This window comes from Xanthomonas dyei (assembly GCF_002939865.1).
Classification (GTDB): domain Bacteria; phylum Pseudomonadota; class Gammaproteobacteria; order Xanthomonadales; family Xanthomonadaceae; genus Xanthomonas; species Xanthomonas dyei.
This window is the reverse complement of record NZ_MDEE01000001.1, coordinates 511,640-569,310: the sequence shown is the minus strand read 5'-3', so window position 1 is coordinate 569,310 and position 57,671 is coordinate 511,640. Positions and strand designations below refer to the sequence as shown.

General features: G+C 64.9%; 38 protein-coding genes and 3 other RNA genes (1 of these 41 cut by a window edge). 28 read left to right on the top strand and 13 right to left on the bottom strand.

Features of this window, described 5'->3' with window-relative positions; translation table 11 throughout:
* Positions 1 to 226, bottom strand: the 5' end (the start) of a protein-coding gene (gene xopQ / locus XdyCFBP7245_RS02475; protein WP_244907752.1) for a type III secretion system effector XopQ. Its footprint begins 1,019 nt before the window's first position; the window shows 226 of its 1,245 coding nt (coding positions 1-226); the start codon lies at positions 224 to 226; its stop codon lies off the left edge, out of view.
* A 554-nt stretch (positions 227 to 780) separates the two neighbouring features.
* On the opposite strand from xopQ, the gene xopAV (XdyCFBP7245_RS02470) reads away from it, so the two are divergent.
* Positions 781 to 1,545, top strand: a complete 765-nt coding sequence (gene xopAV, locus XdyCFBP7245_RS02470) for a type III secretion system effector XopAV (protein WP_104614206.1) — start codon at positions 781 to 783, stop codon at positions 1,543 to 1,545.
* Between the two features lie 80 nt (positions 1,546 to 1,625).
* On the opposite strand, the gene XdyCFBP7245_RS02465 is transcribed toward xopAV (XdyCFBP7245_RS02470), so the two are convergent.
* Positions 1,626 to 1,702: non-coding RNA, sX9 sRNA (locus XdyCFBP7245_RS02465), on the bottom strand.
* A gap of 98 nt (positions 1,703 to 1,800) precedes the next feature.
* Between XdyCFBP7245_RS02465 and xopAV (XdyCFBP7245_RS02460) the strand changes: the two genes are divergently transcribed.
* Positions 1,801 to 2,550: a type III secretion system effector XopAV gene (xopAV, locus tag XdyCFBP7245_RS02460; protein WP_104614205.1), complete on the top strand. Its 750-nt coding sequence runs from the start codon at positions 1,801 to 1,803 to the stop codon at positions 2,548 to 2,550.
* Between the two features lie 69 nt (positions 2,551 to 2,619).
* On the opposite strand, the gene XdyCFBP7245_RS02455 is transcribed toward xopAV (XdyCFBP7245_RS02460), so the two are convergent.
* Positions 2,620 to 3,249 (bottom strand): TetR/AcrR family transcriptional regulator, encoded by a 630-nt coding sequence (locus tag XdyCFBP7245_RS02455; protein ID WP_104614204.1) that lies wholly within the window; start codon positions 3,247 to 3,249, stop codon positions 2,620 to 2,622.
* A gap of 179 nt (positions 3,250 to 3,428) precedes the next feature.
* Here XdyCFBP7245_RS02455 and XdyCFBP7245_RS02450 point away from each other — a divergent pair, with 179 nt between their 5' ends.
* The 3 genes from XdyCFBP7245_RS02450 to XdyCFBP7245_RS02440 all read left to right on the top strand — a co-directional run bounded on the left by XdyCFBP7245_RS02450 (position 3,429) and on the right by XdyCFBP7245_RS02440 (position 6,918).
* The gene (locus XdyCFBP7245_RS02450) at positions 3,429 to 4,208 is read left to right on the top strand and encodes a histidine phosphatase family protein (protein WP_104614203.1); all 780 of its coding nucleotides are present in this window, start codon (positions 3,429 to 3,431) and stop codon (positions 4,206 to 4,208) included.
* 1 nt (position 4,209) lies between these two features.
* A complete protein-coding gene (locus tag XdyCFBP7245_RS02445) occupies positions 4,210 to 5,085 on the top strand; it encodes an NAD(P)H-hydrate dehydratase (RefSeq protein ID WP_104614202.1) in 876 nt (291 codons plus the stop codon).
* A 345-nt stretch (positions 5,086 to 5,430) separates the two neighbouring features.
* Positions 5,431 to 6,918: a glycoside hydrolase family 30 protein gene (locus XdyCFBP7245_RS02440; RefSeq protein WP_244907745.1), complete on the top strand. Its 1,488-nt coding sequence runs from the start codon at positions 5,431 to 5,433 to the stop codon at positions 6,916 to 6,918.
* Between the two features lie 267 nt (positions 6,919 to 7,185).
* Here the strand turns inward: XdyCFBP7245_RS02440 and XdyCFBP7245_RS02435 are convergent, their stop codons facing one another.
* A complete protein-coding gene (locus XdyCFBP7245_RS02435) occupies positions 7,186 to 8,088 on the bottom strand; it encodes an SDR family oxidoreductase (RefSeq protein ID WP_104614200.1) in 903 nt (300 codons plus the stop codon).
* A 184-nt stretch (positions 8,089 to 8,272) separates the two neighbouring features.
* Between XdyCFBP7245_RS02435 and XdyCFBP7245_RS02430 the strand changes: the two genes are divergently transcribed.
* Complete coding sequence (locus XdyCFBP7245_RS02430) at positions 8,273 to 8,989, top strand: DUF429 domain-containing protein (RefSeq protein WP_244907744.1); 717 nt, start codon at positions 8,273 to 8,275, stop codon at positions 8,987 to 8,989.
* Here the strand turns inward: XdyCFBP7245_RS02430 and XdyCFBP7245_RS02425 are convergent.
* The gene (locus tag XdyCFBP7245_RS02425) at positions 8,983 to 11,343 is read right to left on the bottom strand and encodes a GH92 family glycosyl hydrolase (RefSeq protein WP_104614198.1); all 2,361 of its coding nucleotides are present in this window, start codon (positions 11,341 to 11,343) and stop codon (positions 8,983 to 8,985) included. The two genes, XdyCFBP7245_RS02430 and XdyCFBP7245_RS02425, sit on opposite strands and share 7 nt — an antisense overlap.
* A gap of 383 nt (positions 11,344 to 11,726) precedes the next feature.
* On the opposite strand from XdyCFBP7245_RS02425, the gene XdyCFBP7245_RS02420 reads away from it, so the two are divergent.
* The 3 genes from XdyCFBP7245_RS02420 (at position 11,727) to XdyCFBP7245_RS02410 (ending at position 14,583) form a co-directional block, all read left to right on the top strand.
* A complete protein-coding gene (locus XdyCFBP7245_RS02420) occupies positions 11,727 to 12,356 on the top strand; it encodes an alpha-ketoglutarate-dependent dioxygenase AlkB (RefSeq protein WP_104614258.1) in 630 nt (209 codons plus the stop codon).
* A gap of 215 nt (positions 12,357 to 12,571) precedes the next feature.
* The gene (locus XdyCFBP7245_RS02415; protein WP_104614197.1) at positions 12,572 to 14,281 is read left to right on the top strand and encodes an FAD-dependent oxidoreductase; all 1,710 of its coding nucleotides are present in this window, start codon (positions 12,572 to 12,574) and stop codon (positions 14,279 to 14,281) included.
* Positions 14,278 to 14,583, top strand: coding sequence for a UBP-type zinc finger domain-containing protein (locus XdyCFBP7245_RS02410; RefSeq protein ID WP_104614196.1), 306 nt, complete (start codon positions 14,278 to 14,280; stop codon positions 14,581 to 14,583). The genes XdyCFBP7245_RS02415 and XdyCFBP7245_RS02410 overlap by 4 nt, the downstream gene beginning before the upstream one ends.
* A gap of 196 nt (positions 14,584 to 14,779) precedes the next feature.
* Here XdyCFBP7245_RS02410 and XdyCFBP7245_RS02405 read toward each other — a convergent pair whose 3' ends face one another.
* The gene (locus XdyCFBP7245_RS02405; protein ID WP_104614195.1) at positions 14,780 to 15,526 is read right to left on the bottom strand and encodes an EAL domain-containing protein; all 747 of its coding nucleotides are present in this window, start codon (positions 15,524 to 15,526) and stop codon (positions 14,780 to 14,782) included.
* A 149-nt stretch (positions 15,527 to 15,675) separates the two neighbouring features.
* Between XdyCFBP7245_RS02405 and XdyCFBP7245_RS02400 the strand changes: the two genes are divergently transcribed.
* The 4 genes from XdyCFBP7245_RS02400 (at position 15,676) to XdyCFBP7245_RS02385 (ending at position 26,313) form a co-directional block, all read left to right on the top strand.
* On the top strand, positions 15,676 to 16,314 hold the full coding sequence (locus XdyCFBP7245_RS02400; RefSeq protein ID WP_104614194.1) for an HD domain-containing protein: 639 nt from the start codon (positions 15,676 to 15,678) through the stop codon (positions 16,312 to 16,314).
* A gap of 381 nt (positions 16,315 to 16,695) precedes the next feature.
* Positions 16,696 to 16,771: non-coding RNA, sX9 sRNA (locus XdyCFBP7245_RS02395), on the top strand.
* A 331-nt stretch (positions 16,772 to 17,102) separates the two neighbouring features.
* Positions 17,103 to 19,631 (top strand): excinuclease ABC subunit UvrA, encoded by a 2,529-nt coding sequence (locus tag XdyCFBP7245_RS02390; protein WP_104614193.1) that lies wholly within the window; start codon positions 17,103 to 17,105, stop codon positions 19,629 to 19,631.
* A 685-nt stretch (positions 19,632 to 20,316) separates the two neighbouring features.
* Positions 20,317 to 26,313: a coiled-coil domain-containing protein gene (locus XdyCFBP7245_RS02385; protein WP_104614257.1), complete on the top strand. Its 5,997-nt coding sequence runs from the start codon at positions 20,317 to 20,319 to the stop codon at positions 26,311 to 26,313.
* 214 nt (positions 26,314 to 26,527) lie between these two features.
* On the opposite strand, the gene XdyCFBP7245_RS02380 is transcribed toward XdyCFBP7245_RS02385, so the two are convergent.
* Together XdyCFBP7245_RS02380 and XdyCFBP7245_RS02375 are read right to left on the bottom strand one after the other, a co-directional pair.
* Positions 26,528 to 28,813, bottom strand: coding sequence for a glycoside hydrolase family 3 N-terminal domain-containing protein (locus tag XdyCFBP7245_RS02380; RefSeq protein ID WP_104614192.1), 2,286 nt, complete (start codon positions 28,811 to 28,813; stop codon positions 26,528 to 26,530).
* A 184-nt stretch (positions 28,814 to 28,997) separates the two neighbouring features.
* Positions 28,998 to 30,071 carry an NAD(P)-dependent alcohol dehydrogenase gene (locus XdyCFBP7245_RS02375; RefSeq protein ID WP_104614191.1) on the bottom strand — a complete coding sequence of 358 codons (1,074 nt, stop codon included), beginning with the start codon at positions 30,069 to 30,071 and terminating at the stop codon, positions 28,998 to 29,000.
* Positions 30,072 to 30,203: 132 nt separating this feature from the next.
* Between XdyCFBP7245_RS02375 and XdyCFBP7245_RS02370 the strand changes: the two genes are divergently transcribed.
* Positions 30,204 to 30,779, top strand: coding sequence for a TetR/AcrR family transcriptional regulator (locus XdyCFBP7245_RS02370; protein ID WP_228325440.1), 576 nt, complete (start codon positions 30,204 to 30,206; stop codon positions 30,777 to 30,779).
* A 303-nt stretch (positions 30,780 to 31,082) separates the two neighbouring features.
* On the opposite strand, the gene XdyCFBP7245_RS02365 is transcribed toward XdyCFBP7245_RS02370, so the two are convergent.
* Genes XdyCFBP7245_RS02365 through XdyCFBP7245_RS02355 form a run of 3 tightly spaced genes read right to left on the bottom strand, consistent with a single transcriptional unit; the run spans position 31,083 to position 35,013 of the window.
* Positions 31,083 to 33,380: a xanthine dehydrogenase family protein molybdopterin-binding subunit gene (locus XdyCFBP7245_RS02365; RefSeq protein WP_104614189.1), complete on the bottom strand. Its 2,298-nt coding sequence runs from the start codon at positions 33,378 to 33,380 to the stop codon at positions 31,083 to 31,085.
* Complete coding sequence (locus XdyCFBP7245_RS02360; RefSeq protein WP_170068456.1) at positions 33,377 to 34,465, bottom strand: FAD binding domain-containing protein; 1,089 nt, start codon at positions 34,463 to 34,465, stop codon at positions 33,377 to 33,379. The genes XdyCFBP7245_RS02365 and XdyCFBP7245_RS02360 overlap by 4 nt, the downstream gene beginning before the upstream one ends.
* A complete protein-coding gene (locus tag XdyCFBP7245_RS02355) occupies positions 34,438 to 35,013 on the bottom strand; it encodes a (2Fe-2S)-binding protein (RefSeq protein WP_104614188.1) in 576 nt (191 codons plus the stop codon). Before XdyCFBP7245_RS02355 ends, XdyCFBP7245_RS02360 begins: the two co-directional genes overlap by 28 nt.
* 278 nt (positions 35,014 to 35,291) lie before the next feature.
* Here XdyCFBP7245_RS02355 and XdyCFBP7245_RS02350 point away from each other — a divergent pair, with 278 nt between their 5' ends.
* From XdyCFBP7245_RS02350 to XdyCFBP7245_RS02325, 6 genes are all read left to right on the top strand, one after another.
* Positions 35,292 to 35,816, top strand: coding sequence for an RNA polymerase sigma factor (locus XdyCFBP7245_RS02350; RefSeq protein ID WP_104614187.1), 525 nt, complete (start codon positions 35,292 to 35,294; stop codon positions 35,814 to 35,816).
* Complete coding sequence (locus XdyCFBP7245_RS02345; RefSeq protein WP_280523178.1) at positions 35,813 to 36,940, top strand: FecR family protein; 1,128 nt, start codon at positions 35,813 to 35,815, stop codon at positions 36,938 to 36,940. Before XdyCFBP7245_RS02350 ends, XdyCFBP7245_RS02345 begins: the two co-directional genes overlap by 4 nt.
* A 383-nt stretch (positions 36,941 to 37,323) precedes the next feature.
* A complete protein-coding gene (locus XdyCFBP7245_RS02340; RefSeq protein ID WP_104614186.1) occupies positions 37,324 to 40,224 on the top strand; it encodes a TonB-dependent receptor in 2,901 nt (966 codons plus the stop codon).
* A gap of 274 nt (positions 40,225 to 40,498) precedes the next feature.
* Complete coding sequence (locus tag XdyCFBP7245_RS02335) at positions 40,499 to 41,824, top strand: histidine-type phosphatase (RefSeq protein WP_104614185.1); 1,326 nt, start codon at positions 40,499 to 40,501, stop codon at positions 41,822 to 41,824.
* A 109-nt stretch (positions 41,825 to 41,933) separates the two neighbouring features.
* A complete protein-coding gene (locus XdyCFBP7245_RS02330; protein ID WP_104614184.1) occupies positions 41,934 to 43,238 on the top strand; it encodes a jacalin-like lectin in 1,305 nt (434 codons plus the stop codon).
* A 59-nt stretch (positions 43,239 to 43,297) separates the two neighbouring features.
* A non-coding RNA gene (locus tag XdyCFBP7245_RS02325) (sX9 sRNA) lies at positions 43,298 to 43,374 on the top strand.
* Between the two features lie 220 nt (positions 43,375 to 43,594).
* On the opposite strand, the gene XdyCFBP7245_RS02320 is transcribed toward XdyCFBP7245_RS02325, so the two are convergent.
* The gene (locus XdyCFBP7245_RS02320) at positions 43,595 to 44,020 is read right to left on the bottom strand and encodes a type II toxin-antitoxin system death-on-curing family toxin (protein ID WP_055846280.1); all 426 of its coding nucleotides are present in this window, start codon (positions 44,018 to 44,020) and stop codon (positions 43,595 to 43,597) included.
* A gap of 8 nt (positions 44,021 to 44,028) precedes the next feature.
* On the bottom strand, positions 44,029 to 44,250 hold the full coding sequence (locus XdyCFBP7245_RS02315) for an AbrB/MazE/SpoVT family DNA-binding domain-containing protein (protein WP_104614183.1): 222 nt from the start codon (positions 44,248 to 44,250) through the stop codon (positions 44,029 to 44,031).
* Positions 44,251 to 44,408: 158 nt separating this feature from the next.
* Here XdyCFBP7245_RS02315 and lexA point away from each other — a divergent pair, with 158 nt between their 5' ends.
* The 8 genes from lexA to XdyCFBP7245_RS02270 all read left to right on the top strand — a co-directional run bounded on the left by lexA (position 44,409) and on the right by XdyCFBP7245_RS02270 (position 57,383).
* Positions 44,409 to 45,014 (top strand): transcriptional repressor LexA, encoded by a 606-nt coding sequence (gene lexA / locus XdyCFBP7245_RS02310; protein ID WP_104614182.1) that lies wholly within the window; start codon positions 44,409 to 44,411, stop codon positions 45,012 to 45,014.
* 1 nt (position 45,015) lies between these two features.
* Positions 45,016 to 45,666, top strand: coding sequence for a translesion DNA synthesis-associated protein ImuA (gene imuA, locus XdyCFBP7245_RS02305; protein ID WP_170068454.1), 651 nt, complete (start codon positions 45,016 to 45,018; stop codon positions 45,664 to 45,666).
* Positions 45,667 to 45,675: 9 nt separating this feature from the next.
* Positions 45,676 to 47,094, top strand: coding sequence for a Y-family DNA polymerase (locus tag XdyCFBP7245_RS02300; RefSeq protein WP_104614181.1), 1,419 nt, complete (start codon positions 45,676 to 45,678; stop codon positions 47,092 to 47,094).
* A gap of 169 nt (positions 47,095 to 47,263) precedes the next feature.
* On the top strand, positions 47,264 to 50,512 hold the full coding sequence (locus XdyCFBP7245_RS02295; protein ID WP_170068452.1) for an error-prone DNA polymerase: 3,249 nt from the start codon (positions 47,264 to 47,266) through the stop codon (positions 50,510 to 50,512).
* A 347-nt stretch (positions 50,513 to 50,859) separates the two neighbouring features.
* Entirely contained in the window at positions 50,860 to 51,678 is an 819-nt protein-coding gene (locus XdyCFBP7245_RS02290; RefSeq protein WP_104614252.1) for an HDOD domain-containing protein, read from the top strand.
* Positions 51,679 to 52,291: 613 nt separating this feature from the next.
* Positions 52,292 to 53,884, top strand: coding sequence for an alpha/beta hydrolase family protein (locus tag XdyCFBP7245_RS02280; protein ID WP_104614251.1), 1,593 nt, complete (start codon positions 52,292 to 52,294; stop codon positions 53,882 to 53,884).
* A gap of 149 nt (positions 53,885 to 54,033) precedes the next feature.
* A complete protein-coding gene (locus XdyCFBP7245_RS02275; protein WP_104614180.1) occupies positions 54,034 to 56,004 on the top strand; it encodes an OPT family oligopeptide transporter in 1,971 nt (656 codons plus the stop codon).
* Positions 56,005 to 56,537: 533 nt separating this feature from the next.
* Positions 56,538 to 57,383, top strand: coding sequence for a transporter (locus XdyCFBP7245_RS02270; RefSeq protein WP_170068450.1), 846 nt, complete (start codon positions 56,538 to 56,540; stop codon positions 57,381 to 57,383).
* The last annotated feature ends 288 nt before the right edge of the window (positions 57,384 to 57,671 follow it).

Below are 57,671 nucleotides of genomic sequence, written 5' to 3'. Positions count from 1 at the left end.
GATCCTTGTTGGGGTCGGTAAATAACACCGTGTCGCACGGTGTCGCCGGTGTGTGGAAGCTGAGCTCCCGCAGCACGGCCGCTTCGTCGGGCGTGAGGCATGTGCCGCCTTCGGCACCGAGTTCGGCGAGCATGCGTCGCTGTGTTGCCGTCAGTGGGGGTGCACTGAGTGAACGTTTGATGGCGCGCGCGTGAGCTTGGCTTTTTCGCGGTAACGCCTGCAGCATTCCGTCGCGGGGCTCGCAGCTTGGGAAAGGATGATCAGTTGACGCAGTGACGGTGCGCTTACCGTCGTCCTGGTGAACGTCCTGCGCGGTTACATGCATATGGGGCGTGCGTTGATGCCTGATGGAGTCCATTTACTGTCTTCGTGTCGATGCCCAGCAATGACCATACAATTATTATCTGATTGCATTGCCTGGCAAATCGATCGGCGAAGGACGTTAAAACGAAACGAAGCGGAAATTTTCTGTTGCACTGCTTTGATGCGGAAGCGTGAGTCAGTTTGGTAATAGCGCGATCGCCGAACTGGAGCTTGCACGCTGTCCATACCCTCCGTCCGCTTGACGATGACTATTTGTGCCTTTGTCAGTTGCTCCTGCCAAGCGAGTGGTTGCAGACAATCGCAATCGCTTAGCCAGTAAAGCGATTGTTTGGGTCGTCTACAAGATGGAGGTTTAAACGTTTCGCCCAGCGCTGCGATCTTTCGGTTTTCTGCTGCATCACATCGCATTCGGGTAGCACAGTGATCACCTGGTCAATCGATGTAGAGGCATGAATCATGCGTCCAGTGAACCTGACCGTGGCGACCCATAGAAGGGCAAGGCAAGAAGAAACCGCTGGGCCTACCGAGCACGACGTGGGCTCTTCCTCGCACCAGGGCGACCCACACGCCAACACGCAATTGGCGCAACAGTTGGCGCCACGGCCGCCAATGCGTGCCGCGCGGCTCAGGGGGCCGCGCAGGCCGCTCGGTGTCCAGATTGCGGATTTCGGGATGAAGGTTGCACATTTCGGCAGGATGGTGGCATCGGTGCCTGCCGCGGTGTTCAGCGTGGGCGCATTGCCGGCACCTTTCGTGGCGGCGTATGGTTACGCAACAGATGATGCGTGGTTGAAAAACTATGCGAATGTATCGGTTTCAACAGCGCTGTCCTTCTATCCTCCGATGATCGGGCTGTATGCGGTTGAGTACTTGGCAGCCTGGTATCTGCAAGCCCAAGCCCAAGCACAAGAACAGGCAAGCGTCCCAATTGCGGTTAGAGCGAACGAGCTTGGGATGACTGAAACATGTTTGTATGCTGCCATCGAAATGGTGAGCCGGCTTGATGCAGATACGCCAGGCCCCGACATGAATGAAGGGGAGCGGAATGCGCTTGCCATGGATCTCAAGAACTTGGTAACGGAGGACCGTTCTCGATTGCCGTCTGACCTCTGGGGTGCCGCCAATGGGGTCGGCGACGATGCCTATAAACTGGTCAGCAATTTACTTGAGGTTGCGCGCCGCCGCGCATCTGCGGAGGCCTCTGCATCGACCGCTGGTTGAGTCGTGTCATCTGCTCTTGGGTGCCGCCAGATCATGCCAGTGTCGATCATGCGCAATGCATCACGACGCCCACCTGCAGCGGCTGACAGAACCCGGTGAGCAGATTTCAGTTGCGTCTGGACGGCGCGCTGTGAACCGGAGTACACGCGTGGTGCATGCCGCACCGAGCGCCGGCCGCGGCCTCCTGGCGGTGCGCACAGTCGTCTTGTTAGCTGCTCTTGGTCGATTTGTTGAATTTGTTAGAAGAGGCGATACATGGTCCGTATACCCATGCCTTCTGCGGCGCTTGTCGCGCCCAAACGCGATCGACAGGAGGTGCAGGCCCCGCGCGATGTGGGGCGCCCGTTGCAACGGGGCGACCCACAGGCCAACGTCCAATTGCAGAACGACCTGCCGCGCGCGCCGGTGCGTGCAGCGCGGCTGAAGGCTCCGCAGGTGCCGGTGGGTGTGCATATTGCAAACACCGGGTTGCACGCAGCACGGTTTGCCGCTTCTGCGGTGGCAGGGGCTACCGAATCTGCGGTTGTGGACGCGGTGCATGCGCCTGCTGTGGCGGCATATGAGTATGCAAAGGGAGATCTGTCCTGGAAAAAGAATGCGGGGGTCACGCTTGCGCCAGCCCTGGCTTACACCGTCCTGATGGGCACGCTGTCTGCAGTGCAATATCTCGCGAAGCGCTACCTGCAAGCGCATCCGCAGGCGAGCGTCAGCAAGGGCGACAGGGCCAAGGCGTTGGGCGTCACCGAAGCATGTCTGGATCGGGCCATCGCCCTGGTGAACGATGGGGAGTCGGCCGGCCCCGGAGGGGAGATGAGTGAGGAAGAGCGGGCTGCGCTGGCGGCAGATCTTCAGAACCTGACAACTGCAGACCGTGCACGATTGCCCCCAGAACTCTGGCGCGCCGCCAGCGGAGCTGGCGACGATGCCTGCGCGTTGGTCAGGCAGTTGCTCGTTGCCGCAAGAGCGCGCGCGTCTGCAGAACCGTCGGTACCGTCCGGCAGTTAAAAGCCGACGCCATGCCTTGCTGCTTGGAGTAACACGCTGGGTTATGCATGACCTGCCGGGCTTTCCAAGCTACACCGGCGCCGACTTCAAGATGCCAGACAAACTCTCGCGCAGGATCAGCTGCAAATGCATGCGGTTGAGTTCCATGCCGCTGGTCATCACGCTGTGCAGGCCGCCGCACATGGCGGCGACGGCGAAGACGCGCGCCTGGAATTCCTGTTCGCTGCTGGCGGGGTCGGCGTGGCCGCGCAGCAGGCGTTTGAGCAGGGCGCTGAGGTGTTCGATCAGCGATGCGCTCTGGCGGCGCATGAAGGCGGCCAGCACCGGGTCGCGCAGGGTGGCCAGGTGCAGCTCCAGGTCGATGCGGGTGCGCTTGATGTTGATTTCCTGCAGCAGCCATTCTTCGAGCAGGCCGGCGATGAAATCCACCACGTGCACGTTGGCCGGGCGTTCCACCAGCCACATCTGGCGGATGGCGCGCATGTAGTTGCGCTCCAGCAGTGCGCGCACCAGCGCGTCCTTGTCTTCGAAACGTTGCAGCAGGCTGCCGCAAGAGACCTTGGCGCGTTCGGCGATCAGTTCGAAGCTGGTGGCGTTGAGGCCGATCTCGTCGATGCACTGTTCGGTGGCATCCAGCACCTCTTCCAGCAGCAGTTCTTCGCGCTCTTTCGCCGTGCGTAGCAGCAGAACGTTGGACATGGGGAGCAAGTCGGCGGGGGGCTGCAGTATAGCGGCGTTGCGTTACCCATCCGTTGCGTTCGCTGGGCTATAGGCCATTGGTCATGGGTGCTGCGTGCGCTGTGTTGCAGTTCGTGCAGATGCGCTGATCGACCGTTTTTTCACGGCCGCCGTGCAACATATGGGGCTCGTTGCAGGAGATGCGTGTGAGTGAGAACAGTGCGGTTGCAGGGGTGTCGGCGCAGTGGCCGGCGCGGTTGTGGGTGGTGCGGCATGGGCAGAGCGCAGGCAATGTGGCGCGCGATGTGGCCGAGGCCAAGGGAGCGGCGCTGATCGAGCTGGAGCATCGGGATGCGGATATTCCGCTTTCGCCGCTGGGCGAGCGCCAGGCGGACGCCTTGGGTGCGTGGATGGCAGGCTTGCCAGAGCACGAACGGCCGACCTTGATCCTGAGTTCGACCTATGTGCGTGCAAGGCAGACCGCTGCGGCGGTGGCCAGGGCGCTGGGCCAGCCCGCTGCGGCAGTGAGCGTGGACGAGCGGCTGCGCGAAAAAGAATTCGGCGTTCTCGACCGTTACACCACGTCCGGCATTCGAGATGCATTTCCCGCGCTATTTGAGCAACGTAATCTGGTGGGAAAGTTCTACTTCCGCCCGCCCGGTGGCGAAAGTTGGTGCGATGTGATCTTTCGCCTGCGCAGCATCGTGGGCGATTTGCAGCGGAATCATGTGGGCGCGCGCGTGTTGATCGTGGGGCATCAGGTGATCGTCAATTGCTTCCGCTATCTGATCGAGCGGATGGACGAAGCCACCATTCTGGGCATCGACCGCGAGGGCGATGTGCCCAATTGCGGGGTGACCGAATACGTTGCCGCGGCCGATGGGCAATCGCTGGAGCTGGTGCGCACCAAGTTCGTGTCGCCGGAGCTTGCACAGGAGCCGGTGACCACCGAGTCCGATCGGCCGGCAGGAGCGCGCTGACATGGCTGCGGCACGCGTGCGCACGCTCACTGCCGCAGCATTGCGCGCGATGCCGCTGCCGTTGCCCGGTGGCGACAAGGAGCAGCGTGGGCGCGTGCTGATTGTGGGCGGATCGATGCGTGTGCCAGGCGCCGCGTTGTTGGCCGGCGAGGCGGCATTGCGTGCGGGTGCGGGCAAACTGCAGATTGCCACCGCGGAGAGCGTTGCACCGGGGATGGCGTTGGCGGTGCCGGAAGCCCTGGTACTCGGGTTGGGGCAGAACGCGCAAGGCGAGATTGTGCGCGGGCACCGTACGCTCGATGCGGCCATGGCGTCCTGCGACGCGGCGGTAATCGGGCCGGGCATGGCGTCGACCAATACCACTGCGGCGTTGGTCGAACGCGCGATTGCGCAGGCGGTGTGCACACTGGTGCTGGATGCGGGCGCGTTGTCGCCACGCTTGCGCGCGCCGATGGGCCGACCGTTGGTACTGACGCCGCATGCCGGCGAGATGGCCACGCTGGCCGGCGACGACAAGACGGCGGTGGAAGCGGCGCCCGGCGACTACGCGTTGGCGTTTGCAAAGAAGACGCGCAGCGTGGTGATCGTCAAGGGTGCCGACAGTGTCATTGCCGGGCCCGATGGTGCGCTGTGGGTGCACCGTGGCGGCGTGCCTGGCCTTGGGACGTCCGGTTCGGGCGATACCTTGGCCGGGTTGATTGCCGGGTTTGCCGCGCGTGGCAGCGATGCATTGACGGCGGCGTTGTGGGGTGTGTTTGTGCATGCCGCTGCGGGCAAGCAGTTGGCCAGGCGGATTGGCACGGTGGGATTTTTGGCGCGGGAGCTTGGGTTGGAAGTGCCTGGGATTTTGGATCGATTGGCGCGGACTGCGCGCTAGACGGCTACCGGTGATGTAAACCCTTCACCCGGTGGCGCGAGAAGGCAACGCTTACGAGGCGCTGGCGCGCTTGTCCGGGAGTGCTCGCGTCGCAAGATGCAGGCCGGGGCACGGAGCGGGGTGCTTACGATGGCTGGTTGTCAGGACGTGTTGCCTTGGTCGGCATTTCTATTGCTGTGTTGATCTAGTCCGTGCAGACGTACCCTCATCCTGCCCTTCGGGCCACCTTCTCCCGATGGGACGACGGTGCGGCTGGAGAAGGGATGCATGGTTGCGCCCGTTTGCGCTGCGATGTTGCAGCGCGTTGCTCGGTTAGGCTGCGTCGTGAACAACCTGGGAGGGTGCATGGTGAAGCGAACGATGGCGTGGTCGATGGGAGTGATGGGAACGGCCAGCATGCTGGGTGCGTTTGGCCTGGCCGGCGCGCAGACGCCACAGGACACATCGAGCGCGCGCGCTACCGCGTCGGGCACGTTGATCGTGTACACCAGTGCGCAAGGCGCACCCGCGCAACTGGTACGCAGCGCTGCGGCCGCACCGGTGGCAGGGCATGCGTTGACCGAAAAAGAGAACTCCATCTTCGTCAATCCGCAGCGCCAGTTTCAGGAGCTGCTGGGCATCGGTGGGGCGATTACCGACGCCAGCGCGGAGACCTTTGCCAAGCTGCCCAAGCGGGCGCAACGCGCGCTGCTCACCGCGTACTACGACCCACAAAAGGGGATCGGCTATACCTTGGCGCGCACCACCATCCACAGCTCGGATTTCAGCAGCGGCAGCTACACCTACATCAAGGACGGCGATGCAGCGCTGAAGAGTTTTTCGGTCAAGCACGATGCGAAATACCGCATTCCGATGCTGCGCCAGGCCATCGCTGCGGCCGGCGGCACGCTCACCACGTTTGCCAGCCCGTGGAGCGCGCCGGCCTTCATGGAAGACAGCAACAATATGCTCAAGGGCGGCAAGCTGTTGCCGGAGTATGCGCAGGCCTGGGCCAGCTACTACACGCGGTTTATCGCCGCCTACGAAAAGGCCGGCATCCCGATCTGGGGCATCAGCCTGCAGAACGAGCCGATGGCGGTACAGACCTGGGAGTCGATGCTCTTTTCGGCAGAAGAAGAGCGCGACTTCTTGAAGAACCACCTCGGCCCGACCATGGCCAGCGCCGGCTATGGCGACCGCAAGATCATCGTGTGGGACCACAACCGCGACATGATGGTGCACCGCGCGCATGTGATCTTTGACGACCCGGACGCGGCCAAATACGCGTGGGGCATGGGCTTTCATTGGTACGAAACCTGGGCCGGATTCGAACCGATGGTGGAGAACGTGGCAGCAGTGGCGCAGGCATACCCGGACAAGCATCTGCTGCTCACCGAAGCGGCGGTGGAAAAGTTCGACCCCGCGAAGTTGCAGTATTGGCCCAATGGCGAGCGTTATGGGACCGCCATCATCAACGACCTCAATCATGGCGCGGTGGGTTGGACCGACTGGAACATCCTGCTCGACCAGAACGGTGGGCCCAATCATGTGGGCAATTACTGTTTTGCCCCGGTGCATGCCGACACGCGCACGGGTGAGGTGACTTATACGCCGAGCTATTGGTATATCGGCCATTTTTCCAAGTTCATCCGCCCCGGGGCGCGGCGGGTAAGTGCGGCCAGTAGCCGTAGCAATCTGATGACGACTGCATTTGCGAACCGCGATGGGTCATTGGCGACGGTGGTGATGAACGCCAGCGACGTGGCGGTTCGCTACAACCTGTATGTGGGCGAGGCATCCAGTGCGTTGGAGATTCCGGCGCATGCGATCCAGACGGTGGTGATGACGCGGTAAGCGTGGATGGTGCTCGGAGTGTTGGTGGCGATTGCGTCCCTTTATCCGCCCTTCGCGCCCCTTCTCCCAGCGGGAAAAGGGGTGTGGCGTCGAAGCGATCGTCGAGTAACGGGTCGAACTACCCTGGATCTCAGTCTTGCTGATGCCCCGCCAGTCGATGCTATCGCCAGTACCAACACGCCACCGAAGAAACGCTTACCGATCGCTGCGCATGCCGCGATCGGTAAGGTTGTGGTGGCGTCGTGCTGGAAACGCGTGTTGTGGTAGTCAGGACAGCAGCAGACCACCGGTGGCACCGAACACTTCGCCAGTGACGTAACTGGATTCCTGCGAGGCCAGGATGACGTAGAGCGGTGCCATCTCGACGGGTTGGCCGGCCCGCTTGAGCGGGGTTTCCGAGCCAAACTCGGGGATCTTCTCCGGTGGCTGGCCACCGCTGGGTTGCAGCGGGGTCCACACCGGGCCAGGTGCAACAGCGTTGACGCGGATGCCCTTCTCGGCAACCTGTTGCGCCAGACCCTTGGTGAAATTGACGATGGCCGCCTTGGTAGAGGCATAGTCGAGCAGGGTGGGCGAGGGCTGATACGACTGGATCGAGCCTTTATTGATAATCGACGCGCCCGGCGGCAGATGCGGAATGGCGGCCTTGCACAGCCAGAACATCGCGTAGACGTTGGTCTTGTAGGTCGCGTCGAACTGTTCGGTGGTGATGTCGGCGATCTCCTTGATGGCAGTCTGCTTGCCGGCGATGTTGACCAGCAGATCGAGACCGCCCAGTTCCTTGACCGCGCGCTCGACCAACTGGTTGCAGAAGACTTCGTCCTTGAGATCGCCGGGGATGCTGATCGCCTTGCGGCCTTCGGCCTCGATCAGTGCGACGACCTCGGCGGCGTCCTGTTCTTCTTCCGGCAAATAATTGAGCGCGATGTCCGCACCTTCGCGCGCATACGCAATGGCGGTGGCACGGCCGATGCCGGAGTCTGCGCCGGTGATCAGCGCCTTGCGGCCGACCAGTCGGCCGAAGCCCTTGTACGTTTGTTCGCCGTGGTCAGCCTTGGGTTCTAGCGCATGGATGGTGCCCGGCGCCTGCTGGGTCTGCTCCGGAAACTTCGGTTGCGGGAATTGGGTGAGCGGGTTCTGCATTGCGTACTGGTTTTTCGCGCTGGACATGCACGGTCTCCTGCATTGGGGGATAGCGCGGCGCGCATTGAGACAGCGTGCCGATGCAAGCCAGTGTGGGAACGGCGATGATGCGCACGGGTGAATAAATGTTGTGCGTCATGTGAACGCGTGACGGGCGCTGTTGCGTTACATGACGGTCACCCGATGCAGTCCATTTAATGAGGATGGGGACGTGAAACGACATCACTGTGCTGGCGTGGATGGCGCATGCAGCGGCTGGATTACGGTCTGGGAGGCGGGCGATGCGCTTAAATTTGCTTATTACGCAACGGTGACCGAGCTGGCGGCGGCGTTGCGCAACGTGGATGTGCTGGGCGTCGATATTCCGTTGGGCTTGAGTGAGCATGCGCCGCGTGCGGCAGATGTACAGGCGCGCCGCTTTGTCGGCGGGCGCCGTGCGTGCAGCATCTTTGCCGCGCCGTTGCGCGGCATCTTGCAGGCTGAAACACAGGCAGAAGCATCGGCGTTGCATCGCGTGCTGGATCATGAAAAGCAACGCGGCTTTGGTGTGCAGTCGTTTGCATTGCTGTCCAAGATTCGCGATTGGGACAGCGCGTTGCGTGCAGACACCGCATGGGCGGAGCATGTATTCGAGGTGCATCCGGAAGTGTCGTTCGCAGCGCTTGCCGGCGGGCAAGGCCTGGCGGCACCCAAGAAAAGCGGCGAAGGACACCGACAACGGCGCACCTTGTTAGGCGATCACTATGGCGCGGCGCGCGTTGCGTCGCTGCTGGAGCGCGTGCCGCGCGCATGCGCACAGCCAGACGATGTCCTCGATGCCCTGGCGGCCCACTGGAGCGCGCAGCGCATTGCTGCAGGAGCTGCCGGCAGTCTGCCAGCGGTGGTGGAGCGCGATGCCTGCGGGGTGCGAATGGGCATCTATTACTGAGCCGACGCCGGCGCCGACATCGAATACGGCCGCTGCGCCGGGTCGGTAGCCCATTGTGTGTTCGGTGTTTCCTGCATGCGCACGCGCAGTTCGCCGCCGGCCTGAATCTCCTGATGGGTCAGGTAGGCGCGAGTCAAAGGCGTGCCGTTGAGCGAGACGCTGCCGATATACGGGCGCGCTTTGCTCACGCCATCTGCGATGATGCTGAAATGCTTTCCGTTGGGCAGGTTGAGCGTGGCGCGCGGCAGGAACGGGCGGCCGATGATGTATTGGTTGCTGCCCGGTGCGACCGGGTAAAACCCCAGTGCGGTGAACACGTACCAGGCCGACATCTGGCCGAGGTCGTCGTTGCCGGCCAGGCCTTCGGGGCCGGCGTGGTATTGGCTGTCCATGATCTGGGTCAGGCGTGCCTGCGTGCGCCACGGCTGGCCCGCGTAGGCGTACAGATAGGCGACGTGGTGGCTGGGTTCGTTGCCGTGTGCGTACCAGCCGATCAGGCCAGTGATGTCTTCCATATGCTCGAACACCTTGGGGTCGACCCTGGCGTCGAACACCGCGTCCAGCCGCGTGAGTAGCGTGTTTTCGCCGCCATGCGCGGTGGCGAGCCCGGCGACATCCTGCGGCACGTACCAGGAGTATTGCCACGCATTGCCTTCGGTATAGTCGCTGCCGTAGCCGCTGGCCGAGGGATCGAACGGTTCGCGGAATGCGCCGGCGCGGGTGCGGGCCCGCAGGTAGCCGGTGGCCGGGTCGAAGGCATGCTTCCAGTTGCCGGCGCGTTTGGTGAACTCGGCTGCAATCTCCCGCTTGCCGAGCGCACCGGCCATGCGCGCGATGGTCCAGTCGTCGAAGGCGTATTCCAGTGTCTTCGATGCGGCTTCGCCTTCTTCGTCGATGGGCACGTAACCCAGCTCGCGGTATTGCGCGATGCCGTCGTAGGGGCCGTAGTTGGCGCTGGCGACCATGGCATCGAGCGCTTCGTTGGCATCGAAGCCGCCGATGCCTTTCATGTAGGCATCGGCAATCACCGGCACCGCGTGGTAGCCGATCATGCACCAGGTTTCCAGGCCGTGGAATGCCCAAACGGGAAGGATGCCGTAGGCACTTTCGCGGCGCGACGCGAGCAGGGAATTGACCACGTCGCTGCTGCGTTGCGCTGGCTGCACCAGGGTGAGCAGCGGGTGCAGTGCGCGGTAGGTGTCCCACAGCGAAAAGGTGGAATAGTTGGTCCAGCCGTTGGCCTGATGCACGGCGTTGTCTGGCCCGCGGTACTGGCCATCGCTGTCCATGAACAGCGTGGGCCCGAGCAGGGTGTGATACAGCGCGGTGTAAAGCTGGCTGCGCTGCTGCGGCGTGCCTTGCGCATCGATCGCCGACAGCGCCTGGGTCCATTGTGTGCGGGCATCGGCGCGGACGCGGTTGAAATCGAAGTCGGGCACTTCGGTCTGCAGATTGGCGATGGCGCCGTCTTCGCTGACCGGCGACAGCGCCACGGTGACCACCAGCGGTGTGCCGTCGTTGGCGACATCGAAGACGCCGACCAGTTGCCGGCCTTCGATCTGCGCGCGTTGCGCGGGGTGCCTGTCGCCCGGCGGCGGGAAGCCCTTGTATGGGATGTCCTGCTCGGTGTCGTGCAACTGTGTGGCGGTGAGTGGGCGCGAAAAACGCATGGCGAAATACAGCTGCCGGCCCGGCGCCCAGCCGCGTGTTTCGCGGAAGCCGGTGACGGTGCCATCGCTGCGCACGCGCAGCCGCGACCACTGCACCTTGCCGGGGTAGTCGTACAGGCTGGTGCGCAGGTCCACCAGTACATGTGCCGGCTTGCCTTTGGGGAAGGTATAGCGATGTACGCCCACGCGTGCGCTGGCGGTGAGTTCGGCACGGATAGCGCGGTCTTTCAGCGTCACTGCGTAATAGCCGGGTTGCGCCTGCTCGCTGGCATGGTCGAACTGCGCGGTATAGCCGCTGCCGGGTTGGCTGGCATCGCCACGCTCCAGCTTGACCTCGCCAACTTGCGGCATCAGCAGGATGTCGCCCAGATCCGAATGCCCGGAGCCGGAAAAATGCGTGTGCGAAAACCCGACGATGGTGCTGTCGCTATGCCGATACCCCGCAGCCCAGCCGTAGGCCTCCTTGCGCGGTTTGATCTGCGTATCCGGGCTCAACTGCACCATGCCGAACGGCACCGTGGCACCGGGATAGGTGTGTCCTTCGCCGCCGGTGCCGATGAACGGGTCCACCGCGTTGAAGGCAGACTCGGCCGCGCGTGGCGCTGCGCTGCCGGCAGTGACAGCAAGGCCGGCAAGCAGCACCAGCCAACGCAGAGGTGAGGATGCGACCGATCGATGCGGCATGCGAAACGTCTCCGGCGGATGCAGCGCCGGACCGTAGCACAGCGACGTTGCCTGCCACAGGCGTCACGCCGTGTACGAAGGATTGATCGTTGTTGGGGTCGCCAGGTGTAGATGGGGTGGCGATGCGTCGCCAAGCGAGCATGCAAGCAGGGATGCAGCAGCCATGCCGTGGTCAGTGGACGCGCGGCGTGCGGCTCCCTCGTAGACGGCTATGCGTTGCGATGCTTCAACGTGTGCGTCTGCGTCAATCGCCATCTGCCATTCAACGACGTCGCAATGCCGCTATCGCTGATCGCAGCATGAAACTGAACTGGTCGGGTTGGCGCACTGCGCAACGACAGCGCGCAGCTGAAATCCTGGGCAGTCGCCCGCATATGGCGCAGATGGATTTGTTCGACACCCCCGTCGCGCCCTTGCAGGTGCTGGACGATGCCGAAGGCGGCGTGCGCTATTGGCCGCAGCTGCTGACGCCTGCACTGGCGCTGGAGTGCTTCGCGGCCCTGCGCGAACGCGCCGACTGGCACAGCCAGCGGCGTGAGATGTACGACCGCGTGGTGGCGGTGCCGCGCTTGCTGGCCTCCTATCGGTTGGATGCCGCAGTGCCGCCCGGGCTGCCGCTGCAGCGCCTGCTGGAGATCGTGCAAGCGGTGTTACCCGCCCCGTATAACGCGGCGGGGTTGAATCTGTACCGCGATGGGCGCGACAGCGTGGCGATGCATCACGACGCGCTACACACGCTGCTTGCGCCGCATCCCATTGCGCTGCTGTCGCTGGGGGCTGCAAGGCGCATGCATCTGCGTGCGAACGATGGCCGCAGCCGCGCCATCAGCATGGAATTGGCGTCGGGCAGCCTGTTGGCGATGAGCCATGCCTCGCAGCTCACGTATACGCATGGCATTCCCAAGACCAGCCGGGCCGTGGGCGAGCGGATGAGCGTGGTGTTTCGCGTGCGCCCGGCCGAGCGCATGGCGGCAGGGCAGCACGGCCCGCACTGGCAGCCGGCGCAGCGCTGATGCGTGCGCGTGCGGTTGTACGCCCGGTGGCGCTCGGCTGAGTGCTGGCGGGTGCAGGACGGCAAACACGCGTATTTCTCGCAGCTGCCCGCGCTCGCGCGCGCTTGCCACTCTGTCTTGTCTGTCATGCCTGACATTGCCTATTTCGGGTGATTGCCATTGCCGTCACCACTGGCCATGCTTGCATGCACTCCCCCCTCAAATGCTGCCGATCCATGCCTGTGGACGCTACCCGTCACCATCAGATGTTTCCCGAGCTGGACGTGGGCCAGTTGGCGATCACGCGGCGCTTCGCCAGCGGGCCGGCGCAGCGGTTCGACGCCGGCGAGATCGTGTTCGAAGTCGGCGATGCGCATGCACCGGTGTGGGTGGTGCTGGAAGGCGCCATTGAGGTGGTGCGCCGCGACGGGCTGGGCAACGAAAAGCCGATCACCCGGCACACGCCCGGCCAGTTCACCGGTGAGGTGAGTCAGCTGGCCGGGCGCGCGTCGCTGGCGGCCGGACGTGCCGGGACCGACGGCTGCCTGGCGCTGCCCTTCGACACCGCGCATCTGCGCGCGCTGATGATCAGCTCGGCCGAAGTGGGCGAAGTGGTGATGCGTGCGTTGATCCTGCGCCGCGTCGGCCTGATCGAAGGCGATGCGTCGGGGTCGGTCTTGATCGGCGCGCCGGACGACCCGCACCTGACCCGGTTGCAGGGGTTCTTGACCCGTAATGGCTATCCCAACACGGTGATGGATGTGTCCGATGCCGAGGGCCGCGCACTGGTCGAGCGGCTGGGCATCCAGGAGCACGATCTGCCGGTGATGGTGTGCCCCAGCGGCCGCGTGCTGCGCCAGCCCAGCGATGCCGAAGCCGCGCATTGCCTGGGCATGACGCCGGACATCGACCCGGACAAGCGCTACGACGTGGCGATTGTGGGCGCCGGCCCTGCGGGTCTGGCGACGGCGGTCTACGCCGCGTCCGAAGGTTTGTCGGTGCTGGTGATGGACCAGCGCGCCATCGGCGGGCAGGCCGGCGCATCGGCACGCATCGAAAATTATCTGGGCTTTCCGACCGGGATTTCGGGGCAGGCGCTGGCCGGCCGCGCCTACAACCAGGCACTGAAATTCGGTGCGGAGCTGGCCATCCCGATCGAGGCGGCAACGCTGGAGTGCAGCCGCGACGATGGCGCGCTGCGTCTGGATCTGGCCGATGGCAAGCAGCTGCTGGCCAGCACCGTGGTGATCGCCTCTGGCGCGCGCTATCGACGCCCGCAGATCGAAGGGCTGGACCGCTTCGAAGGCCACGGCGTGTCGTACTGGGCCTCGCCGGTGGAAGCGCGCCTGTGCGAGGGCGGCGTGGTGGCGCTGGTGGGCGGCGGCAATTCTGCAGGGCAGGCGGTGGCGTTTCTGGCGCCGCGCGTCAAGGAACTGTACCTGATCATTCGCGGCACCGGGCTGGAAGCCTCGATGTCGCAATACCTGATCGAGCGCATTGCCGCGTTGCCCAACGTGCAGCTGCATACCGGCACCGAAGTGACCGCGCTGGAAGGCGACCACGATCGCGGCCTGCAGGCCGCCGTGCTGCGGACGCGCGGCGACGGTACAACCACGCGGGTGGAGTTGCGGCACCTATTTTTGTTTGTCGGCGCCGATCCCAATACCGCCTGGGTGCAGCAATGCGTGGACACCGATGCGCGCGGCTTCGTCATTACCGGCACCGCGCGCGGCGATGGCGTGCCGGCGTGTCTGCCGCTGGAAACCAATCGCCCCGGCGTGTTCGCCATCGGCGATGTGCGTGCCGGCTCGGTCAAGCGCGTGGCGGCCGCCGTGGGCGAGGGTGCCGCCGTGGTTGCGCAGATCCATCAATACCTCGCCCATCAGGCCAACCCGGTGCCGGCCTCCGAACTTGCCAGCGCCAATCAGGAGTCGACCACCGCATGAGCCACCACTGCACCCACACCGCGCAGATCGAAGACGTCACGCCCAGTGCGCGTGGCTGCGAAGACTGTCTTGCCATCGGCAGCCCCTGGGTGCATCTGCGCCTGTGCCGCATCTGCGGCCACGTGGGCTGTTGCGACGATTCCCCGCATCGCCATGCCACCGCGCATTACCACACCACCGGCCACCCCATCATCGAAGGCTACGACCCGCCCGAAGGCTGGGGCTGGTGCTATGTGGACAAGGTGGAAGTGGAGTTGCCGGATCAGACGCCGCAGCTGGGACCGATTCCGCGGTATGTGTGAGCGGCGCGTTGGGTTGGTGGGGTGCTGATGGTTGGCTGGCGCGCCGCTGGGAATCGGGAATCGGGAGTGGGGAATCGTTGGAGCGGTTTTTGTGCTGCTGACGTCTTATGTGTTTGGGTGGTGTGTGGCTGATCGTTGATGAGGCGGGGTGATGAGCGTTCTGTTTCGTTTCACTCATGCGCACGCCTGCACGCACTCACTCCGGCCACTGCACCTGCGGTAGCAGGCCGATCTGCGGTCTGGCGAACAGGTAGCCTTGCTGCAGGTGGATGCCCATGTCGCGCAGGGTGCGGTATTCGTCGGGTTGTTCGATGCCTTCGGCGATCACGGCGATGCCGAGGTCTTCGCACATGCGGGTGACGTGGCGCACGATGGCCTGGCGGCTGCGGTCGGTGTCGATGCCGCGGATCAGGGCGATGTCCAGCTTGAGCAGATCCGGCTGGAAGTCGGCCAGCAGGCCGAGCCCGGCATAGCCGGCACCGAAGTCGTCGATGGCGGTCTTCATGCCGCGTGCCTGATAGGTGCGCAGGATGTCCAGCAGATGTGCGGGGTCGGTGAGGTGTTCCTGCTCGCTGACCTCGAAGATGATCGCGTCCAGCGGCCAGCCGTGTTGCTCAGTGGCCGAGAGCGTGGCGCGCAGGCAGTGCTCGGGGTTGTAGACCGCATTGGGCATGAAGTTGATCGACAGCAGCGCCGGTAGCGCGATCTGCGCGGCGCATTCGATCGCCTTGATGCGGCAGGCCTGGTCGAAGGCATACCGGTTGCGCTCATCCACCGCGGCCAGGATGCTGCCAGCCGACTCGCCGTTGATGCCGCGCACCAAGGCCTCGCCGGCATAGATGCTGCGCGTGGAGACGTCCACGATCGGCTGGAAGGCCATGGTGATGGCGGTGGGAAAGTCTTGGCCGTCGCGGCAGGCGTTGCAAACAGGAAGTTGGGTCATGACGTAGACACAATCGTGCGGCGTGGATCGAGCTTAATCTTATCGGCCGCAATGGCGCGTCATTGAGCCCAAATTGCGCAGCGCAGCATCCTCACCCCGCGTGTGGTTCGGCTCGGCGATACTGTGCCATCGCTCGCATCGGACGCCCCATGACCGCTCTCACCGAACGTTACGCCCAGGCCGTGGACTACGCGCGCATCGCCCATGCCGGGCAGGTGCGCAAGGGCACGCAGATTCCGTACCTGAGCCATTTACTTGGCGTGTCCACGCTAGTGCTGGAATGCGGCGGCGATGAAGAGCAGGCTATTGCCGGCTTGCTGCACGATGTGGTGGAAGACTGCGGCGGCGGGCACGAGGCCTCGATCCGCGCGCAGTTCGGCGACACCGTGGCCGACATCGTGATGGCCTGCACCGATGCCACTGCCGAAGACAAGGCCGAGGGCGATACCAGTGCGCGTGCGCGCAAGCAAGATTGGCGCGAGCGCAAGCAGGCCTACCTGGAGCATCTGCGCAACACGCCGAAGCGCGCACTGCTGGTGTCCGGTTGCGACAAGCTCTATAACGCGCGCACCATCGTGCAGGACCTGGAAAACCCGGCGGTGGGCCAGGACATCTTCGACGTGTTCACTGCCGGGCGCGAGGGCACGCTGTGGTACTACGGTGAGCTGGAAGCCATCTTTCGCACGCGCGATGCCGCCACCGCGCGGCTGTTTAGTGGCGTTGTCATGCGCATGCAGGCACTTGCCGATACCGCCGAGCGGTCGGTGCCGGCGCACGCGCTGGGATGAGCGCGTTGCAGAGCAGCCGGCAACACGACTGCGCTCACCGCCAGGTGCGCGCGGCCGGGGTGTGGTTCCCATCGATCCACGACCGGGTTGCCAGGTGCGATTTACGGTGTGGATACGTCGGTTGTAGCGCTGCAGAGCGGCTGAGTTGCGGCTTGGCTGCAGGGCCCTTGTCCGCCCACCATCGCGGGACACGCTGCAAGTACGTCCTTGTAAGCTCTTACGCGGCATCCATGCCGCGTAAGGTCCCGCGACGGTGGGCTGGCAAGGACCACCGGAGATGGTCGGTGCGCAGAGTCGCAAGATGCATGGTGTGCTTTTAGAGCAGCTACCAAAACGACTGTGTTCACCGCCAGGCGGGCGCGGCCGGTGCTCGGAATCGGCATGGACCACTCGTACACTCCGGTTCCTGCGCGCCGTCCGCACCCACTTGACGACTGCTCGCTACGTGTTGCTAGCCGCTCTTAACTCGCTGGCTCAAATGCATCTGTGCGACTCGTACCAGCAAGCCAACGCAGGTCGCGAAATGGCCCGCTTTTCATCTAGTGACCGACCAACTCTCTGGTGCGGTGTCCTCGCCGCTTGCGGGACCGTGTGGCGGCATGCATGCCGCCACCGAGCCTCCACGGACGGATTCACGGCGTGTCCCGCGAGCGGTGAGGGCACCGCGCCTTCGACCGACCTAGGCTGTTGACCCCAAGCACTCGGCTGCACCGAGCGATGCCACGACGACATCGGCTGCATGCGCGCCGCGCTAGGCTAGTGCGCTCCCGAAAGTCGGTCTGGTGGTCATGTCCAACGCAATCTCGTCGTCCTCCGGCCTGGTGCGTGTGCGCGGTGCGCGCGAGCACAACCTCAAGAATGTGGACGTGGACATTCCGCGCGATGCGTTGGTGGTGTTCACCGGCGTCTCTGGTTCGGGCAAGTCGTCGCTGGCGTTCGGCACTATTTTCGCCGAGGCGCAGCGGCGCTATCTGGATTCGATTTCGCCGTATGCGCGTCGCCTGATCGACCAGGTGGGCGTGCCGGAGGTGGATGCCATCGACGGGCTACCGCCAGCGGTGGCGCTGCAGCAGGCACGCGGCGCGCCGAGTGCGCGCTCCTCGGTAGGCAGCGTCACCACCATCTCCAACTCGCTGCGCATGCTGTATTCGCGTGCGGGCAGTTATCCGCCGGGGCAGGACATCATCTATGCAGACGGATTTTCGCCCAATACGCCGGCCGGCGCCTGTCCCACCTGTCACGGCCTGGGCCGCATCTACGACGCCACCGAAGCCACCATAGTGCTCGACCGCAGCCTGAGCATCCGCGAGCGCGCGGTAGCCGCCTGGCCGGGCGCCTGGCATGGGCAGAATCAGCGCGACATCCTCACCACGCTGGGCCACGATGTAGATGTGCCGTGGCACACGCTGCCGAAGAAAACCCGCGACTGGATTCTGTACACCGATGAGCAACCGGTGGTGCCGGTGTATGCCGGTTACAGCCTGGCCGAGGTCAAGCGCGCACTCAAACGCAAGGAAGAGCCCAGCTACATGGGTACCTTTACCAGTGCGCGGCGCTATGTGTTGCACACCTTTGCCAGCACGCAGAGCGCGCAGATGAAAAAGCGCGTGGCGCAGTATCTGGTCAGTACGCTGTGCCCGCAATGCGATGGCAAGCGGCTGCGACGCGAGGCGTTGTCGGTGACCTTTGCCGGGCTGGATATCGGCGAGCTGTCGCGCAGGCCGCTGGATGAGGTGGCCGAGCTGTTGCGCCCGGCTGCCGATGCCGATGTGCGCACGCAGGCAAAGAAGAAGGGCGCCGCGCAGCACCCGGAACAGGTGATCGCCGCGCAACGGATTGCCGCAGATCTACGTGCGCGGATCGCCGTGGTGCAGGCGCTGGGCCTGGGCTATCTCAGCCTGGAGCGCAGCACGCCTACGCTGTCGCCGGGTGAGCTGCAACGCCTGCGGCTAGCCACGCAGATCCGCTCGCAGTTGTTCGGCGTGGTGTACGTGATGGACGAGCCATCGGCGGGCTTGCACCCGGCCGACGCGCAGGCGCTGCTGGGTGCGCTGGACCAGTTGAAGGCGGCGGGTAATTCGGTGTTCGTGGTCGAGCACGAGGTGGATGTGATCCGCCATGCCGACTGGATCGTGGACGTGGGTCCTGCGGCCGGCGTCCATGGCGGGCAGGTGCTTTACAGCGGCCCGCCAGCGGGTCTGGACGCGGTGGAGGCATCGTCCACGCGGCGTTATCTGTTCGGCACGCCACCGGCGGTGCTAAGCCATGCGCGCGCCGCGACCGGTTGGCTGCAGCTGCGCGGCATCACCCGCAACAACGTGCACGCGCTGGATGTGGATCTGCCGTTGGGCGTGTTCACCACGGTGACCGGTGTGTCCGGCTCGGGCAAATCGTCGCTGGTGAGCCAGGCGCTGGTGGAATTGCTGGCCGCGCATCTTGGTCATGCAGCGTCTGAAGAGGACGACGCGCTGGACCCCTTGGAGCGCGGCACGCAGGTGCCGTTGGGTGGTGCGATCGTCGGCGGGCTCGATCGCGTGCGCCGGCTGGTGCGCGTGGATCAGAAACCGATCGGTCGCACGCCGCGGTCCAACCTTGCCACCTACACCGGCTTGTTCGATCCGGTGCGCAAGTTGTTTGCGGCCACGCCCACTGCGCGCCGCCGTCGCTACGACCCCGGGCAATTCTCCTTCAACGTCGCCAAGGGCCGCTGCGCCACTTGCGAAGGCGAAGGTTCGGTGTCGGTGGAACTGCTGTTCATGCCTAGCGTGTATGCGCCGTGCCCCACCTGCCACGGCGCGCGCTACAACGCCAAGACGCTGGAGATCGAACTGCGCGGGCACACCATCGCGCAGGTGTTGGCGATGACGGTGGATCAGGCGGTGGCATTTTTTGCCGACGACGCCAGCGTGCTGCGGCCGCTGCAGGTCTTGCGCGAAGTGGGGCTGGGGTATCTGCGTCTGGGCCAGCCGGCCACCGAGTTGTCCGGTGGCGAAGCGCAGCGCATCAAGCTGGCCACCGAACTGCAACGCGCCCAGCGGCGCGACACCGTCTACGTGCTGGACGAGCCCACCACCGGCCTGCATCCGGCCGATGTGGATACCTTGATGACCCAGCTGCAAGGACTGGTGGACGCCGGCAATACGGTGATCGTGGTCGAGCACGACATGCGCGTGGCTGCCAGCAGCGATTGGGTGCTGGACATGGGGCCGGGCGCGGGCGATGCCGGCGGCAACGTGGTGGTTGCAGGCACGCCGGCGCAAGTGGCGCAACACGCCCATAGCCGTACCGCTGCGTTTCTAGCGGCGTTGATCGTTTAGGCGACACAGGTCGCAACTGACCGATAAGGTCGCAATTCAAACGATGTCGCGCTTCGCCATCTCGCGCAACGTTTCGCATGTGAAGTTCCGCGCGATCTTCAGCGCACTATCTTGTTAGCGGGACGGCGACACGTTGGATGCCCGACGCGCCGGCAACCCGACATGCTGACAAGGTGTCATCTCTTCTGGGAGGGAGGGCGACATGCGCTTAATGGCGTCAAGACAACAGCGTCACGCTCGGTGGCGAGAGCCTGTTCCATCGCGTGCACGCCATCGGTGTGCCGACGCTCGCGTAAGCGCGCGTCTCTGGAGGATTCCACGTTTGGCATGAGCTGGTGGTGCATCAGTGCGCCACTGCGTGCCTCGGCGTTACCCGCGCCAGATTGAGTGCTGCCGATCGAGCCGAATGGATTGCCTCGCGCACGCGTTGTGCAGCGTGAAGCATCCACAGGCCTGCCTGGTCGTGATGCACGGCTCTGGTACTTCACTCGATGTGAGGCGTCACCGCACAGATTTCGCGCCGCGCATCCTAATTTTGGATCGTTCGATGACCACACACAATTCCATCGCATCATCGCGTGCGTCTGGGCTGCTGCCGACACCAGCGTCAGTCGACGCGCCGATGCCGACCACACCCGCACCGCAGGCGCCGTCCTCCGAGCCTGCGCCGCATGCGCTGGCCGACTTGCCGGTAAGGCGAGGCGCGTCCAGCACCTCGGCCGCCACGGTCCGCGTGCGCAGTTCCCAGTCGCAGCATGGCCGACGTGTCGGTGTGCAATTCGACGGCTCGGCGGCGTCGGATCGCGATGTCGCACGCATGATCGACGCCTGTCTTGCGCGTCGACCGGCGATCCAGAGCGAATCGGCGCTGGGCGGCGGTGGACGTCTGCTGCGCTATGTGGCCGATCCCAAGGACCCGCGGATGCCACGCAACGAGGCGTTTTTCACCACAACGCCGGGTTTGCTGATCGCAGGGTTGACCGTGCATCCGGACGTCGAACGCCGCACTGGTACGGCGCCGACAGCCGACCAGATCGCCAGTCAGCTTGCCGAGCCGCCGATTGGTCTGCTGACCGGCATCTGGCAGGCGGCCGATGGCCAATGCTTCACCTATCGTGCCAACCAGCTGCATCGTGCCGATGCGAGCCAGGGCTGGGCACCGGTTCCGCTACCCGCCAGCTGCCGTGCGCACGTGGATATCCGCATGCTCGGGCGGCAGGCCGATGGTGCGGTGTATCTGCAGGCGGGCGCACACTGCTGGCGTGCCGTCAGCGAGCAGATCTCCGTCAGCGTGGACAATCCGCCTGCCGGTGCCGTGCTGCGCTTCGATGCAGATGGCCGGCCGTGCATGCTTCATGACGGCGTGCTGCGCCGCTGCGATGAGGACAGCCCCGGCCGGGTGGTGGAGCTGCTGCGCCCGGTGCAGGGTGGGCCCGCGTTCGAATCGACGCCTGCGCTGCCGGTCGATGTGTTGCCGCTGGCCCATCCTGACGGCGAGGCTGCGCTGGTGCTCGATGACAAAGGGCGCGTTTATGAGGCCGATATGCGCGGTAGCGGGCCGATCGTTGCGCGCCGCCTGAAGCTGCCGCAAGGGATGGATCGCACACAGGGATGGGCGGTGACGTCGATGGGGGTGGCGACCGATCACAGTGTGCATCTTGTGCTGGAAGACAGTGCCGGGCACCGCATCTCGTTGCAACGGCCGGCAGGGCAGGCGCGATTCCAGCCGGCGTTCATGCTTGACCGCCCGCTTGTGCTGATGCGCAGCCAAGGGCTGCAGCTGCCTGTCGATGAGGCGATACAGTCGCCGGTGGTGCTGGATGGACACGCCCGGTTGGGGCACCTGGAGGGCGTGCTGCACTATTCGCCCGCGCCGGACCAGCCATGGGAGCGCTTGACCCTTGCCGATGGCGCGCCGCTCACCGGTGTTGTTTCTCTGCATACCGGGGTGCGTGGCTTCGTCGATCGTCGGCCGGTGTTTGCGCTCTTGGCTGAGCCGCCGCAACTGGTCGAGATCACGCTTCCCGGGCGGACCACCTGGTTGGCGGCCAATCCGGTGCCCAGCACGCCCTCCGGTGGGCCGCTCGCCGTGGTGCCGGATGTGGTGGAGGTGCGCTGTACGTCGCTTGCCCGCTTCGATGAAGCCGTCGCGCAGGTGGCCATGCACGCAGACCGCAACGCGGTGGTGATGACGGCGTCGCGGAAGTTGATCAAGGTGGATGCGGAAGGCAACCTCGGCATGTTGCCTGCGCTGGAGCGCCCGCTTGCCATCGCGGTCGGGTTGGACGATGTGCTGTATGCCTTGAACCAATCGGGCGAAGGGCCTGCGCAGCTGAACCGGCTGACCAAGCATGGGCAGTGGGACGTGGTACCGATCACCTTGCCACAGACGCTTCCGCCGCCCGGTGCACTCCGTAGCACGCGGACCGGGCAACTTCAGCTGCAGATCGGCGCGCGCTGGCACGCCCTATTGCCAGCGATGACCGGTGCCGATGGCATCCGCTTGCCGGCACGCGTGGCTGTGCATCCGTCACCCGATGCGTTGGCTGTTGCCGGTACCCAGTCCGGGACCAATGCCCAGGTAAACCAGCAGCAGGCGACCCGGATCAGGACGCCCGACCACGACGCCGCGATCAGCACTACCTTGCTGGGCACCACCTCCACCGATCCGTTGACCCTGCGCTCGACTACGCAGGTTTTGGCCCAGAGCGGTCGCGCGCAGGCTGCCACGCTCGTGCAGGTGGCCGTCGACATGGCCGGGGGCGCGGCGCGCACCATGGCCGGTTGGACCGGCGTGGCACAGCCACCCACTGCGCAACAACAACGGCTTGCCGGCTTCCGTCAGGAAGCGGCGCAGGCGCAGTTGCTGGCGCTGGAATTGTTCGACACCTTGCCGGTGCTTGCGGAGGTACGCATTGCTGCTGCGCCATGTCCGCGCCAACCGGTCGAGGGACTTTCGCCCGATCAGCACGCGCAGCTGGTCGGGTTGCGCGAAACGGCGTTGGCCGGCCTGTTGCGCGATCTGCGCAAGATCGGATTCCGCGAAGGTGCGCTGGCCGCCGATTTTTCCATGGCGGACGGGGCTGCCATCCAGCGCGCAAGTTCCACGGCCAGTTATCGCGCCGCTGAACTTTGGCGGCGGGCGCGCTCTGCGGTCACACGCGTTGCGGTCCAGAAAGACGATGACCTGCTGCCGTCATTTGACCATTGCATCGCTGCCCTGGCCGGTGGCGCAGCGCTACATCCGCAGGCGTTGAGCGACACCGAGCATGCGCTGCTTGCCGAGTTGCGCGAGGTCAGCCATCGACTCAAGACCGTCCAGGTCGCCTTGCCCGCCCAGAAGGATCAAGCCGCCGACGCGCCGAATGCGCTGCGCGGCGCCTGCCTGCTCGCAGGTCTGGTCGAGTACAACGCGCTGCTGGGCGTCGACGATGCGCACGCGCTGGAGTCAGCAGTCGCCCGGCGAGAGCAGTCCGGGCTGCATGCGCTGGCCAAGTGGGGCCTGTCGTCCTGGCATGAACTGGAGGCATTCGATGATGTGGTGTCGACGTTTCGGCAGGAGGTCACCACGCCCGGCAACGCCCGCCAGCTGCAGCTGCTCAAGAGTCTTGGCTTGCCGCCGGGGAGCGCCCCGGATGAAATGGCCTCGCGCATGATCGATGTGCTGCAAGACCTGTTCAATCGCAGCACCTTCTTCTCGAGTCGGGTGCGCTCGGCCGAACTGCGCGGCTCGCTGGGTTCGGCGCAATGGATGCATGTCAATCCGATCAATGTCGGTATGGGCGGTGAGGCCATCCACGCGCTGGGCGTCGAGCGCATCGGCGATTCGAAGGACGGCGACGCGGGCCTGGTTGCCTTCTTCGTGCGTCACGCAAAGGCGACCGCGTCCGGAACCGCAGGCCTGCGCATCGATCTTCGTCCCGGGCCGGGAACCGGCGGGCATGTGTACCACGACGACTCAGCAAACACGGTGTCTGCAACCTGGGGCGGGGCGGCCAATCTCGGGATGGGCGGGACCTATCAACATGGTGTGGGCGCCGCGGTCATCCTGTCGCCGGACACCATTCCCGAATTCGCCAGGCTGTTGTTCGACCGGCACGCCAGCGAGACCACCGACCTGTTACGCGCAGGCGTGGAGGAAGGGGCGATCGGCTTGGATCTGTTCGAAACCAATGTCAACGCGTCGCTCAACGCCAACCTGACCGTGCAGCCGCTGGCAGTGCGGCATCCCTACGGTGCGAAACAACCCGTCGCACCGGGCGCAGCCACCGCTACCCCGCGCAGCGCGGTTTCGGCGTCTTTGCCGTTCGGCGTGACGGCGCAGATGGGGGTGCAATGGAGCCAGATGGAATTGCATTTGGACCACGCGTGGCGAGACATCATCGGGCTGGAATTCCAGGGGCGTGTCGGCATCAATGCCGAGGTGAATAGCGGCATCAATCTGGGCGGCGCATTGACATCGGTGCTGGGACGCAATTTCAAGCGGCTGGTCAATGCCGCCACCGGTGCCGGCACGCTGCAGCTGGCAGGCGTGCGGGTGGCATCCAGCGACGTGCAGTTGCCAACCGACGCGGTACTGGACGATACGCGCACAGGCCCGTTATTGGGCACCGCCAGCTACAAGCGCACCCTGGATACGCACGCAGCGCAGCCAGTGACGCGGCAGGGATGGGACATGCTGCGTGCGCGGCTCAAGGCCATCTTTCCGGAAGGCAGCGCCGAACTGGGCGCGATGGAGTATCCGGCCACGCCGCAAGAGCGCAGCGTCGTGCTGCGCAACGTGCTCGAACGTATCCAGGGACCTGAGGCACTGGCCATCGAAGCTGGCGCGGCGCTTGCTGGGGCAGCTCTGGCACAACAACGGGCGCGGGCCGCGCACGCGACCGATGCTGCGTCGGCATCGTTATGGACAGGCGGCACGCCGTCCGAGCGCGCGTCGGTCGTCGACATGCTGCATCAGCTGCGGCAGCAGGATGCCGCAGCCATCCAGCAGCGCGCGCGCGTCATTCCCGGCGCCCGCGTGGAGATCAACATGTTCGGACGCGAATCGCTGGATGCGGTAGTCAGTCATGCCATCGGCCACTACGCCCTGGGCGAGAAGCTGCGCGACGTTGCCGAGATGCGCCGCAAGATTCCCGGGCTGGACGAGGTGTTGCGCAGGTTCAAGGACATCCCGCATGTCAATCAGGTCCGCTTCGTGTTTGAGATGCGGCCGCAGGCCATGGTGGCGATCAACGACGCACTGGTCGCCAGGCAGCATGCACAGGCGGCAGCGGCACTGGGGGTGCACACGTCCAACGACGGAATGTCCTGGCAGGACGTTCTCATCAATGCTCAGCAATCGCCGGATCTGTACCGGCTTGCGGCCATCGCCGTGCACAACACCGACGAAAATCCGGTCACCAGCCGTGTCGGCCTGCCACTGTTGAATGTGGCGGCGACGTCGGTGGCGTCGCACCAATTGTTCGAGGCGGAGATTCAGTTCCGGTACGGGCTGTACGATCGCATCGAGGGGGCGGAAGTCCTCGAAGCCGGTGCGCGTGCGCTACGCCGCCCACTGGACCGCCTGCAGCAGGCCGGCGTGCAGGCGCTGGGGCAACCTCAGCGGGCGCAGGTGCCGCCACCTGGCCCGGCCTCTCCGCGTGGTGAACGCCCAGGATTACAGGAGGCGCGCGATGATGTGTTCGAACGGTCTGTGCAGGCGGGCACGCTACCGGACGGTCCGCACGTGCGTGCGCTGACACGCGAACTGACCCGCTTGGAAGAACAGACACAGCGCGTGGACGCGCAGCGCGGTCACTGCGCTGCCTTGCTGGAGAAGGTGGGCCTGACACAGGCCAAGGCAAGCGAACGCATCGACCGGCTGCTGGCCGCACTTGCACCGACAGGCGAGGGCATCACCGAGGTGGCGATTGCACCGTGGAGCTTGCGCCAGGCGCTTGCGTCGCTGCAGGCTGATCGCGCCAGGGTGACACAGGCCGATGACGCGCTCGCCCAGGCGCACCAGCTCCTGCGCAGCCACATGGCCAGCCCCAGCGGGGTGGATGACATTGCGGTCGCTCAGCATGCGTTCGAGTTCCTGCAGCGGGTTACACAAAGCGAGTCCTCCCTGGTTGAAGCGGTCCACGAGCTCCTGCGTCGGATCGAAGAGGCGTATGACGCGCAGGAGGCGCAACTGCAGGATGTGGACGACAGGTTGAACGACCTGATGTCTCGTTTGAAGGATCTGCAGCGCGTGTCTGATCTGGAGCGCCGGTCGGTCGAAGACGCCGAGCGCGATGCCGACAACCGACGCCAGGCGCTGCAGGCACTGCAAATGCAGCCGTCGGGCGCCGATGCTTCAGCCAACGACACCGCCAGAAAGGTTGCGGCGGTCAGGGCCGTTGACGATGCGCAAACGACGCTGGGCAGGGTCCGGCAGCAATGGACCGAGACGCGCGATCGCATCGGTGTGCTGGTCTCGTTGGCGCAGGGCCTGCACGCCAGGCTGGTTGAAGAAGCCGATGCGGTGCGCGAGATCGGTGCACAGACACGTGCCGCGCAGCAGACCATGATGCGTGCGCGCGACCTGGGTGAGGAGGCGCGGGTTGCCGTGATGGCGACATTGAATGGCCCGTCTGGCGACGATGGCGTGCCCCGGACGGTTGCCGAAGGCGATATCAGCCTGGTCGATACGCAATGAGCATGTCTGCGCTTGGCTCGCTTGAATGCGGTCCTGCCAGCGGACGCGCATTTGCAACAGCCTCACACGACGGCGTGAGGCCAGCAGCGTCAGTGCGCCGATGATGGTGGCGCATCAACGCGGCGCATGCGGCAGGAGGCGATCAGGGGGAGCCGACCCGCCGTGCACACCGTGTCGATGACCCGCGCAGCGACGCGGGTCATCGCAGCATGCATCAGCCCAGCAGTTCAAAACTGGCTGACAGGCCGTCGGCTTCGGCAGATGGCGCAAGCCACACATCGAACAGGCCCGGCTCCACGATCGGGGCCATTGCCTGCCCGACAAACAGCAGATGCGCGCGACGCAGCTCGAACTGCACGGTGACGTTGCCGCCGGCCGGCACCCTGACCTTGCGGAAGTCCTTGAGCTCGCGCACCGGGCGGACAACGCTGGCAGTGCGGTCGCGCAGATAGAGCTGCACCACTTCGTCGGCGTCGCGACTGCCATGGTTGCTGATGCGTGCGCTGATCTGCAGGCTGCCGGTGGCCGTCATCTGCGGCGCGCTCAGCTGCAGATCGGTGTAGGCGATGCGTCCATAGGTCAGGCCATGGCCGAACGGGAACAACGCCGTGTTGGGCACGCCGCGATAGTGCGTGGTGTACGGCTGCAAGCCGTGCGGATCCAGGTTGGGGCGGCCGCTGGGCGGATGCGCGTAGGTGTAGGGCACCTGGCCTGCGGCGTGCGGAAAACTCACCGGCAAGCGGCCAGACGGCGCCTGCACGCCGAACACGATATCGGCAATTGCGTTGCCGGCTTCCGAGCCCAGAAACCAGGTGACCAGGATCGCCGCGCTCTGCAGCGCCGGGCCTTGCAACGCAAGCGCGCGGCCGGTGCTCAGCAGCAACACGACCGGCGTGCCGGTGGCCGCCACTGCCGCCAGCAACTGCTGCTGGACCTGCGGGATGCAGATCTCGGTGCGCGATTGCGCCTCGCCCGAGTAGGTCATGGGTTCACCGATCGCCAGCAGCGCCACGTCGGCACTGCGCGCGGCGGCCACTGCGGCCTGCACGCCGCCGGGGAGCGGGCGGTCGAAGCCGCTGCCGTCCACCACCTGCAGCAACTGCGGGTCCGTCATGGTGCGCGACAGCGCTGCGGCCACGGTGTTGTCGCGATCATCCTGGTCGAACAGGCTCCACGGCCCGGCATGATCGACCCAGTCGCGCGCCATCGGCCCGATCAGCGCGATGTGTTGGCCGCTGCGTCGCAACGGCAACAGCTCGCCGTCGTTCTTCAGCAACACCATCGACTTGTGCGCCGCTTCGCGCGCCAAGGCCATGCTGTCTGCACAGCGCTGACGTGGTTGCGCACGGGCAGGCTGGATGCGCCGGAACGGGTCGTCGAACAATCCCAGTGCCGCCTTGAAGCCCAGCACCCGGCGGACCGAGGCATCCAGCTGTTGCATCGAGATCGCGCCAGCGGCCACCAGCGCCGGCAGGTGTTGCAGATACAAGCCGCTTTCCATGCTGATATCCACCCCGGCCAGAAACGCCAGCCGCGCCGCGTCGCGATCGTCGGCGGCAATGCCATGCGCAACCAGCTCCTTGTCGGCAGTGAAGTCGGACACCACCAGCCCGGTGTAGCGCAGGTCCTGCCGCAGCACGGTGCCGAGCAGCCAGGCATTGGCGGTTGCCGGCACGCCCGACAGCGCATTGAACGCAGCCATGGTGGTGACCGCACCGGCCGCGAAGGCGGCCTGAAACGGTGGCAGATACACCTCGCGCAGGGTGCGCTCGGAGATGTCCACGGTGCTGTAGTCCAGTCCTCCCTCGGCTGCACCATAGGCGGCAAAGTGTTTGGGGCAGGCCGCCAGTGCATCGGCATGCGCCAGGCCGGCATCGCCTTGAAACCCCCGCACCCGCGCCTGCGCGAAACGTTGCGCCAGCAGCACGTCTTCGCCCGCGCCCTCCACGCCGCGCCCCCAGCGCGCATCGCGGGCGATGTCCACCATCGGGGCGAAGGTCCAGTCGATCCCCACCGCGCTGGCTTCCATCGCCGCGGCGCGCGCGGTGCGTTGGGCCAGCGCGGGCTCGAAGCTGGCCGCTTCGGCCAAGGGCACCGGAAACACCGTGGTAAAGCCGTGAATCACATCGGCGGCGAAGAACAGCGGAATCTGCAGCCGGCTTTTCAGCGCAGCCTGCTGCAGTTGCTGATGCCAGCGCACGTTGGAGCCGTTGAATACGCCGGTCAAGCGCCCGGCGCGTGCCGCGGCCAGCTGGTTGCGTCCGGCTGCGTCCTTGCGGACGGGGTTGGCGACGATCGCCTTGTCGACCTGTTCTGCGGAACTGAAAAGACTCAGCTGGCCGGCCTTTTCTTCCACGCTCATGCGCGCGATCAGCGCCTCGATAAAGGCCGGGCCATGCGATGGCCCCGGCGGCAGCGCCCACCCGCTCGGAATGCGCGACAGCACTGCGAGCGTGGCCGCACCACGGAGCAACTGACGACGCGTAGTACGCGGATGCATACGGAGCCTTGCTGGGCGGAAGAGACGCTCACGCTACATCAGCGCGATGCCCCACGCGCGGGTCGGGTTCGCAATCGATGTGGGGGCTTCGGAAGGGCATGGCCCGTGCATTGGGCAGACGTGGCAACGCACGCAGGAGTGCCGACGCGCGTAGCGGCCGCGCCGGCACTGCGCGGATATCGGCTTACAAGGCCGATGCCTGCAGATCGATCACAAACCGGTAATGCACATCGTTGTTGTGGACGCGCTCGAATGCGGCGTTGATGTCCTGCAGCTTGATCAATTCGATATCGGCCACGATGCCGTGCTGCTGGCAGAACGCGAGCATGCTGTGGGTGTCGGCGGTGCCGCCGGTGCCGGAGCTGGTGACCTTGCGGCGGCCCATGGCAAGTAGCACCGGGCGGAAATCCAGCTGGTCGGGCAGGCCCAGCGTGCACAGCGTGCCGTCGAGATTGAGCGCCTTGAGCATGTCGTTCATGGGGTAGCTGCGCGAGACGGTGTCGAGGATGAAATCGAAGCGGTAGGCCTGTGCCTGCATCTGCGCCGCATCGGTGGAGACCACCACCTCGTGCGCACCCAGGCGGTGCGCTTCGGCGGCTTTCTTGGGCGAGGTAGTGAAGGCGACGACATGCGCGCCCATGGCACGGGCGAACTTGATGCCGAGATGGCCAAGCCCGCCGATGCCGACCACGCCCACGGTGTGGCCGGGGCCGATGCCGTAGCGGTGCAGCGGCGCAAAGCAGGTGATGCCGGCGCAGAGCAATGGCGCGGCGCCGGCCGGGTCCAGGCCGTCGGGCAATGGGTAGACGAAGCGGGCGTCGGACACGTAGTACTCCGAATAGCCGCCGCGCGTGCGGCTGCCGTCCACGCGATCCACGCCATCGAAGGTCAGGGTGGGGAAGGCGTGGCAATACACTTCGTCATGCGCCTGACAGGGCGCGCAGTGCCGGCAGGAATCGACGATGGTGCCGATCATCACGCGCTGGCCCAGCGTAAACCCTTCGACCTCCGCGCCCAGCTCGATCACTTCGCCAACGATTTCATGGCCCGGCACCAGCGGGTATTCGCTGGCCCACTTGTTCACCGAGTGCAGGTCCGAATGGCAGACGCCGCAGAACAGCACCTTGATTGCGACATCGGTGGCGCGTACCGCGCGGCGTTCGAACTGCCACGGCACCATGGCGCCTTCTTTCTCGAGCGCCGCATAGGCGCGGGTGGTGCGGCTGGCGCCGCTGGTGTGTGGATTGGCGAAGGTCATGGCGGTCGCTGTGCTTTACAATTGGCGGAACTTGTAAGATTTACGTATTTACAAATAATGTCAAGTGTAAAGTTATCGAAGAAGGCGGCTATCCCCGCCACAGCGCCTGCCGAAAGCAAGGAGGCGCGTGTCATGGAGACCGCGCTGCAGCTGTTTTTGCGGCATGGCTACCGCAAGGTGAGCATGAGCGACATCGCCCAGGCTGCGCAGATGTCGCGGCCATCGCTGTATGCCGCGTTCCCCAACAAGGAGGCGATCTTTGCCGCGCAGGTGATGCGTCAGCGCGACGTTTGCGCGGCCGCAACCGCGCAACGCGTGCGCGACACGCAGGATCTGCAGACCCAGTTACGGCAGTTGTTCGATATCTGGGTGCTGGAGCCGGTGGCTGCGGTGATCGATTCCGAAAACGGGCTGGATCTGGTTGCCAACTGCGGTGTGTATGCGCCCGACGCGCTGGATGCGCTGTACCAGCAGATGGAAGACACCCTGGTGCAACTGCTGCGCCCGCATGTGCGCGACAACAGCGCGATGTCTGCGGCCGATCTTGCCTACATCCTGCGGCTTGCCACCACCAGCCTCAAGGCATCGGCGGACAACGAAGCGGTGTTGCGGCGTTTGATCGCCGGTCTGATCACCATGGCATTGTCGACGGTGCAGGCGGGCAGTGCGCAGACGCCGGGCAAGAAGAAGGCCGTGCGCGGACGGTGATGCCGGTGGCGTGCAGGTGAGCGGGTTGGTGCGGCGTGTTGATCTGGAGTGGTCATCGCGTTTTGACGTCAGTCGTCAAGCGGCACTGTGTCGCGTGCTCAACGGCGACAGAGGCGTGATGGCGCCTGCCGGATGTCGGCGAGCTGTGCGGTCTGTATCTCGTTGAGTGGTTGAGCCGGGTTAGCTTGTGCTTGCACGGCGCGTTCGCAATCACGCAGCGGGCCCGACATCGTGCGATATCGAGCCCGTGGGGAGACGCCATCAGCCCTGACTGCGAGATCCTGAGAGCCCGCAGCAGGTCGCTCAGTCTGCCATCACCTTGTCCGGCGTCATTGGCGTGCTGCGGATGCGTTTGCCGGTGGCGTGGAAGATGGCATTGCAGATGGCTGCCGACACCCCCACCTGGCCGATCTCGCCGACGCCTTTCGCCCCCAGGCTGCTGACCACGCGGTCGTCTTCGTCGGCAAAGATCACCTCGATGTCGTGGATGTCGGCATTGGCGCAGACGTGATACTGCGCCAGATCGTGATTCATGAAGCGGCCGAAGCGGTGATCGGCCTGGGTATGTTCGTGCAAGGCCTGGCCGATGCCCCACACCACACCGCCGATGATCTGGCTGCGCGCGGTGGTCGGGTTGAGAATGCGCCCTGCAGCAATCGCGCTGACCACACGCGTCACCCGCACGCTGCCAAGCTCTTCGTCCACGCGCACTTCCACAAACACCGCAGCGTGCGTGGCACGGGTGTATTTGCGCTGTTTGAGCACGTTGGGCAGCAGCAGGAACTTGTCTTCGATCTGCTCCAGTTCGGCCGCACGCAACAATGCAGGTAACGCCATCGCGCTGCTGGCATCGGCACGCAGTGCAATCGTGCCGTCGGCAAAGACCACATCGTCCAGCGTGACCCGCGCAAAGCGCGAGTTGGGCAAGGCCTGGGCCAGGCGCAGCAGGCGCGTGCGCAACTTGCCGCATACACCGTCCACCGCCGAGCCGATCGTGGCGACATGCGAGGAGCCGCCTTCAATCGGTGCGACAGGCAACGTCGAGTCGCCAAGCTGAAAGGTCACCTGTTCCAGCGGCAGGCCCAGCGCTTCGGCAGCGATCATCGCCATCACCGTGTAGGTGCCGGTGCCGATGTCGCTGGCGGCACTGCTCACCACCAGGCGGCCATCGGCGTGCAGCACGGCGTGGGCGCGCGCAAACATCTGCATCGCATCCCACTGCCCGGTGGCCATGCCCCAGCCGACCCACTCGCGGCCTTCCTTGCGTGCGCGCGGCTGCGGCGGACGCTGTGCCCAGCCAAAGCGCTCGGCACCTTGCTGGTAGCACTCGCGCAAGGCCTTGCTGGAAAACGGCTTGTCATCGGCTGGATTGACCTCGGCGTAATTCTTCAGCCGCAGCGCCAGCGGATCGATGCCGACCGCGTAGGCCAGCTCGTCCATCGCCACTTCCAGCGCATGCATGCCATGGGTGGCACCGGGCGCGCGCATGTCCATCGGGCTGTACTGATCCAGGCTGACCAGGTTGTAGCCAAGATGCACGTTGTCGCAGGCATACAGCTGCCCGCTCCAGTTGACCACCACCTCGACGTAATCTTCGATGCGAGAGGTCTCGGCGATGGCCTCGTGCCAGATGGCGCGCAAGCGGCCATCGCGGTCGGCACCGAGCTTGAGCCGCTGCACGGTTTCCGGGCGATGGCCGAAGGTAAACATCTGTTGCCGCGTCATCACCACACGCACCGAGCGATCCAGCTTGATCGAGGCCATCACCGCCAGCGCCAGCTGATATTGCGGCCGCAGGCCGGAGCCGAACGCGCCGCCCACATACGGGTTGCGCACGGTGACCTTGCGCTTGCTCAGGCCGAATACATGCGACACATACCAGCGGCTGTTCTGCGAGCCCTGAGTCTTGTCGTAAATGGTGAAGTGGCCGTCTTCCTCGCGGATGACGGTAGAGGCGAACAACTCCATCGGGTTGTGGTGCTCTACGCCGCTGTAATACTCGGCCTGCACCTGGCAGGCGGCATTGACGAAGGCGGTGTCCGGCTCGCCCTTGTCCTTGGGCGGTGGCGAAAATCCTGCCTTCAACGCCTTGGGTTTGTGCGCACGGTCCAGGTTGGTCATCAGGTTGGTTGCGTGCGGCTCCTGGGCGTACTCCACCTGCACCAGATGCGCCGCATGGCGCGCAGCCTCGAACGTGTCTGCCACCACCAGTGCCACCGGCTGCCCGCTGTAGCGCACGGTGTTGTCGTACAGGGGGCGAAACGGCGAGCCGGCCGGCGCGGTCATGTCCTTGTAGAACAGATCCATGCCTCGCATGTGCGGGCGATTGTCGTGGGTGACGATCTCCAGCACACCCGGCACCGCGCGTGCGGCAGCCAGGTCGAAGCCGACAATCGTGCCCTTGGCGATGGTGCTGCTGACCACCACGCCATAGGCCAGATCCGGTACCGGCCATTCAGCGGCATAGCGCGCCTGGCCGGTGACTTTTGCACGCCCATCGATGCGCGGTACACCCGTGCCGGTGGGGCGGAAGCCGGTGCCTTGATCGGCGACCGGCGGCGTCAATTCGCTGTTGGATAGATCGGTGTTGCGTGCGTTCATGGCGATTGCTCCAGCGCACTGGTGCGCCCGCGGTTGTCGGTGGTGCCCTCGCGTGTGACCTCGAGTGCGCGCACGATGGCGCGGCGCGCCATTGGCAGCTTGAAGGCGTTTTCGCCCTGCGCTTGTGCACCTTGCAGCAAGACATCGGCCAGAGCTGCGAAGGTATCTGCGGTCGCTGGCAATCCCACCAGCTGCGCTTCTGCATCGGGATTACGCCACGGCTTATGTGCCACCCCGCCCAGTGCGACACGCACCTCGCCAATGCTGCCGTCGTCGTTCAACTCCAGCGCAGCAGCCACCGACACCAGTGCAAACGCATACGACAGGCGCTCGCGGATTTTCAGATAGGCGCTATGGGCGACAAAGCGCTGCGCGTCGGGCAGATCGATATGCACGATCAACTCGTCCGGCGCCAGCGTGCTGTCCAGTTCCGGATGATCGCCAGGCAACCGATGAAAATCGGCAAAGGCAATGTCGCGTTCGCCTTGCGGGCCTTGCACATGCACCACCGCATTCAGCGCGGCCAATGCCACGCACATATCCGACGGATGCGTGGCGATGCAGTGCGCGCTGGTGCCGAGAATGGCGTTGTACTTGGTCAGCCCGCCAATGGCCGAACACCCGCTGCCCGGTGCACGCTTGTTGCAAGGTGTGGCGTGATCGTAGAAATACAGGCAGCGCGTACGTTGCAACAGGTTGCCGCCGTTGCTGGCCATGTTGCGGATCTGCGGCGACGCGCCTGCCAGGATTGCCGCGCTCAGCAACGGGTAACGCGACTCGACGTCCGGGTGATACGCGGTGTCGGCATTGCGTGCGAGTGCGCCCAGACGCAGGCCGCCCTCCGGCAGCGTGGTAATGCTGTCCAGCGGCAGGCGATTGATGTCGACGAGGCTGCTGGGGCGCATCACTTGCAGCTTCATCAAGTCGGTGAGATTGGTGCCGCCGGCGATCAGGCGCACGGATGCGTCGGAGGGCACCGGCTGCGGGTCGTTGCCGCGCGATGCGATGGCAGAGAGAGCGGCACCCACGCTGTCTGGGCGCGCGTAGCTGAGCGGGATCATGCCGGCACCGTCCCGGGCGTCCACGGCGTGGCAGCGCTGTCGCTGCTGTCGCTGGGCTTGCCCATCACCTCCATCACCGCATCGGTGATCTGCGGATACGCACCGCACCGGCACAGATTGCCGCTCATCAATTCGCGTACCTGATCGCGGTCGCGCGCCTTGCCTTCATTGAGCAGGCCAACTGCGGAACACAATTGCCCCGGCGTGCAATACCCGCACTGAAACGCATCGTGCGCGATGAAGGCGCGCTGCAGCGGATGCAGCTGCTCGCCATCGGCCAGGCCTTCAACGGTGGTGATCTCGGCGCCGTCCTGCATCACCGCTAACGTCAGGCAGCTGTTGATGCGGCGACCATCGACCAGCACCGTGCATGCGCCGCATTGGCCGTGATCGCAGCCCTTTTTGGTGCCGGTGAGATCGAGCCGATCGCGCAGCAGATCGAGCAGGCTGATCCAGGCCTCCAGTTGCAATTGATAGGGCTGGCCATTGATGCGCAGGTTGACCGGGTAGGTCGGCGCAGCGGTGGCGATTGCCGGCGCCGTGTGATCGGCAGTGGCGGGCGTGGCATTCATGCGAACCCCGTGGCGATGGCTGGAGGGAGCTCACCTTGACGCGCGTAGGGTCAAGGTGCGGTGTAGGGACGGTGTAGATGTAGCGATGCTCGATCGCGCTTGCGCACGTCAACCGCGTTGCTGTGGCGTTCGCTCAGCTGCATTGCGATGGCGTGCAATTGGGCAATCGGTTGCGCAGCGCAGTGGCCCGCTTTGCAGGTGCGTTGCGCGTTGCGCGTCATCGTGGTGTCACCTGAATTGGCCAGGCTAGCCCACCCAGCGCAAGGGGAGCGCGCACGATGAAAGCCAACGCCAGCCGCGCGTGGACCCAGGTGTTCACGCAGCACGGATCTGTGCTGCGCGGTTTCTTTGTGCGCCGCGGTGCCAAGGAAGACGCCGAGAATCTGGTGCAGGAAACCTATCTACGCCTGTTGCGCGCGCAGCAGGACCAGGGCGAGGGCATCGCCAATCCGGAAGCCTATCTGTACACGGTGGCGCTGAATCTTGCGCGCGAGCAGGCGGTGCGCCGCAAGCAGGCGCCGTTGCAGATTGAAGAAATGGAACAGTTTTCGCAATTGCTGGCCGCAGGCGAGGATGTGGAAGACGCCGCGCACCGTCAGCAGCGCCAGCAACGGTTGCAGGCCTTGCTGGCCACCTTGCCCGAGCGCACCTGCGCGGTACTGGTGATGCAGTACCGCGATGGGCTCAGCTACAAGCAGATCGCCGAGCGCATGGGCGTGTCTGCGCATATGGTCAAGAAACATGTGGTACGTGGGTTGTCGGCATGCAGGCAGGCGGTTGCCGATAGCGGGGAGAGCTGGTGAGTACGCGTCTTTGGGCCACCCGCAGGGCTGCCAGCGAGGCCGCGCACTGGCATGCACTGCAACGCATGCAGGCGCTGGACGCGCAGCAGCAAGCCAGCTTCATGCAATGGCTGACCGCATCGCCGCTGCATGTGCGCCAATACATGGCCGTGCTGCGCGTGGCCGGCGAGCTAGGCGATGCCTTGCGTGGCATGCAGCTGGATGTGGATGCCTTGCTCGATGACGATCGCCGCACGCGTGCGGCTGCAGCGTCGCGCAATGTGATCGTGTTGCCGTTGCCGTCGCGATTACCGCAACCGCAACCGCAACCGCAACCACAACCACAACCACAACAGCCTCGACATGCGCCACCGCCGGACCGCGCCGATGGTCAGCGCAGTGCGCGTGTTCGCGGCTGGATCCTGGGTTTGGCAGCAGCCGTGTGCGGTGTGGCGGTCTTGACCGGCTGGGCGTGGCCGCGCACGCAGACCTATGCCACCGCGCATGGCGAGCAGCGCCGCGTGCAATTGGCCGATCGCAGCGTGGTGCATCTGAACGCGCTGAGCAGCGTGCGCGCGACCATGACACCGTGGAGTCGTCGCCTGCAATTGCTGCAGGGTCAGGCCAGCTTTGAAGTGGCCCAGGACCGCCGTCGGTTACAGGTGTCTGCGGGCCGTTTGCGTGTTGAAGATATCGGCACCACCTTCGATATTGCGTTGTATCGGCAGCAGGCGCGCATCGAAGTCACCGAGGGCCGCGTGCACGTGTGGCGCGATGACCGCAAGCAGCAGCCGATGCTGGCGAACCTGGGCGCCGGGCAGAGCGCACGGATCGACGCTGTGTCCGGCCGGGTCGACGTGTCCAACGAGGATGTCGCCGCGATGCATGCGTGGTGGCAGCGGCGCATCGTGTTCCGCGATGCACCGCTGACCACCGTGGCCGAGGATTTCAATCGGCTCAATCGCACCCGCCTGCTCATCGACGATGCCGCCGCCGGCGCGTTGCGGCTCACCGGTAACCTGCGCGGCGACGATGTCGCATCCCTGCGCGCGTTTCTCGACGACCAACCCAACCTGCGCGTGGTCGCTGCGCCGGGCGTGTTGCGCGTGAGCAGCCGACCAGCGCAGGGCGCTGCTGCGCACTGACGACAGCGACCTGGCGCCGCAGTGGCCGAACGACCCGTCCGACATAGACCTGCACGCCCGGGCGACAGCGTGTGTGTGCCTCGCACTGACATCACCGAGGTAAGCGCACCCGGCTCGGCGGCTTCGTGTGGGTTTCGCACTCCGACATCAGCCATGTCCCTCTTCAAGGCTTGCCCGCGTGCGTACGCGGGCAGAAGCACCCGCACCGTGCACTCAGCGCAGTGCGCCTGCGCGCATCGCGCCATCGCTGTACACGTGTCACAGAAAATTCATCAAAAACCGGTGCCCGATCGTCGCTGTCGTCCCTCGTAGTCCGGGTACAACGCAGCATTCCCGCCTGTGCGTGGCGCTGCGCATTGCTTCCTCCCCTACTGGATTCCACGATGCGTCGTACGTTGGTTCTTTCGATTGCTCTCGCGTTGCATGCCGGGACTGCCGGTGCCCAGACCACGCCGGTGGCCGTATCGGTCGATGCGATTCCCGCCCAGCCATTGGCACGTGCACTCAATGCCTTGTCGCGTCAGACCGGCCTGCAATTCGTGTATGCCGCAGGCGTTGCCGGCAACCCGCAGACCCGTGCCACCACTGCCGGCATCGCGCCGGAGCAGGCCTTGCAGCAATTGCTTGCCGGTACCGGCCTGCGCTATCGCTATCTCAATCCGACCACGGTGACCATCGAAACAGCCCAGGACGCGCCTGGCGCGCAGACGCAGGTGTCCCCGACGTCGGCGGCAGTGGCGAACTTGCCAGTACCACGCGCAGACGCACCGGTGCAGGAGCTGGACAGCATCCAGGTACTCGGCAGTTATGCCGGCAGCCTCAGCGCCGCATTGCGGCAGAAGCGCTACGCCGACAGCGTGGTGGATGTGATTGCGGCAGAGGACATCGGCAAGTTGCCGGCACAGAACGTGGCCGAAGCGTTGCAGCGGGTGCCTGGCGTGTCGATCGTGCGCGACCGCGGCGAAGGCGTGTACGTGCGCGTGCGCGGCCTGGGCCCTAACTTTCAGGTCACCACGCTCAATGGCCAGACCATGGCGGTCAACGAAAACGTGCGCACCTCCGGCCAGACCGGGCGTCAGTTTCGCTACGACACGCTGCCGGCCGAACTGGTATCCGGGTTGGACGTGATCAAGAGCCCCACCGCGGATCTGGATGAAGGCGCCATCGGCGGCATCGTCAATGTGCGCACGTTCCGCCCATTGGAACTGGGCAAGACGCTGGCCAATGTGTCGCTGGAATCGAGCCAGGCGCAACGCACCCATGCCAATGATCCGCGCGTGTCCGGCCTGTTCAATTGGGTCAATGCCGAAGGCACCTTCGGCATGCTGATCTCTGGCGCCTATGCGCAACGCACGCTGCGCCAGGACCGCGTCAACGAGGTGAGCTGGGACTACTACCGCAGCGGTGTGCCGGGGGTGCCTGGTGCCAATTACGTGCCGACCGGTCTGCGCCCGACGCTGGAGCTGGAAGAGCGTGAACGCACCGGCGTTGCGGCGTCGCTGCAATGGAAGCCCAGCGCGCAGTGGGAAACCACGCTGGATCTGCTCTACGCCAAGCAGACCGTGCATTACGACGAATACAGCATGGGTGTCGGCTTCGACAACCTGTCCAGGATGAGCAATCTGCGCGTGGAAAACGGCGGCATCACCGGCTTCGATTACCGCAATGGCCAGGTGCAGATTTCGCGCGAGACCTCCGGCATCACCGACGACAATCGCAGTGCGCGCCTGTCCAGCACCTGGAGCGGCGACCAATGGACGCTGGGCGCGGTGGCCTTCCACTCGCAGGCGCACAGCTACGATTCGGACCCGATCCGACGCACACGCCTGCGCAGCGGCACCAACTTGTCGATGCGCGTGGACATGCCGCAAGCCGACGGCGATAACGTGCCCGATTGGAGCTTCACCAACGGCTTCGATCCCACCAATCCGGCCACCGTGGCAGGACGCCGGCTGGAATGGCGGCAGATCGATGCGCGCGACAAGGAAGACGCACTGCAGTTCGATGCCAAGCGTACGCTCGACGGCAGCGTCTTCCGCGACATCAAGGTAGGCGCCAAATATCGGGAGCGCTCACGCACCTACGACCGTGCCGACCTGCTGCTCAACAGCATCGCCGGGGTGCGCTTCCCGGCCACCAACTTCACCGCATTGCCGGTCAACGACATGCTGGCCGACGCCAACGGCAACCTGCCCCGGCAGTGGCTGGCGCCGATCGAATCCGCGTTCTGGGGCAATTGGCCCACCAGCGCCGATCTGCGCAATACGCCCAACAGCGCGGATCTGCAGAATTCCTATGAGGTGCAGGAAAAGATCGCTTCGGCCTACGCGATGACCGATTTCGGTACCGATCTGGCCGGCCGCGAGCTGCGCGGCAACCTCGGTGCGCGCGTGGTGCGCACCGAGCAGGCCACCGATGGTCATGCCGATGTCAACGGCACGGCCCAGCCAGTGCATTTCGAGCGCAGCTATACCAACGTGCTGCCGTCGTTCAACGCGGCCTGGGATGTGCGCGATGACATGGTGTTGCGCACCTCCGCAGCGAAGGTGATCACACGCCCGGATCTCACCGACCTGTCGTCCAAACTCACTTTCAATTCCAGTGGCGAAATCCTCACCGCCAGTGGCGGCAATCCCGCGCTGCAGCCGTTCGAAGCATGGCAGTACGACCTGACCTTCGAGTGGTATATCGATGGGACGTCGGCGCTGACCGGCGGGCTGTTCTACAAGGATATTTCCAGCTTCATCCAGACCCAGATGTCCAACCTGGTCTACGAAGGCCAGACCTATCTGCTGTCGTCCAAGACCAACGGCAGCAAGGCGATGGTGCAGGGTGCGGAAGTGGCGTATCAGCAGGTGTTTACCGGCTTGCCGTCGCCGCTGGATGGCCTGGGCATGCAGCTCAACTACACCTGGACCGACAGCAAGGCGACCTATCACGACGGTAGCAGCAGCTTTACCGACAGCCTGGAAGGCGTGGCCAAGAATACCTACAACGCCGTGCTGTTCTACGAGAAGGGTCCGTTGATGGCACGTGTCAGTTACAGCTGGAGCGACGAGATTCTCAATGCCGTCGGCACCGCCAATGTGGCCACGCTCAACAGCGACAAGTTCGGCAGCCTGGATGCCAACGTGGCTTACAAGGTCAACGACACGCTGTCGGTGTTCGTCAACGCGATCAACCTTACCGGTGAAGTGCAGCGCCAGTTTGTCGGCGATCACCTGTTCGGTGGCTATACCGACTACGGCCGCACCTGGTCGCTGGGGTTGCGCGCGCGTTTCTGAGTGTGGCCAAGGCAGGCCGATGCGCTGGAATTAATGGGCCGAGGACGCTGCGCTCGATCTGGCACGGGTGCAGCGCGACATGCTGCAGCCGCCGTCTGGTGGCGCAGCCGTTCCGACAGCCGACCCAGCGTTGCCGGCAACCACTGAGGCCACAACCGGGCGCCTTCCAGCAAGGCGTCCCCCTCACCTGCAACGGCGCCTGCTGTGGCGTTGTTGCCACTGCACGCTGCGCCCTATCGCGTCATACGGGCGCGCCACGATCGAGATCGAATGCATGTCATCACTGCCGCGTCTGTGTTTCGGATTTTTTGCTGCTGTCGTTGCTGCGCTGGTTCCACTGGGAACCGTGCACGCCGCCGCAGTGCCGGACACGCTTGAAAAAGTCGTCATCCTCAAACGCCACGGTGTGCGTGCGGCGATGTCCAGCCCGGAAGCATTGGGCCGGTATTCCAAACATCCCTGGCCACGCTTCGGCGTGCCGGCCGGTCACCTGACCGAGAACGGCGCACGTCTGGAAGCATTGTTCGGTAGCTACTATCGCGCGCATTACGCACCGCTCGGCCTGTTCGATGGCGATGGCTGCGACAGCGTGTATTACTGGGCAAATCGCACCCAGCGCACCATCGCCTCGGCACAGGCGCTGGCACGTACGCTCACGCCGGGGTGCACGAACACGGTGCACCACGTTGCCGATGGTGCGTCCGATCCGTTGTTTGATGGCGCGCCGGCGTTGGGCCAACCCGCTGTCGCCGAGTTGATGCGCGCGGCCATCGCCGGCCGCGTCGGTGGCGATGTCGCGGGCTGGAATGCGGCCCAGCACGATGCGATCGACACCTTGCAACAACTGCTATTGCAGTGCGCGCAACGGCCGTGCCCGGCGCAGGCCGGTGCCGGCAAGCGACGCCTGGATGCAGTGCCCGCACGCATGGGCGATGCACATGACGGCATTGCCGGAGTCGAAGGCCCGGCACCGGCCGTATCGGGTATCAGCGAGAGTCTGTTGATGGGCTGGGCCGACGGCCAGGACTTTGCCGCACTGGGTTGGCAAGGCCTGGACGAAGCCAGCCTGCTGCGCGCATTTGCACCGCATCAGGCCGAGTTCGCGTTGCGCCTGCGTGCGCCGACGGTAGCGCGTATGGCCAGTTCGCCATTGGCGGCGCGGCTACTGGCAACCTTGCAGCAAGGCAGCGAAACCAAGCGCAGCGCACACACCAATACCGCGCATGCCACGCCGATTGGTGGGGATGCACGGCTGGTGGTGCTGTCCGGTCACGACGGCACGCTGACCTTGCTGTCCGGCATGTTGGATCTGCATTGGCAGCTGCCGGGGTATCAGCCCGACCAGACCGTGCCCGGTGGTGCGTTGGTGTTTGAGCGTTGGCGGCGTGCCGACGGGCAACGGGTGATCCGCGTGCGCTACACCGCGCAGACCCTGGCACAACTGCGCGAACGCCGCGCGCTCACAGCGCAGGCGCCACCGCCGTCTTCGCCGGTCTTCATTCCCGGCTGTAGCAATGCCACGCCGGAGTACGACTGCCCGCTCCCGACCTTGGCGACATTGATCGACGCGGCGATCGACCCGCAGTACCTGAGCGAATGACGCTGCGTGCGCCGGCCAATAGCCGTCGCACGTGGTCGCATCGGCGTCGTGGACGCCGCTTTTCTGGCCGCCGTGCCAGCGGTTTTTTCCTTTCTGCAAGAGGTGATCCATGCTCCAGCATTTACGCACACTCGTCAGTCTTGGAATCGCTCTAAGCCTTGCCTGCGCCAGCACTGCCCAGGCACAAACAACTGTCGGCGTGCTCGACGTGCTGACCTACAACGTCGCCGGTCTGCCCGAAGGGCTGTCCAGCGGAACGCCGGCCACCAACACCGCACTGCTGGCACCAAAACTGGCGCCTTACGGCCTGGTGCATGTGCAGGAAGACTTCAACTACCATGCCGCGCTGTACGCCGGCGATGCGCATCCGTATCGCACCGCCACCAGTGGTGGCGCCGCGTTGGGCGATGGGCTCAACACGCTCAGCAACTATCCCTTCAGCGATTTCACGCGGGTCAAGTGGAAGCAGTGCAACGGCACCGACTGCCTGACCCCGAAAGGTTTCAGTTACATGCGCGTCCGCCTGGCCGATGGCGTGTTGCTGGACGTCTACAACGCGCACCCCAATGCCGGTGTGGAAGCGGGCGATCTGTCCGCGCGTCGCGCCAACATCGGCCAGCTCTCGCAGTTCATCCAGACCTGGTCGGCCGGTAACGCGGTGTTGCTGATGATGGATTCCAACACGCGCTACACCCGCATCGACGACAACATCCGCGAGCTGATCGCCTCCAATGGGCTCACCGATGCGTGGGTGGAATTGATCAAGGGCAGCGCACCGGCGCCCGGCGCCACGCCGCTGCTCTGCGGCACGCCGCCCACCAATCGCTGCGAGGTGGTCGACAAGATGTTGTACCGCGATGCACCGCAACTGACCCTGGTGGCCAATCGCTATCAGCTCGATGCTGGCGGCTTCTACGACAGCGCCGGCAAGCCCTTGTCCGATCATTACCCGGTGTATACGCAGTTCGGTTGGGCGGTGGGCGATCAACTGCGTACCAGCGATCAGTTCGGTGGCCCGCACGGCATTCCGTTCAACGACCTGGCCGGCAATCCCGGCGCTCGCCGACTCAGTGGCGTGACCTTGCGCGGCGGTGAGCGCCTGGATGGCGTGGGTTTGATCCTGGACAGCGGCAAACTGCTGGCGCATGGCGGCAGTGGCGGGCAGGCAACGACCTTGTCGCTGGGTGCCAACGAAACGCTGTCTTCGGCCACCTTCAGCGTGGGCAAGTACAACGACAGCACCCGCGTGTTTTCGCTGAGCCTGCGCACCAACACCGGCCGCAGCGTACAGGTAGGCACCCCGAGCAACGAGCGCTATACGCTGACTGCTCCCAGCGGCTGGCACATCGCCGGTTTCACCGGCCGTGCCGGCGACGAGATCGATCAGTTGGGTGTGGTGTATGCGAAGGATTGAGTCGCCAACAGAACGACTGTGCTCACCGCCAGGCGGGCGCGGCCGGTGCTTGGTGCGGCATGTGCCACGCGTACACTCCGGTTCCGAGCGCGCTGTCCACGCCCACCTGGCGACTGCTCGCTACGTTTTTTGAGCCACTCTTCGGCGCGTTGTCAGGCAGACATCACGCAGCTGCAACTTAGCGATGCACGGCCATGGATGGCCACGATGCGCAAGCTGCCAAGCGATGCCGCAGGCGATGGGTCGCGGCGTCGCTGTTGTTGTGTAGAGAGATACAGTTGTGCATGCAAAACGTCGCAGCTGCATGGAAGGTCAGTACACCCATCGCATGCGACCCGCATGGCGCCGACAACGCATCAACCGTACTGACCCTGCGGCTCATGCACCTGCGTGTCTGCACGCAAGCGCACACGTGGGCGCAACCAGTGGGCAAATTCGGCTTCGCTCCACGCGCCATCTGCTAATCCCATCATGGCGACATACTTCTCTTCCTGCGACGCCATGAGCTCGGCACCATTGAGCATCAGGAACACGCGATAGCAGACATGGGCAGTGCGCTTGTTGCCATCGACGAAGGGGTGATTGCGCGCCAGCCCATAGGCCAGGCTTGCGGTCAACTCCACCAGGTCCGGTGGCGGATCGCCGTAGGAAAATAGCTGTTGCGGACGTGCCAGTGCCGAATCCAGCAATGCCTCGTCGCGCACGCCAGCAGCGCCGCCGTGTTCGCTCAATTGACGCTCATGGATGGCCGAGGCAAGTCCACGCGTGATCCACACGACCATGCGCGTGTTCATTTGGCCAGCTTGTTGAGCACCTGACGATCCTCGCGCATCACCTGCTCGGCCACTTCCATTTGCGCGGCCAGGGTGGGGTCGAAGGCGGTCAGCTTGATGCCGTCGGGCGTTTCCAGCGCATACAGCTCGTCGCCTTTGCCCAGGCGTAAACGGGCGAGCAGTTCCTTGGGCAGGATGACGCCGGCGGAGTTGCCGATGGCAGTGATCTTGAGTTTCATGGCAGTCCTTTCGCGTTATTACGTAAGTTATAACTTTTTGATCGTACGCTCGCAAGCAGCCGTGCTGAGCGGCTCAGCAACCTGCACCAGCCAATCTCGCCTGCTGCGACCGATAAGTGTACAAATGTACACCTTGTCCCGTGCGGTTCTTGTTCTCCATGACGCCCTTGTCCCCCAAACGTGCTGCGGTGCTGGCCTTCCTGCAGCAGCAGGCCCAGGCCGGCGTGTCGCCCAGCCTGGCCGAGATCGCGCAGGCGTTCGGCTTCGCCTCGCGCAATGCCGCGCAAAAGCACGTGCAGGCACTGGCCGAGGCCGGGTTGATCGAATTGCTGCCCAACCAGAAGCGCGGCATCCGCGTGCCAGGCGGCGCCGGTCGCGATGCCTTGCTGGCCTTGCCGGTGCTGGGTCGGGTGGCGGCCGGTGCGCCGATCGGGGCGGATATCGGGCTGGAGCGGCAGCTGTGGCTGGACCGCACGCTGTTTTCGCTGCGCCCGGATTACCTGCTGAAAGTGCAGGGCGACTCGATGATCGACGACGGCATCCTGGATGGCGACCTGGTCGGCGTGCATCGCAGCAACGACGCGCGCGATGGGCAGATCGTGGTGGCGCGGGTGGATGGCGAAATCACCATCAAACGCCTGGAGCGCGGCGCCCAGCGCATCCGGCTGCTGCCGCGCAACCGCGCGCATGCGCCGATCGTGGTGGCGGCCGACGCCGACTTCGCGATCGAAGGGCTGTACTGCGGCCTGATCCGGCAGGCTTGAGATGAGCGAGCCCGTGCAGCTGCGACATCACGGCAATGCCGCGCTGGCCATGCCGCTGGACGCCTTGCTGGCCGCGCGCACGGTATGGCGTGCAGGCCACGGTACCGCCACGGCCAATGGCGGCGAATCCACCGGGCATGCCGCCCTGGATGCGCTGCTGCCCGATGGCGGCTGGCCGCGGCGGGCGCTCACCGAGTTACTGTTGCCCGCACATGGCATCGGCGAGATCGCCTTGTTGTTGCCCACGCTGGCGCGGATGACCGGCGCCAGCAGCCGGGTGGTGCTGGTGGCGCCGCCCTTCATTCCGTATGCGCCGGCCTGGCAGGCGGGCGGGGTGGTGCTGGAGCATCTGGAAGTGGTGCAGGCCGCGCCGCGCGACGCCTTGTGGGCGTTCGAGCAATGCCTGCGCAGCGGCGCCTGCGCGGCGGTATTGGGCTGGCCGCAGACCGGCGATGCGCGCGCCTTGCGGCGGCTGCAGGTCGCGGCCGACAGCGGCAATTGCTGCGCGTTTGCGTTGCGCGATCGTCGCCACGCGATCAATGCATCGCCGGCGGCCTTGCGGCTGGAATTTCTGCCCGAGCGCGATGCCTGGCAGGTGCGCAAGTGCCGCGGCGGCCAAGTGCCCTCGCAGCCGTTGCGGCTGGCGCATTGAGCCGCGCGCATGTTGTGGGCCTGCATCTTATTGCCGCAGCTGGCACTGGACGCCGTTCTACGGCGGTTTGAAGAGCCGCAGGCGCCGCTGGTGCTGGTGCAGGGGCCGGCGCAGCTGCGCAGCCTGCATTCGGTCAATGCCGCCGCTGCCGCTGCGGGATTGAAACCGGGCATGCGCCTGTCTGCGGCGCATGCCTTGATGGCGCAGGTACGCACCATCGATTACGACGCGCAGAACGAAGCGCGCACGCAACGCTTTCTTGCGGCCTGGGCGTACCGGCACAGTTCGTTGGTGAGCCAGCAATGGTCGCGCGCCATCGTGCTGGAGGCGGGCGCGAGTTTTCGTCTGTTCGGCCCGTGGCCGCGTTTCGAGCGCCGCCTGCGCGATGAGTTGCAGGCATTGGGATTTCAGCACCGGCTTGCACTGGCGCCCACCCCACGCGCGGCGCGTGTGCTGGCCGGGCTGCGCGATGGCATGGTGGTGACCCAGGTGCCGGACTTGCACAGCACCCTCAACAAGGTGCCGGTGCGCCGCGCCGCCTTGCCCGGCGATGCCGGCGAGCGCCTGCAGCATATGGGCGTGCGCACGCTCGCCGCGGTACGTGCCTTGCCGCGCGACGGGCTGCAGCGGCGCTTCGGTGCCGGCCTGCTCGATCATCTGGACCGGCTCTACGGCAACGCCGATGACACGCTGGAGTACTACGCGCCTCCGGACCACTTCGATCAACGCGTGGAGCTGGGCTACGAGGTGGAAACTCATCCGGCCTTGCTGTTTCCGCTGCGCAGGTTGATCGGCGATCTGTGCACCTATCTGTCCATTCGCGATGGCGGCGTGCAACGCTTTTTGCTGCGTCTGGAACACGAACAAGGCGCCACCGATGTCGAGATCGGTCTGCTGACACCGGAGCGTGCGCCCACGTTGTTGTTCGAGCTGGCCCGCAACCGGCTGGAGCGGGTGGAGATTCCACGGCCGGTGGTGGCAATGCGGCTGTTGGCGCGCCAGTTGCCGCCGTTCGTGCCGGCGATGCGCGACTTGTTCGACCAACGTGCGCAGCAGTCGGTGGACTGGCCGCAACTGCGCGAACGTCTGCGTGCGCGCCTGGGCGATGAGGCGGTGTACCGCGTGTTGCCGGCCGACGACCCGCGCCCGGAACGCGCCTGGCGCCGTGCCATCGGCGATGCGGTGCGCGAAGCCGCCGCGCCGCCACGTCCGCCGCGGCCCACCTGGTTGCTGCCGCAGCCGGTGCCCTTGCACGATCCGCACTTGCGCATCGTCTCCGGCCCCGAGCGGCTGGAAAGCGGCTGGTGGGACGACGACGAGGCGCGTCGCGATTACTACGTGGTGGAGACCGCACGCGGCCGCCGCGGCTGGGTCTTTGCCGCGCCTGGCCATGTCCAAGGCTGGATGCTGCATGGGTGGTTCGCGTGATCGGGCGCATGCCACTGCCAGAGCGCAGCGTGGGGTGCCTGGCGAGTCATCGCAGCGCTACCGCAAGCGCCCGAGACAGCATGACGCGAAGGCGCTGCTGCAACCCAACGATCTGCCGCGCATTGCAAAGACGCTGCGCTGGCAGCGCGATGCTTGAAGGGATGCGCGCATGAGCTGGGATGACGCTGTCGATGGCGTGGACCGCGACACGCCGGGCGGGCGCATGCCGCGCGCCTGGAATGTTGCGGCACGGCTGCGTGCGGCCAACGACGACATCACCCACGCCCAGCCCACCGATGGCCTGCCTGCCTATGCCGAGCTGCATTGTCTGTCGGACTTTTCGTTTTTGCGTGGCGCCTCCAGTGCCGAGCAGTTGTTCGTGCGCGCGCAACACTGCGGGTACAGCGCACTGGCCATCACCGACGAATGTTCGCTGGCCGGCATCGTGCGTGGGCTGGAAGCGGCGCGCGCCACCGGCGTGCGGCTGATCGTCGGCAGTGAATTCACCCTCGTCGATGGCACCCGCTTTGTGCTGTTGGTGGAGCATGCGCAGGGCTATCCGCAGTTGTGCAGCTTGATCACCACCGCACGACGCGCGGCGGGCAAGGGCGACTATCGGTTGGGGCGTGCGGAGGTGCAGGCGCAGTTCCGCGATGTTGTGCCCGGTGTCTTCGCGCTGTGGTTGCCTGGCGCGCAGCCGCAGGCAGAGCAGGGCGCCTGGTTGCAACAGGTGTTCGGCGCGCGCGCGTTTCTGGCAGTGGAACTGCATCGCGAGCAGGACGACGCGGCGCGTCTGCACGCCTTGCAACAGTTGGCGCAGCAACTGGGCATGACCGCCTTGGCGAGCGGCGATGTGCACATGGCGCAGCGCCGCGAGCGCATCGTGCAGGACACCTTGACCGCCATCCGCCACACCACCCCGCTGGCCGAGTGCGGCGCGCATCTGTTCCGCAACGGCGAGCGCCACCTGCGCACGCGGCGCGCCTTGGGCAACATCTATCCGGGTGCGTTGTTGCAAGCCGCGGTGGAGTTGGCCGCACGCTGCACCTTCGATATTTCCACCCTCAAATACGCTTATCCACGCGAACTGGTGCCCGAAGGCCATACGCCCGCCAGTTATCTGCGCCAGCTCACCGAAGCCGGCATGCGTGAGCGGTGGCCTGAGGGTACGCCGGAGAAAATTCGCGATGACATCGAGAAAGAATTGGCATTGATCGCCGAACTGAAATACGAGGCTTTCTTTCTCACGGTACAGGATGTGGTGCGCTTTGCGCGTTCCAAAAAAATCCTGTGTCAGGGGCGTGGATCCTCGGCAAATTCGGCAGTCTGCTATGCGCTGGGTATCACCTCGGTCGATCCGATCAAGACGCGATTGTTGATCTCGCGCTTTTTGTCCAAAGCACGTAACGAGCCGCCAGATATCGACGTGGATTTCGAGCACGAACGCCGCGAGGAGGTGTTGCAATACGTCTACACCAAATACGGGCGTGAACGCGCGGCGCTGGCGGCGACGGTGATCTGCTATCGCGGCAAGAGCGCGGTGCGCGATGTTGCCAAGGCGTTCGGCCTGCCACCGGATCAGATCGCGTTGCTGGCCAATTGCTACGGATGGGGCAATGGGGAAACGCCGATGGAGCAGCGTATCGAAGAGGCCGGGTTCGATCTGGCCAACCCGCTGATCAACAAGATTCTGCTTGTGACAGAACATCTGCGCGATCACCCACGGCATCTGTCGCAGCATGTCGGCGGTTTCGTGATCTCCGATGAACCGTTGTCGCTGCTGGTACCGGTGGAAAACGCCGCGATGGCTGACCGCACCATCATCCAGTGGGACAAGGACGATCTGGAAACCATGAAACTGCTCAAGGTCGATTGCTTGGCCCTGGGCATGCTGACCTGTCTTCGCAAGACGCTGGACTTGGTGCGTGGCCATCGTGGTCGCGACTACGCATTGGCGACCTTGCCGGATGAAGATGCCGCTACTTACAAGATGATCCAGCGCGCCGATACGGTCGGCGTGTTCCAGATCGAGTCGCGTGCGCAGATGGCGATGCTGCCAAGGCTCAAGCCCGCAGTGTTCTACGACCTGGTGATCGAAGTGGCGATCGTGCGCCCTGGCCCGATCCAGGGCGACATGGTGCATCCGTACCTGCAACGTCGCAAAGACAAGAGCCTGATCAGCTATCCCTCTGAAGGCGTAGAGAAAATTCTCGGGCCGACATTGGGGATTCCGCTGTTCCAGGAGCAGGTCATGGAGTTGGTGATCCACGCCGGCTACGACCCTGACGAGGCCGACAAGCTACGCCGTTCGATGGCGGCCTGGCGCCGCGGTGGCGATATGGAATCGCATCGCGTGCGTATTCGCGGGTTGATGGAAAAGAAAGGCTACGCCTCCAGCTTCATCGACCAGATCTTCGAGCAGATCAAAGGCTTCGGCTCCTACGGGTTTCCGCAAAGTCATGCCGCCTCGTTCGCCAAACTTGTCTACGCCAGCTGTTGGCTCAAACGCCACGAACCGGCGGCATTTGCCTGCGGGCTGCTCAATGCGCAGCCGATGGGATTTTATTCGGCCAGCCAGATCGTGCAGGACGCACGCCGCGGCAGCCCCGAGCGCGCGCGCGTGGAGGTCTTGCCGGTGGATGTGCTGCACAGCGACTGGGACAACACCTTGGTGGGCGGCCGCGCGTGGTGCAGCGATGCCGACCCTGGCGAACAACCGGCGATCCGGCTGGGCATGCGCCAGGTCGCTGGCTTATCGGAAGTGGTGACCAATCGGATTGTCGCTGCCCGCACGCAACGCGCCTTCACCGACATCGGTGACCTGTGCCTGCGCGCGGCACTCGACGAAAAGGCGCGCCTGGCGTTGGCCGAAGCCGGTGCCTTGCAAGGCCTGGTCGGCAATCGCAATGCCGCGCGCTGGGCGATGGCTGGCGTGGAAGCGCGCCGGCCCTTGCTACCCGGCAGTCCGGAAGAACGCGCTGTGGAGTTCGCAGCGCCCCGGATGGGCGAAGAGATCCTGGCCGACTACCGCTCGGTGGGCTTGAGCCTGCGTCAGCACCCGATGGCGCTGCTACGCCCGCAGATGCAGCAACGGCGCATCCTGGGGCTGCGCGACCTGCAAGGCCGTCGCCATGGCAGCGGCGTGCATGTGGCCGGCCTGGTCACCCAGCGGCAGCGCCCGGCCACCGCCAAGGGCACCATCTTCGTCACCCTGGAAGACGAGCACGGCATGATCAACGTCATCGTCTGGTCGCATCTGGCGCTGCGCCGACGCCGCGCATTGCTCGAATCGCGCCTGCTCGCCGTGCGTGGCCGCTGGGAGCGCGTGGACGACGTGGAGCATCTGATCGCCGGCGATTTGTACGACCTCAGCGAGTTGCTCGGCGAGATGCAACTGCCATCGCGCGATTTTCATTAGCGCTGCCGAAGCAAGCACATACCGGCAACGCAACGATGCGTCATGTCCATGCGCCTGATGCGGCTGCGCGCAGCGCAACCGTGCATCGCTGCGCGCCCGTCACCCCCACTGATCGACAGCCAAACCGCATCACTGCTGGCATCCGCGCAATCGCCTGCGCATCACTGTCGGGTTCGCTGGTGGCCGTGATCGCCGCCCTGGAGCGTGCGGGATGTCGCCTCAAGCGCAAAAACCCATACGCGTGCATGAATAAGCCCGGCCTCGGTCACCGACAGCTAGCCGGTCTGTGCTACACCATGCAGGTCTGCGCAGCCGCGCTGGCTTATCCGTTGACCCACGAGGCGATCATGAAGTTGGAGGCGTTGTTCGACCAGTTGCACACCTTACCCACCGTGCCCAAGGTGGCGCAGGACCTGATCCGTCAATTCGACGATCCGCAAACCGATATCGATGCACTGGCGCACACCATCGAGCGCGATCCGGTGATCGCTGCCAAGGTGTTGCGCCTGGCCAATTCGGCGCGATTCCACGGCTTGCGCGATTCCACCAGCGTGGAAGACGCCGCGATGCGCTTGGGCTTCAACACGCTGCGCACCCTGGTGCTGGCCTCGGCCATGACTGGCGCCTTCCGCGCCGGCCCGGGCTTCGATCTCAAGGCCTTCTGGCGGCACAGTTTCGAGGTGGCCGGCATCTGCCGCCTGCTGGCGCGCCAGCACGGCCTGGACCCGGAAACCGCCTTCACCTGCGGGATGATGCACAACATCGGCGAACTGCTGATCCAGTCCGGCGCACCGGATTACGCCAGCCGCATCAATCACGACACCTCATCGGCGGCTCATGCCGCCGAAGAAACCCTGCAACTGGGCTTCGGCTACCCGGAAGTGGGCGCCGAGCTGGTGCGGCGCTGGCAATTGCCGGCGGTGATCCAGGAAGCCATCGCCTACCAGGTTCGCCCGGCCGCCGCGCCCGACGGTGCCCGCATGCCGTTGCTGGTCGCCCAGGCAGTGCAGGTTTCCGACGCACTGCACGCGCACGGAGGTGCCACCCCGCAGGCATTGGACGCGCTGCGCGCACCACTGATGGATGGTGTGGATCTGGAGGGTTTGTTCGCTACCTTGCCGGACGTCATCGAGGCCGATCGCGCGTTCGCTGAATTGCTGCACTGAGGCCTGCGCCTTGCGGACAAGGCACGCACCGCGTCGCATCGGCCGGTGCTTGCCTTGCCTTAACTTGGCAGTGCTGGTTGCGTCCTACAACATGATTGCGTCGCACCTACCTCCGATCTTCAGGATGCTACCGCTCGCCGCGAACGTAGCGCCTCTTTTGTGCCGGGCGCGATAGCAGCAGGACTTCCTGTGGCTCCAACTTGCTGCTAATTTTGCGATCTGACACATCGTGAATATGGATAACGTAATGCGGACATGGATCGTTTGTGTCGCCCTGGGGTTTGCGCTGTTGACGGGCAACGCTGCTGCGCAGGTGGATGTTGGCCCCTTTATCAAAAAAGACAAATTCACCGATATCAAGCTGTCGCCCGGTGGCGAGTATTTCGCTGCAACCGTGCCGATGGACGACAAGACCGCGCTTGCCATCATGCGTCGCGCGGACAACAGCCTCGGCGCGACCTTCCAGCTCGGCAAGAATACCTATGTAAGCGAATTCGCCTGGGTCAGCGATACCCGTGTGGTGATCGGCATTGCTGAAAAGTTCGGTCTGCTCGACAAACCACAGCCAACCGGTGAGCTCTACGCCATCAATGCCGATGGCTCCGGCGTCGAACTGCTGGTGGGCTATCGCGCCAAAGGGAGCGGTTTGGGGACAAATATCAAGGTCAAGAAGACCGAGGCAGTGGCCGCGTATCTGACCGATACACTGCCCAACGACGACCGCAACGTCGTCGTGAGTATCTGGCCGTTCTCCAGCAACGAGCCGTATACCCGCGCCGAGAAGCTGGATGTCCTCAGCGGCCACCGCCTCCCACTGGCGCGGGCGCCGGTCCAGCGCGCCACCTTCACCACCGATCACAATGGGGAAGTGCGTTTTGCAATGGGAGCCGGTGCCGACAATGTCAACAAGCTATACCACCGCAGCGCCTCGGGTACCGACTGGACCTTGATCAACGATGAGGGCGCCAGCGGACATATCGAAACGCCCATCGGTTTTTCGCAGGACGACCGGATCGCCTATCTGCGCGTGCAAACCCCTGCCGGGCCGGATGCGATCGTGGCCTGGGATATCGCGGCCAATCGGCGCGAGCAGGTGCTCCGCGATGCGGTCGCCGATCCGTTGGAGATCATCTATCGCAACGGCACCTCGGTTCCAGTGGGTGCGATCTTCATGGCGGATCGTCCACGCAGCCGTTTCTTTGACGAGCAAGGCAGCGAAGCGCGCATCTACCACAGTCTGGAAGCGGCGTTCGCAGGCAATGCAGTGCGTGTGAGTTCCGGTACCCGTGATGGCCGCTACATCATGGTGCAAACCTATGCCGGTCATAATCCTGGCGACTTTTACGTGTTCGACACCCAGGAGAAAAAGGCCCAGCACATCATCAGTCGCCGCGAGTGGTTCGACCCTGAGCACATGGCCGATGTGCAGCCGATTGCATTGAAGGCCCGCGACGGCCTGCCGCTGCACGGTTATCTCACCATTCCGCGCGGCAGCGCTGCCAAAAACCTGCCGATGGTCGTCCTGCCGCATGGCGGGCCATTCGGCATCTTCGATGCGTGGCAGTTCGATGATGATGCACAACTGCTGGCCCAGGCCGGGTACGCGGTATTACAGGTCAACTTCCGCGGCTCCGGAAATTATGGGCGCGCCTTTGAGCAAGCGGGCATTCGCCAGTGGGGCGGCACCATGCAGGACGATGTCACCGATGCCACGCGCTGGGCAATCGCGCAGGGCTATGCCGATGCACGCCGCATCTGCATTTTCGGTGCAAGTTACGGTGCCTATGCAGCCCTGATGGGAGCGGCCAAAGAGCCGGATCTGTATGCGTGCGCGGTCGGTTATGTAGGTGTCTACGATCTGCCGATGATGTACAACCGCGGGGACATTCAGCAGGCCCGCTCCGGTGAGCATTTTCTCAAGGAGTGGCTGGGTGATCCGGCGTCGCTGGCGGCACGCTCACCGGTCAACCTGGCCGGGCAGATCAAGGTGCCGGTGTTTTTGGCAGCCGGCGGAGAGGACCAGCGGGCGCCCATCCAGCACAGCAAGCGGATGCAGGCCGCCCTTGCAGCGGCTGGCGTACCAGTGCAGACGCTCTACTACGACACGGAGGGCCACGGTTTCTATACCGAGCCGCATCGGCGTGCCTTCTACACCCAATTGCTGGATTTCCTGTCCACCACGCTGGGTGGCGCCAGAGCCAGGTAGCCCTTGCAGCGCCGCGATCACCGCGTCAGTGTGCTTGGCGGCAGCCCACCCGCCACAAGCAGGCACACTGTCACGCCGCGTCGCAGCTGGACTCGCATCGGCGCAGGCGCTAGCGTGGTGCGGATTTTTTGCCCACAGGGGAATGCCCAATGCGCCATGACGCGCAACCGCGCCAGCTCACCTTCCGCGCCGTCGTGCTGGCCATCGTGCTGGCGGTGGTGCTGTCGGCCGCCAACGCCTACCTCGGCCTGTTTGCCGGTTTGACCATCGCCACGGCCATCCCGGCAGCGGTGGTGTCGATGGGCGTGCTGCGCCTGCTTGGCGGCGGCACCATTCTGGAGAACAACATCGTCCAGACCGGTGCTTCGGCCGGTTCGTCGATCGCCGCCGGGGTGATCTTCACCATCCCCGCGCTGGTGATCATGGGCTACTGGCCGGACTTCAAGTACTGGTGGGTGCTGGGCATCGCCGGCATGGGCGGCTTGCTGGGCGTGCTGTTCTCGGTGCCGCTGCGGCGCTCGATGATCGTCGAAGACCCGCTACCGTTCCCCGAAGGCAAAGCCGCGGCCGAAGTGCTCAAGGCCGGCGAAAACCCCGGCCCGGGCCTGAAGATCCTGGCCGCCTCCGGTGCCATCGGCGCGCTGGTCAAACTCGCTGCCGCCAGCGGCTTGCGGGTGATCCCGGACACCTGGGCGCAGGCCACCTACCTGGGCAGCAGCCGCCTGGTGGGGTATCTGGGCACCAACCTGTCGCCGGCATTGCTGGGCGTGGGCTACATCGTCGGCTTGAACGTCGGCATCGTGGTGTTGTCCGGTTCCATCCTGTCCTGGCACATCGCCATCCCGCTGTATCAGCAGTTCTTCATGGGCGCGGACCCGGCGCTGGCGCAGAGCCTGGTCGGTGCGCCGGCGGCCGATGCGGCCTTCGGCATCTGGGGCGCGAAGATCCGCTACCTGGGCGTCGGTGCGATGCTGATCGGCGGCGTGTGGACCTTGTTCTCGCTGCGTAAATCGCTGTTTTCCGGCGTCAAGAGCGGCTTTGCCGCCGCGCGCAAGAGCGGGGGCGGCGTAGTCGCCGAGACCGAGCGCGATCTGCCGATGAAGTGGATGCTGGTGGCGCTGGTGCTGTGCACCTTGCCGCTGCTTGGCCTGTATCAGGCCATCGTGCAGCAGTGGCATGTGTCGATCCCGATGACCATCATCATGATCGTGGCCGGCTTTTTGTTCGTCTCGGTGTCCGGATATCTGGCCGGTTTGATCGGCTCGTCCAACAACCCGGTGTCGGGCATCACCATCTCCACCATCCTGTTCGCCTCGGCGGTGCTGGTGCTGCTGCTGGGTAAGGACGGGCTGGTGCCGGTGGGCATCGGCGCCGCACCGCTGGGCGCGGTGGCGGCGATCATGATCGGTGCGGTGGTGTGCTGCGCGGCGGCGGTGGGCGGCGACAACCTGCAGGATCTCAAGGCCGGTTATCTGGTCGGCGCCACGCCGTGGAAGCAGCAGCTGATGCTCGGCATCGGTGCGTTTTCGTGTGCGTTGATCATGGCGCCGGTGTTGAACCTGCTGGCGCAGGCCTACGGCATCGGCCCGGCCACCCCACAGCATCCCAACGCGTTGGGCGCGCCGCAGGCCACCTTGATGGCCTCGGTGGCCAAGGGCCTGTTCGGCGGCCAGTTGCCGTGGACCATGATCGCCATTGGAGCGGTGGTGGGCGCGGCGATCATCGCATTGGACGAATGGTTGAAGGCGACCGGCAAGCGCTTCCGCGTGCCGGTGCTGGCCGCGGCAATCGGTATCTACCTGCCGCTGGAGCTGATGGTGCCGATCTTCATCGGTGGGCTGATCGCGCATCTGGTCGAGCGCTTCCACAACATCCGCGCCGACGACGAAGACGGCCGCGACCGGGTGCATCGTCCGGGCGTGCTGTTTGCCGCCGGGCTGATCACCGGCGAGGCGCTGATGGGTATCGCCATCGCGGTGCCGATCGTGCTGTCCAGCCGCGCCGATGTGCTGGCACTGCCGGCTGCCTTGCAGCTCAATCAGTGGGTTGGTCTGGCCATCCTCGCCGTGGTCGGCTGGCTGCTGTATCGCGTCGGCAAGCGCGGCGAACAGGCGGCCTGAGCCTGCGACAGACACGGCGCATGCGATGCATGCGCCGTTCTGGCAGGCGCGCAAGGCGACCTGCCTGCAGCGCACGCCGCTGCCATCTGCACCATTCCCACGCATCGCCGCTGCAGACCTCGTCGATCGTCCGTGACGGCGCTTCTTCGTCTGCAGCCGTCTTTGCGCCGGCTTTATGCCAGGTCCGGCGCTCATGCATAGCGCCTTTATGCCGCCGCTGCGTATCGTGCCGTCTCCCGCACGGATGATGCGTTACGGCTGCCGCATGCCTCGATCGACCCCGCTGATCTCCGCGCCGTAGGCCATCGGGCCACCGCTGCTGCCACCAAAAACGTTAGCCCAATCACATTGCGCCGCTTCCAAGGTGCGGTTGCGGTCGCTTTTTGTCTGGCGAGCTCGACAGTTCGATAGGATCGACCAGACGCCGGTATTCCAGCGTCATGCAGTCGATCCACCTCTCCACGCGCACTCCCACCCACTCACTGCTGGTTTGTCGTGTCATCGATCCAGCGCTCTGCCATGGAGTTACTTCAATGCTGACTGTTAGTCCCCGTTCCTCGTCCCGCGCACTGCGCACCCCTCTGCTGGCCATCGCCATGGCCGGCGCGCTATGCGGCCTGGCCACGCAAGCGCAGGCGCAAGACGCCACCGAAGCGGCGCTGTGCACCGATCGGCCGACCAAGGCCAATTCCACCTGTACCGTGCCAACCGGCGCCTGGCAGCTGGAAACCGACATCGGCAGCTACACCCGCGACAGCCAGCCCGGCACACGCATCGAAACCTCGGTGTTCACCAATCCCACGCTCAAATACGGCGTCAGCGACCGCATCGATCTGCAGCTCAACTGGGCGCCGCAGCTGCAGGTCAAGACCACCGATCGCGCCACCGGCGCACGCAGTAGCTTGAGCGGCGGTGGCGACATCTATCTGCGCATGAAGGCGCGGTTCTACGAAAGCGAGACCGCAACCGTCGCGGTGTTGCCGTTCGTCAAGGCGCCGACTGCCCGCACCGGTCTGGGCAACGACGAGTGGGAAGGCGGTGTCGCGTTGCCGATCAACTTCGCCTTGCCCAACAGCTTCTCGTTGACCTTCGGCCCGGAAGTCGACTGGCTGGCCGACAGCGATGGCAGCGGCAAGCATGTCGCCATCGTCAATGCGATCAACCTGGCACGCCCGCTGACGCCGAAGTTGTCGATGGCAGTGGAAGTGTGGTCTTCGATCAATCGCGACCCGGCCGAAACCATCGAGCAGTATTCGGCCGATATCGCGGCTGCGTATCTGATCAATCCGCTATTGCAACTGGACGTGGGCGCCAACTTCGGGCTCAACGACCGTACCCCGGATGCGCAGGTGTATGTGGGCATGGCGCACCGCTTCTGAGTCGTGTGGTGAGCCAGGGCAGGGTGTGCTGTCGTACATGCACACCCCGCTTTGTAGACAATGGTCAAGGTTGCCAGGCGCCAGGTCGACTGGCGCCTGGCAACGTCAGTCCGCATCAAACCAGGCGCTGCTGATGCTTGAGCAACGCTGAGCTGCAGTTGCCGCATGGAGGCCTTGCTCGGCGTAGCCGCGGCCCGTGCGCAGACTGCTGCAATCAGCTGTCCAACGCAGCGCGCACGTGTCAAGCGGGCTTGGGCGGCTTGATCGGGCTTCCTGCCCGCGTCACCC

What these genes read in the sequence shown, in the direction of transcription:
- xopAV (WP_104614206.1), top strand. Translation starts at nt 781, where the DNA reads ATGCGTCCAGTGAACCTGACCGTGGCGACCCATAGAAGGGCAAGGCAA.
- xopAV (WP_104614205.1), top strand. Translation starts at nt 1,801, where the DNA reads ATGGTCCGTATACCCATGCCTTCTGCGGCGCTTGTCGCGCCCAAACGC.
- XdyCFBP7245_RS02455 (WP_104614204.1), bottom strand. Translation starts at nt 3,249, where the DNA reads ATGTCCAACGTTCTGCTGCTACGCACGGCGAAAGAGCGCGAAGAACTG.
- XdyCFBP7245_RS02450 (WP_104614203.1), top strand. Translation starts at nt 3,429, where the DNA reads ATGCGTGTGAGTGAGAACAGTGCGGTTGCAGGGGTGTCGGCGCAGTGG.
- XdyCFBP7245_RS02445 (WP_104614202.1), top strand. Translation starts at nt 4,210, where the DNA reads ATGGCTGCGGCACGCGTGCGCACGCTCACTGCCGCAGCATTGCGCGCG.
- XdyCFBP7245_RS02440 (WP_244907745.1), top strand. Translation starts at nt 5,431, where the DNA reads ATGGTGAAGCGAACGATGGCGTGGTCGATGGGAGTGATGGGAACGGCC.
- XdyCFBP7245_RS02435 (WP_104614200.1), bottom strand. Translation starts at nt 8,088, where the DNA reads ATGTCCAGCGCGAAAAACCAGTACGCAATGCAGAACCCGCTCACCCAA.
- XdyCFBP7245_RS02425 (WP_104614198.1), bottom strand. Translation starts at nt 11,343, where the DNA reads ATGCCGCATCGATCGGTCGCATCCTCACCTCTGCGTTGGCTGGTGCTG.
- XdyCFBP7245_RS02420 (WP_104614258.1), top strand. Translation starts at nt 11,727, where the DNA reads ATGGATTTGTTCGACACCCCCGTCGCGCCCTTGCAGGTGCTGGACGAT.
- XdyCFBP7245_RS02415 (WP_104614197.1), top strand. Translation starts at nt 12,572, where the DNA reads ATGCCTGTGGACGCTACCCGTCACCATCAGATGTTTCCCGAGCTGGAC.
- XdyCFBP7245_RS02410 (WP_104614196.1), top strand. Translation starts at nt 14,278, where the DNA reads ATGAGCCACCACTGCACCCACACCGCGCAGATCGAAGACGTCACGCCC.
- XdyCFBP7245_RS02405 (WP_104614195.1), bottom strand. Translation starts at nt 15,526, where the DNA reads ATGACCCAACTTCCTGTTTGCAACGCCTGCCGCGACGGCCAAGACTTT.
- XdyCFBP7245_RS02400 (WP_104614194.1), top strand. Translation starts at nt 15,676, where the DNA reads ATGACCGCTCTCACCGAACGTTACGCCCAGGCCGTGGACTACGCGCGC.
- XdyCFBP7245_RS02390 (WP_104614193.1), top strand. Translation starts at nt 17,103, where the DNA reads ATGTCCAACGCAATCTCGTCGTCCTCCGGCCTGGTGCGTGTGCGCGGT.
- XdyCFBP7245_RS02380 (WP_104614192.1), bottom strand. Translation starts at nt 28,813, where the DNA reads ATGCATCCGCGTACTACGCGTCGTCAGTTGCTCCGTGGTGCGGCCACG.
- XdyCFBP7245_RS02375 (WP_104614191.1), bottom strand. Translation starts at nt 30,071, where the DNA reads ATGACCTTCGCCAATCCACACACCAGCGGCGCCAGCCGCACCACCCGC.
- XdyCFBP7245_RS02370 (WP_228325440.1), top strand. Translation starts at nt 30,204, where the DNA reads ATGGAGACCGCGCTGCAGCTGTTTTTGCGGCATGGCTACCGCAAGGTG.
- XdyCFBP7245_RS02365 (WP_104614189.1), bottom strand. Translation starts at nt 33,380, where the DNA reads ATGAACGCACGCAACACCGATCTATCCAACAGCGAATTGACGCCGCCG.
- XdyCFBP7245_RS02355 (WP_104614188.1), bottom strand. Translation starts at nt 35,013, where the DNA reads ATGAATGCCACGCCCGCCACTGCCGATCACACGGCGCCGGCAATCGCC.
- XdyCFBP7245_RS02350 (WP_104614187.1), top strand. Translation starts at nt 35,292, where the DNA reads ATGAAAGCCAACGCCAGCCGCGCGTGGACCCAGGTGTTCACGCAGCAC.
- XdyCFBP7245_RS02340 (WP_104614186.1), top strand. Translation starts at nt 37,324, where the DNA reads ATGCGTCGTACGTTGGTTCTTTCGATTGCTCTCGCGTTGCATGCCGGG.
- XdyCFBP7245_RS02335 (WP_104614185.1), top strand. Translation starts at nt 40,499, where the DNA reads ATGTCATCACTGCCGCGTCTGTGTTTCGGATTTTTTGCTGCTGTCGTT.
- XdyCFBP7245_RS02330 (WP_104614184.1), top strand. Translation starts at nt 41,934, where the DNA reads ATGCTCCAGCATTTACGCACACTCGTCAGTCTTGGAATCGCTCTAAGC.
- XdyCFBP7245_RS02320 (WP_055846280.1), bottom strand. Translation starts at nt 44,020, where the DNA reads ATGGTCGTGTGGATCACGCGTGGACTTGCCTCGGCCATCCATGAGCGT.
- XdyCFBP7245_RS02315 (WP_104614183.1), bottom strand. Translation starts at nt 44,250, where the DNA reads ATGAAACTCAAGATCACTGCCATCGGCAACTCCGCCGGCGTCATCCTG.
- lexA (WP_104614182.1), top strand. Translation starts at nt 44,409, where the DNA reads ATGACGCCCTTGTCCCCCAAACGTGCTGCGGTGCTGGCCTTCCTGCAG.
- imuA (WP_170068454.1), top strand. Translation starts at nt 45,016, where the DNA reads ATGAGCGAGCCCGTGCAGCTGCGACATCACGGCAATGCCGCGCTGGCC.
- XdyCFBP7245_RS02300 (WP_104614181.1), top strand. Translation starts at nt 45,676, where the DNA reads ATGTTGTGGGCCTGCATCTTATTGCCGCAGCTGGCACTGGACGCCGTT.
- XdyCFBP7245_RS02295 (WP_170068452.1), top strand. Translation starts at nt 47,264, where the DNA reads ATGAGCTGGGATGACGCTGTCGATGGCGTGGACCGCGACACGCCGGGC.
- XdyCFBP7245_RS02290 (WP_104614252.1), top strand. Translation starts at nt 50,860, where the DNA reads ATGAAGTTGGAGGCGTTGTTCGACCAGTTGCACACCTTACCCACCGTG.
- XdyCFBP7245_RS02275 (WP_104614180.1), top strand. Translation starts at nt 54,034, where the DNA reads ATGCGCCATGACGCGCAACCGCGCCAGCTCACCTTCCGCGCCGTCGTG.
- XdyCFBP7245_RS02270 (WP_170068450.1), top strand. Translation starts at nt 56,538, where the DNA reads ATGCTGACTGTTAGTCCCCGTTCCTCGTCCCGCGCACTGCGCACCCCT.